31 protein-coding genes and 1 pseudogene (1 of these 32 running past the window's edge) are annotated in these 40,993 nt (G+C 69.9%); 12 read left to right on the top strand and 20 right to left on the bottom strand.

The window, feature by feature from the left end:
- Positions 1 to 20: 20 nt before the first annotated feature.
- Complete coding sequence (locus Aco03nite_RS31330; protein ID WP_203801253.1) at positions 21 to 929, bottom strand: LysR family transcriptional regulator; 909 nt, start codon at positions 927 to 929, stop codon at positions 21 to 23.
- Between the two features lie 78 nt (positions 930 to 1,007).
- A complete protein-coding gene (locus Aco03nite_RS31325; protein ID WP_203801251.1) occupies positions 1,008 to 2,021 on the bottom strand; it encodes a YeiH family protein in 1,014 nt (337 codons plus the stop codon).
- 124 nt (positions 2,022 to 2,145) lie between these two features.
- On the opposite strand from Aco03nite_RS31325, the gene Aco03nite_RS31320 reads away from it, so the two are divergent.
- The 4 genes from Aco03nite_RS31320 to Aco03nite_RS31305 all read left to right on the top strand — a co-directional run bounded on the left by Aco03nite_RS31320 (position 2,146) and on the right by Aco03nite_RS31305 (position 7,226).
- Positions 2,146 to 3,210 (top strand): hypothetical protein, encoded by a 1,065-nt coding sequence (locus Aco03nite_RS31320; RefSeq protein WP_203801249.1) that lies wholly within the window; start codon positions 2,146 to 2,148, stop codon positions 3,208 to 3,210.
- Positions 3,211 to 3,349: 139 nt separating this feature from the next.
- Positions 3,350 to 5,125 carry a polysaccharide deacetylase family protein gene (locus Aco03nite_RS53285; protein WP_239145591.1) on the top strand — a complete coding sequence of 592 codons (1,776 nt, stop codon included), beginning with the start codon at positions 3,350 to 3,352 and terminating at the stop codon, positions 5,123 to 5,125.
- A gap of 69 nt (positions 5,126 to 5,194) precedes the next feature.
- A complete protein-coding gene (locus Aco03nite_RS31310) occupies positions 5,195 to 6,109 on the top strand; it encodes an aldo/keto reductase (RefSeq protein WP_239145590.1) in 915 nt (304 codons plus the stop codon).
- Positions 6,110 to 6,416: 307 nt separating this feature from the next.
- Complete coding sequence (locus tag Aco03nite_RS31305; RefSeq protein WP_203801245.1) at positions 6,417 to 7,226, top strand: DUF4839 domain-containing protein; 810 nt, start codon at positions 6,417 to 6,419, stop codon at positions 7,224 to 7,226.
- Here Aco03nite_RS31305 and Aco03nite_RS31300 read toward each other — a convergent pair.
- The 4 genes from Aco03nite_RS31300 to Aco03nite_RS31285 all read right to left on the bottom strand — a co-directional run bounded on the left by Aco03nite_RS31300 (position 7,223) and on the right by Aco03nite_RS31285 (position 11,021).
- Positions 7,223 to 7,549 (bottom strand): hypothetical protein, encoded by a 327-nt coding sequence (locus Aco03nite_RS31300; protein ID WP_203801243.1) that lies wholly within the window; start codon positions 7,547 to 7,549, stop codon positions 7,223 to 7,225. The two genes, Aco03nite_RS31305 and Aco03nite_RS31300, sit on opposite strands and share 4 nt — an antisense overlap.
- A gap of 100 nt (positions 7,550 to 7,649) precedes the next feature.
- Positions 7,650 to 8,588, bottom strand: a complete 939-nt coding sequence (locus Aco03nite_RS31295; protein ID WP_203801241.1) for a pyridoxal-phosphate dependent enzyme — start codon at positions 8,586 to 8,588, stop codon at positions 7,650 to 7,652.
- A 19-nt stretch (positions 8,589 to 8,607) separates the two neighbouring features.
- The gene (locus Aco03nite_RS31290) at positions 8,608 to 10,362 is read right to left on the bottom strand and encodes a sensor histidine kinase (RefSeq protein ID WP_203801239.1); all 1,755 of its coding nucleotides are present in this window, start codon (positions 10,360 to 10,362) and stop codon (positions 8,608 to 8,610) included.
- Complete coding sequence (locus tag Aco03nite_RS31285; RefSeq protein WP_203801237.1) at positions 10,359 to 11,021, bottom strand: response regulator transcription factor; 663 nt, start codon at positions 11,019 to 11,021, stop codon at positions 10,359 to 10,361. Before Aco03nite_RS31285 ends, Aco03nite_RS31290 begins: the two co-directional genes overlap by 4 nt.
- A gap of 100 nt (positions 11,022 to 11,121) precedes the next feature.
- On the opposite strand from Aco03nite_RS31285, the gene Aco03nite_RS31280 reads away from it, so the two are divergent.
- Genes Aco03nite_RS31280 through Aco03nite_RS31270 form a run of 3 tightly spaced genes read left to right on the top strand, consistent with a single transcriptional unit; the run spans position 11,122 to position 14,005 of the window.
- Entirely contained in the window at positions 11,122 to 12,165 is a 1,044-nt protein-coding gene (locus tag Aco03nite_RS31280) for an RND family efflux transporter (protein ID WP_203801235.1), read from the top strand.
- Positions 12,162 to 12,830 carry an ABC transporter ATP-binding protein gene (locus Aco03nite_RS31275; protein ID WP_203801234.1) on the top strand — a complete coding sequence of 223 codons (669 nt, stop codon included), beginning with the start codon at positions 12,162 to 12,164 and terminating at the stop codon, positions 12,828 to 12,830. Before Aco03nite_RS31280 ends, Aco03nite_RS31275 begins: the two co-directional genes overlap by 4 nt.
- On the top strand, positions 12,827 to 14,005 hold the full coding sequence (locus Aco03nite_RS31270) for an ABC transporter permease (RefSeq protein ID WP_203801233.1): 1,179 nt from the start codon (positions 12,827 to 12,829) through the stop codon (positions 14,003 to 14,005). Before Aco03nite_RS31275 ends, Aco03nite_RS31270 begins: the two co-directional genes overlap by 4 nt.
- Before the next feature lie 40 nt (positions 14,006 to 14,045).
- Here the strand turns inward: Aco03nite_RS31270 and Aco03nite_RS31265 are convergent, their stop codons facing one another.
- The 3 genes from Aco03nite_RS31265 to Aco03nite_RS31255 all read right to left on the bottom strand — a co-directional run bounded on the left by Aco03nite_RS31265 (position 14,046) and on the right by Aco03nite_RS31255 (position 18,416).
- The gene (locus Aco03nite_RS31265; protein ID WP_203801232.1) at positions 14,046 to 14,609 is read right to left on the bottom strand and encodes a hypothetical protein; all 564 of its coding nucleotides are present in this window, start codon (positions 14,607 to 14,609) and stop codon (positions 14,046 to 14,048) included.
- An 86-nt stretch (positions 14,610 to 14,695) separates the two neighbouring features.
- A complete protein-coding gene (locus Aco03nite_RS31260; protein ID WP_203801231.1) occupies positions 14,696 to 16,675 on the bottom strand; it encodes an IPT/TIG domain-containing protein in 1,980 nt (659 codons plus the stop codon).
- A gap of 142 nt (positions 16,676 to 16,817) precedes the next feature.
- Positions 16,818 to 18,416 carry a xylulokinase gene (locus Aco03nite_RS31255; protein ID WP_203801229.1) on the bottom strand — a complete coding sequence of 533 codons (1,599 nt, stop codon included), beginning with the start codon at positions 18,414 to 18,416 and terminating at the stop codon, positions 16,818 to 16,820.
- Between the two features lie 182 nt (positions 18,417 to 18,598).
- On the opposite strand from Aco03nite_RS31255, the gene Aco03nite_RS31250 reads away from it, so the two are divergent.
- Positions 18,599 to 18,976, top strand: coding sequence for a YunG family protein (locus Aco03nite_RS31250; protein WP_203801227.1), 378 nt, complete (start codon positions 18,599 to 18,601; stop codon positions 18,974 to 18,976).
- Positions 18,977 to 18,987: 11 nt separating this feature from the next.
- On the opposite strand, the gene Aco03nite_RS31245 is transcribed toward Aco03nite_RS31250, so the two are convergent.
- From Aco03nite_RS31245 to Aco03nite_RS31205, 9 genes are all read right to left on the bottom strand, one after another.
- Positions 18,988 to 19,935: a COG1470 family protein gene (locus tag Aco03nite_RS31245; RefSeq protein WP_203801225.1), complete on the bottom strand. Its 948-nt coding sequence runs from the start codon at positions 19,933 to 19,935 to the stop codon at positions 18,988 to 18,990.
- A 10-nt stretch (positions 19,936 to 19,945) separates the two neighbouring features.
- Entirely contained in the window at positions 19,946 to 20,563 is a 618-nt protein-coding gene (locus Aco03nite_RS31240; RefSeq protein ID WP_203801223.1) for a hypothetical protein, read from the bottom strand.
- A 13-nt stretch (positions 20,564 to 20,576) separates the two neighbouring features.
- Positions 20,577 to 23,582, bottom strand: coding sequence for a family 43 glycosylhydrolase (locus Aco03nite_RS31235; protein ID WP_203801221.1), 3,006 nt, complete (start codon positions 23,580 to 23,582; stop codon positions 20,577 to 20,579).
- Between the two features lie 12 nt (positions 23,583 to 23,594).
- A complete protein-coding gene (locus Aco03nite_RS31230; RefSeq protein WP_203801219.1) occupies positions 23,595 to 29,015 on the bottom strand; it encodes an OmpL47-type beta-barrel domain-containing protein in 5,421 nt (1,806 codons plus the stop codon).
- A gap of 12 nt (positions 29,016 to 29,027) precedes the next feature.
- Complete coding sequence (locus Aco03nite_RS31225) at positions 29,028 to 31,559, bottom strand: beta-L-arabinofuranosidase domain-containing protein (RefSeq protein WP_203801217.1); 2,532 nt, start codon at positions 31,557 to 31,559, stop codon at positions 29,028 to 29,030.
- Between the two features lie 83 nt (positions 31,560 to 31,642).
- On the bottom strand, positions 31,643 to 33,487 hold the full coding sequence (locus Aco03nite_RS31220; protein ID WP_203801214.1) for a glycoside hydrolase family 127 protein: 1,845 nt from the start codon (positions 33,485 to 33,487) through the stop codon (positions 31,643 to 31,645).
- A gap of 25 nt (positions 33,488 to 33,512) precedes the next feature.
- A complete protein-coding gene (locus tag Aco03nite_RS31215) occupies positions 33,513 to 34,319 on the bottom strand; it encodes a carbohydrate ABC transporter permease (protein ID WP_203801212.1) in 807 nt (268 codons plus the stop codon).
- A 3-nt stretch (positions 34,320 to 34,322) separates the two neighbouring features.
- Positions 34,323 to 35,162, bottom strand: a complete 840-nt coding sequence (locus tag Aco03nite_RS31210) for a carbohydrate ABC transporter permease (RefSeq protein ID WP_203801210.1) — start codon at positions 35,160 to 35,162, stop codon at positions 34,323 to 34,325.
- A gap of 54 nt (positions 35,163 to 35,216) precedes the next feature.
- A complete protein-coding gene (locus tag Aco03nite_RS31205; RefSeq protein WP_239145589.1) occupies positions 35,217 to 36,524 on the bottom strand; it encodes an ABC transporter substrate-binding protein in 1,308 nt (435 codons plus the stop codon).
- A gap of 238 nt (positions 36,525 to 36,762) precedes the next feature.
- On the opposite strand from Aco03nite_RS31205, the gene Aco03nite_RS31200 reads away from it, so the two are divergent.
- The 4 genes and pseudogenes from Aco03nite_RS31200 (at position 36,763) to Aco03nite_RS31185 (ending at position 39,798) form a co-directional block, all read left to right on the top strand.
- Positions 36,763 to 37,422, top strand: coding sequence for a sensor histidine kinase (locus tag Aco03nite_RS31200; protein WP_239145588.1), 660 nt, complete (start codon positions 36,763 to 36,765; stop codon positions 37,420 to 37,422).
- A pseudogene (locus tag Aco03nite_RS55060) lies at positions 37,419 to 37,887 on the top strand (response regulator); the annotation flags it as partial. The gene Aco03nite_RS31200 and the pseudogene Aco03nite_RS55060, both read left to right, overlap by 4 nt.
- Positions 37,888 to 38,070: 183 nt before the next feature.
- Positions 38,071 to 38,442 carry a helix-turn-helix transcriptional regulator gene (locus Aco03nite_RS54795; RefSeq protein ID WP_373872646.1) on the top strand — a complete coding sequence of 124 codons (372 nt, stop codon included), beginning with the start codon at positions 38,071 to 38,073 and terminating at the stop codon, positions 38,440 to 38,442.
- Positions 38,443 to 38,610: 168 nt separating this feature from the next.
- On the top strand, positions 38,611 to 39,798 hold the full coding sequence (locus Aco03nite_RS31185; protein WP_239145587.1) for a right-handed parallel beta-helix repeat-containing protein: 1,188 nt from the start codon (positions 38,611 to 38,613) through the stop codon (positions 39,796 to 39,798).
- Positions 39,799 to 39,801: 3 nt separating this feature from the next.
- Here Aco03nite_RS31185 and Aco03nite_RS31180 read toward each other — a convergent pair whose 3' ends face one another.
- Both Aco03nite_RS31180 and Aco03nite_RS31175 read right to left on the bottom strand, forming a co-directional pair.
- Positions 39,802 to 40,206, bottom strand: a complete 405-nt coding sequence (locus Aco03nite_RS31180; protein WP_203801206.1) for a DUF6188 family protein — start codon at positions 40,204 to 40,206, stop codon at positions 39,802 to 39,804.
- An 86-nt stretch (positions 40,207 to 40,292) separates the two neighbouring features.
- Positions 40,293 to 40,993, bottom strand: partial view of a LysR family transcriptional regulator gene (locus Aco03nite_RS31175; RefSeq protein ID WP_203801204.1) — the 3' portion only. The gene runs 184 nt beyond the window's last position; the window shows 701 of its 885 coding nt (coding positions 185-885); its start codon lies beyond the right edge, outside the window; its stop codon occupies positions 40,293 to 40,295.

Here is a 40,993-nt window from a genome sequence, read left to right as displayed (position 1 = left end):
CCCCCGGGCATCACCATGCGCTAGCGGGCGGCGATGGTCAGCATCTCGGTGGCCAGGGCGGTCGGGGTGCGGCCCAGCCACAGCGCGTGCAGTGGGCGGGTCAGCGTCAGGCCCTCGACGTGCAACTCGACCAACTCGCCCGTGGTCAGGGCGGGGGCCGCCGCCCGGGAACTGATCACTCCGATGCCGCCGCCCGCTCGTACCGTCGCAAGGATCGTCGTGGTGGAACCGAGACTTATCGCGTGCGGTAGGGGCGGCGCGAAACCCAGGGACTGCTCCAGCCTGCTCAGGAACGTGTCACGGGTGCCGGAACCCGGCTCGCGCAGCAGCAGGGGCTGGTCGGTCAGGTCGGTGGGGCGCAAGGTGCGGCCGGGGCGGGCGGCCAGCGGATAACCGGCGGCGACCACCAGGGCCAGGCGGTCCTCGCCGACCAGGCGGGCGCCGAGGTCGGCGGGGATGTGCGGGGACTCGACAAAACCCAGGTCGGCGGTGCCGGCGCGGACCGCCTCGACGACGTCGTGACTGTTCGCCACGTGGGCGGAGATGTCCAGGTCGGGGTGGGTGCGGCGGAGGGCCAGCAGCCAGGCCGGGAGCAGGTGCTCGGCGACGGTGAGGCTGGCCGACACGTGCAGGCGGGCCTGCCGGTCGTTGCGCAGCGTCAGGACGCCGTCGGCGAGGGTCTGCGCGGCGCCGACAACACCGTGCGACCACGCCACGACGGCTTCCCCGGCCGGGGTGAGCAGGCTTCCCTTGCGGCTTCTGACCAGCAGCGGTACGCCGAGACGCCGCTCCAGCCGGGTCAACCGGGCGCTGGCGCTGGGCTGGGTGATGCCGTGCACGTGCGCCGCACGCCCGACACTGCCCGTCTCGGCGACCGAGATCAGCAGGTCGAGCGCCGGAAGATCGCTGATCCAGGGCGGCAGTGGCATCGCGCGAAGTCTGTCACAGCACCCCGGCGGAATCGTGACCAGCCGGGCATTCGGCAACCGATGACAAGCCCGCGGCGGTCACAGCAGCCCGGCCGGCAAGCCTGGACCCGGGACGACGTGCTGCAAGCCCAGGCTGGTGAGCACTACCGCGATCCACAGCAGCAGTCCGAGCAGCAGAGGGCGCACGCCGGCCCGTCGCAGTCCGGCCAGGTCGGTGCGGAGCCCGATGGCGGCCATCGCGACCGCGATCAGCAGCATCGCCACCCGGTGCAGCGCCTCCCCGACGCCGGCCGGGATCTCCAGGACGGCCATGACGAGAAAACCGATCAAGAACCAGGGCACCAGACTGATGCGCCGTACGCCGGGAGCACGGTTCAGCGCCGACAACGCCAGCACGACCGGGATGATCATCAGCGAGCGGGCGAGTTTGACGACCACCGCGTGGCGTACCGCCTCCGGCCCATAGGCTCCGGCCGCCGCCATCACCGAGCTGGTGTCGTTGACGGCGGTCCCGGCGAGCAGCCCGAACGCCTCCTGGCTCATCCCGAGGGCGTGCCCGATCTGCGGCAACACCAGCACGGCGACCACGTTGAAGAGAAAGATCGTCGATATCGCGTACGCCACGTCGTCGCTCTTCGCCCGGACCGCCGGAGTGGCGGCGGCGATGGCCGACGCGCCGCAGATGCCGGTACCGACCCCGATCAGGGTCCGCAGGTCGCGGGGCACACCGAGCCGGCGGCCCAGCGCCCAGGCCAGCAGCAGGCAGACGCCGAGCGTGCCGAGCATCACGGGTAACGATTGGGCACCCACCGTCAGCACCTCGCCGAGGGACAGTTGGGCGCCGAGCAGGACCACGGAGAGTTGCAGCACCGGGCCACCGGCCAGGTCCAGTCCGGGTCGCAGGCCGGCGTCGTGCCGGCGGGCCAGCGGGCTCAGCAGCACTCCACCGGCGACGGCGAAAACCGGAGCGCCGACCAGCGGAAACAGCAACCCGAGGGCGGTCGCGGCGAGACCCAGGGTGACGGCTGCCACCATTCCGGCACTGTGGACGGTGCCGCGCCGGCGGACCGGGGCGGGAGCTGTATCGATCATGCTTCCAGATTTCGCCCTGGGTGACCTCACCGGTAGTGACGATCAGCCGTCCAAGGTCATAGACGATGCCTATGACCTGGTCGACGGGACAGTCATGACCTCCGATTGCCCCTATGCTGCGCCGGTGCGTTTTCTTTCCAAGATCCTCTGGCCTCTCCAGGTACTGACGTTCCTGCTGATCATCGGCGGGCTGATCGCGTACGCGCCGCTGGCACGTGGTTATGCCGGGGACCACGTCTACGTCGTGGACAACAAGCAGACGATCACCGTCACCAGTTCCCCCGGCGAGCAGCTGAACTTCGGTGTCAAGATGCCGAACGCGGTCAGCGGGCTCTGGGCCTCCCCGACCGGGCTGGACCTGACCATCGGCAAGGAGAAGTTCCAGCTGATGGCGCCGAAGCCACAGACCTGGGGCGATTCGATCACCACGAGCCGGCGCAACATCTCCGACGACGAGACCGCGACCGGCCGCTACGTGGTCCCGGACGTGACCGCGGAGACGGTCCTGGACGGAAAGATCAGCGGCACGGTGATCCACCCCGTCGGCGGCCTCGGCACGTTCCGCGACGAGAACACCATCGTCGAGGTGCCGATCAAGCTGACCGTCAAGCCCGGCGACAACGGCTGGACCACCGGAAAGAAGCTGACCACGCTGGTGAACGGCATCCTGGTCGCGGCCGGGGTGCTGGCGTTCTTCGCCGTGCTGAGCATCGTCAAGAACGCCGTGCGGTACGGCGGGGCCGCTTGGAAGGAGGCGTTCGGAGCCCTGTTCGGCGTCCTGGTGATGACCGGCTTCTTCGTCGGCGCCCTGTTCCTCGGCGAGGCCCTGGCCACCCCGGACGTCAGCGACGTCGACGTACTCGGCGCCCTACCGGTGACCCCGGTCCAGTTCATCGCCTGCTTGGGCGGAGCAGCGTTCCTGGTCATGTTCGCCCTCACCATGAGCCCCGACGGACCCCCGGCGAACCAGCCCACCCCCACACCCCCGACCGCACCTCCCACCGGCCCCGCCGCACCGCAAACCGGCCCGGGCGCTCCCGCCACGCCGCCCGCAGGCCCGGCCACGCCGCCCACCGGCCCGGGCTATCCCGCCACGCCGCCCGCTGGCCCGGCCACGCCGCCTACCGGCTCGAGCGCCCCCGCCACGCCGCACGCAGGCCCGGGCGCGCCGCCCGCTTCGGGCGTCTGATTTCGGCAGGTCCCGGGCCGGTCACCGCCGGCCCGGAGCCGCATCAGCCGAATACCGCTCCGCGGCTGCTCAGGCTGGCGCCTCTCGACCTGCACCACTACGCTCAACCATCGACGTCCATCGATGGGAGCGCTCCCGGATGCAACGAATCGCCACCCTTGCCCTCGCCCTGACCGCCGGAATCGTCGCCGTCCCCCTCCCCGCGCTCGCCACGCCACCGACCTCCACCGCTCCGCGCTCCCCTGCTCTGGTCTCCACCCCTCCAACCTCAGCCCCTCCGGCCTCAACCCCTCCGGTCTCCACCGCTCCGGGGAAGGCGTGCTCCGGATACGTCGGGCTGACCTTTGATGACGGGCCCGCCGCCGGCAACACGGCGGCCCTGCTCGCCGCGCTGAAACGTGCCGGGCTGCGGGCGACCATGTTCAATACCGGACAGAACGTCGAGGCCAATCCCGAGCTGGCCCGCGCCCAGTTGCGCGCCGGGATGTGGATCGGCAACCACAGCTGGGACCACCCGTTCATGACCCAGCTGACCGAATCCGAACAGGCCGCCCAGATCTCCCGCACCCAGGACGTGATCACCAGCGTCACCGGTGTCACGCCCGAACTGTTCCGCCCGCCCTACCTGGACACCAACGACGCGCTCCGGGCCGTGGAACGCCGCTTCGGCCTCACCGAGATCAACACCGATGTCGACTCCCGGGACTGGGACAACGCGACCCCCGAGCAGATCGTGACCGCAGCCGGGCAACTCACCGACGGTGACGTGATCCTGATGCACGACTGGCCGCCGAACACGGTCGCCGCGATCCCGGGCATCGCCGACGTACTCCGTACCGGCAAGCTCTGTCCGGGAAAGATCTCCGCGGTCACCGGCCGGGCCGTAGCCCCGGGCACCCGCGCCCTAGACGGCGTGCACACCGCCGGCCGGATCGAGGCCCGTGACACCGGCGCGCGCTACACCTGGCCGGGCGTCTACTTCGAGGGCCGGGTCCGCGGCGACAGCGTCGGGGTCGTGCTCGACGACGCGGTCAACGACTACGAGCTGCGCATCGACGACCGGCCGCCGGTCACCCTGGTAACCCCCGGGCGCACCACACGCTGGGTGACCGGACTCGGAGCGGGTGTGCACGACGTGCGGCTCGCCAAACGTACCGAAAGCCCGTGGTCTCCCGGTTTGTTCGGAGGCTTTGTCGCAGGTCCGGGCGGTGCCGTGGTCGGAAAACCGGCCGCTCGCAGCCGGCAGATCGAGTTCATCGGGGATTCGTGGACGGCCGGTTACGGCAACACCTCGACGTTGCGTGACTGCTCGACCACCGGCGGCGTCGACCGCAACTCCAATGCCGACCAGTCGTTCGGCGCGCTGACCGCCCGGACCTTGAACGCCGACTACCAACTGAACGCCTGGTCCGGCCGGGGCATGGTGCGCAACTACGGCGGCGGCGATCCCGGCACCGATTACCGCACCTGGTACGAACGCACCCTCCAGGCCGCCGACCCCGCCGTCTGGCCACGCCCGGCCAGCTGGAGCCCGCAGGTGATCGTCATCGGTCTGGGCATCAACGACTTCTCCACCCCACTGGCCACCGGCGAACCGTGGCCCGACGAGGCGGCCCTCACCGCGGCCTTCCAGGAGGCCTACGCCGGTTTCCTGCGGAAGCTGCGACTGCGGTACGGCCCGAAAGCGCAGTTCGTGCTCACCTACCCCACCCTGTGGAACACCACCGCGCTGGCCACCTCGGTGGAGAAGATCGTCGCCGACCGAACCGCTGCCGGAGACAACCGTGTTCACGCCCTCCACTACGACCTCCCCCTGGACCTGCTCGGCTGCGACTGGCACCCGTCAGCCGCCGACCACCGGCTCCTGTCGACGGCACTGACCGACTACGTGAAAACACTGCCGCTCCGCTGGTGAGAGACAGCGAGACCACGTGCCCACCGCCGACGTGACGGCGGGCGCGGCGGGATGGTGTTTGATCGGGTGGTGGATCTCTTCGACGACTTCACCGGGGTTGCCCGGATCGGGCTCGGGCTGGCCGCGGTGGGGCGGCCCGGTTACATCAATCTGGGACGTGGGCGGGACCTTCCTTCCGATCGCACCGCCGAGGCCATGCGGTTGCGGGCGTACGAGCTGATGGATCGGGCCTATGCGGGCGGGGTCCGGTACTTCGACGCGGCGCGGTCCTATGGGCGGGCTGAAGAGTTCCTGGCCGGGTGGCTGCCGGGGCACGATCGGGCGGTGGCCGGGAGCAAGTGGGGGTACACCTACACCGCGGACTGGCGGGTGACCGCTGACGTGCACGAGGTCAAGGATCACGCCGTCGACGCCTACGAGCGGCAGGTCAGCGAGAGCCGGGCATTGTTCGGTGACCGGCTCTCGCTCTACCAGATCCACTCGGTCACGCCTGACAGTCCCGCGCTCACCGACACCGAGCTGCACCGGCGGCTGGCTGATCAGGGCGCCGTTGTCGGGCTGTCCACCAGCGGGCCGGCCCAGGGCGACGCGATTCGGGCGGCGCTGGCTGTCGAGGTTGACGGGCGGCCGCTCTTCCGCAGCATTCAGGCCACCTGGAACCTCCTCGAACCCAGCGCCGGACCGGCCCTGGCCGAGGCCCACGACGCCGGCCTGGTGGTGATCGTCAAGGAGGCGATGGCCAACGGCCGCCTGGCGACCCTGGAAGCCCTGGGCGCCGCCCCGGACGCGGTGGCGCTGGCCGCCGCGCTGCAACAGCCGTGGGCGACGATCGTGCTGTCCGGGGCGGCCACCGCCGGCCAGCTCGACTCCAATCTGCGAGCTGCCACCACCACCCTGAGCGACGCCGACCTGGATCGCCTGGCCGCCCTCGCCGAACCCGCCACGGACTATTGGAAGACCCGCTCCGGCCTGCCCTGGACCTGATCATTCGAGCCCCCTCCCAAAATGCCGACACCGAAAGCGTGGACCCTCGACCTAGTCGAGAGTCAAATGCCGCCGGGGCCGGTGCCGCGTCGCCGAAAGCGGCGAGCGGGCAAGTGAGGAACCCGCGAGCGGGCAAGTGAGGAACCCGCGAGTGGGCAGGTAATCGACCCTGTTGTCGGAGTGGGTCATGGGCCGAAACGGCAGAAGCGGGACGGGTGTGACGCGGGTGATGCCGTGTGGCCGGGTGGGGTCCTATGCTGCCCGCGGCAGTGGGCGTGAGCAGTACTTTCAGGGGGCACGGGACCGCATGGCTGACGAGATCGAGTATGAGTTCAAGACCGTGCGGACGGTACGCGGCGCCGAAGGTCTGACGATCTCGAAGATGCGGAACGACGGCTGGGAGCTCACCGGGCAGAACCAGGGCATGCTGCGTTCCAGCCTCGACTTCCGGCGGCCGAAGAAGCGGGAGTCCTGGCTGATGGCCGGTGCGGGTGTCGCCGTGCTCGCGGTCATCGCCGCTGTCGGTGGTCTGATCGCGGTGTTCAGCGACGACGGCGACCGAACCGAGGCAGTCCAGCAGCCGGACAGAACGGTGGCCACGGCAAGCGCACCACAAAAAACACCGTCCGCCCCGGCCACCCAAGCCGTCACGGCCACCGGGGGCACAAATGCCACCGGGAGTGCGAAGGCCCCCGGGGGCACAACGGTCACCGGGAGTGCGAAGGCCACCAAGGTGATCACGCCGAAGAACAACCCCGAGTTCGCGGCCCTGATGAAAGAACCCGACTACTGCGACACCGCCAACTCGACCTTCGCGAGCGGTCATCAGGGCCAGACCGTCGCGTTCAACGGCTCGATCGCGGACCTGGCGCCCTATCGTGACTACGAAACCCGCTTCGACCTGCTGCTACGCCCCGGCGACAAGGGTTCCGAAGCGACTGTCGGCCCGGCCTTCAAGTATGAGAACGTCAGCATCCGCGACCTGAACCTGACCGGCAAGAAGATCCCGGCCCGGGTACGCGAGGGCGACACGTTCCGTTTCACCGCCGAGATCCGCGAGTTCAACACCGTCCAGTGCCTCTTCTACCTGGACCCGGTCTCCACCCAGGTCCGCTAGCGGACCCGGGACGCGCGGGAGGCCGGCCACACCGCGCCGACCAGGGCCAGCACCGACAGCAGGGTGAGGACCGGGTGGAAGATGATCATGTCGAGCCGGATGTTGTACCCCTGGCCCACCAGCCCGGCCTCCATCTTGGCGAACAGCACCCACACCACGGCCATCACGAAGCAGGGCCAGGCCCGCAACCTGGCCAGGGGCGGTATCTGGCGGAGGAAGAAGAGCACGATCCCGGTGACCGCGAAGCCGGCGGCCAGCATCAGCATCCGGTCCGGCCGCTCCAGGAGCCCCGGATGAATGATCAGGTAGTCGACTTGATCCACAGCAGCCGATACAACCAGTAGCGGTCAAGCAAAGAGGCAGCAGTCGAACAACGAGGCAGCGGTCAAGCAACGAGGCAGCAGTCGAGCAAAGAGGTAGCGGTCAAGCAAGGAGCGCGGCCAGGCGGGCGGCGCCGACGTTGCCGCCGGTGAGGATCACGCCGACGCGGGAGGCGGTGCTCGGCAGACGGCCGGTGAGCAGGACGGCCAGGCCGGCCGCGCCGCTCGGCTCCAGGACGATCTTGAGGCGGTCCAGGGCGAACCGCATCGCGTCGCGCAGCTCGTCGTCGCTGACCAGGATCACCTCGTCGACCAGGCGCTGGTTGAGCGGGAACGTGATGTCGCCGGGGGTCGCCACGGTCAGGCCGTCGGCGATCGTCCGGGGCACCTCGATCCGGACCTGGACCCCGGCCGCCAGCGAGCGCCTGGTGTCGTCGCCGGCGACCGGTTCCACGCCGATCACCCGGGCGCCGGGCGCGGCCAGGGCGCTGCCGGCGATCAGGCCGCCACCACCGATCGGGGCGATCAGGGTGTCCACCGGGCCCACCTCGTCGAGCAGTTCCAGGGTGGCGGTGCCCTGGCCGGCGATCACGTCCGGGTGGTCGTACGGCGGGATCAGCGCCAGGCCACGGGAGGCGGCCAGTTCCCCGGTGATGGCGAGCCGGTCGTCGGTGTAGCGGTCGTAGAGGACGATTTCCCCGCCGTACCCGCGAACCGCCTCGATTTTGACCTTCGGGCTGTCCGACGGCATCACGATCACCGCGCTGCTGCCGAGTTCCCGGGCGGCGATGGCGACCGCCTGGGCGTGGTTGCCGGAGGAGAAGGCGACGATGCCCCGGGCCAGCTGGTCAGGGGAGAGCTGGGCGGCGGTGTTGTAGGCGCCGCGGAATTTGAAGGCGCCGCCGCGCTGGAAGTTCTCCGCCTTGAGGAAGACCGAGGCTCCGGCCAGGGCGTCCAGGGTCCGGGAGCGGATCACCGGGGTGCGGTGGGCGATGCCGTCGAGGCGGGCGGCGGCGTCCTGGACGTCCTGCAGAGTCACCATGCCGCAGATGGTATGTGGATCATGAAAGGAAATCGACGGTGAATACCGTGCCCCGGCCCGGCGTGCTGGTCACGGTGACGGTCCAGCCGTGCGCCTCGACCAGTTTGCGGGTGATCGCCAGGCCGAGACCGCTGCCGCCGGTGGCCCGGCTGCGGGACTGGTCGGCCCGCCAGAACCGGTCGAAGATCTTCGGCAGGTCGGTGGGGTCGATGCCGATGCCGGTGTCCCGCACGGTCAGCGCGGAACCGGAGGCGGAGACGGTCACCGCACCGCCGGGCGGGGTGTAGCGGATCGCGTTCGACACCAGGTTCGCCACGATCTGCCGCAGTCGCACCGGGTCGGCCTCGATCTTCGGGTCGCCCGCGACGTCCAGGGTCAGGCGTACGCCATCGGTCTGCGCCTGGCTCTCCACCACCTGGTCGAGCAGTTCCCGCAGGTTCACCCGGACCGGATGGATCCGCAGCGTGCCGGCGTCTCCGGCGGCCAGGTCACTGAGGTCGTCGATGATGTGCTGCAGCTGGACGGCCTCCTCGTGCAGCAGGGTGAGCAGCTGGGCGTCGGTGGGCGCGAGATCGTCCTGGGCGGCCTCCAGCCAGCTGCGGATGTTGGTCAGCGGTGTCCGCAGCTCGTGCGCCACGTCACTGACCATGGCCCGGCGCTGGGTCTCGGCCCGGTCGCGGCGGTCGGCGGAGTCGTTGAGGGCCCGCGCGAGCCGCCCGATCTCGTCGCGCCCGCCGGCCGGCACCGGCGCCTGCCCACCGGCGGCGTCGGTGAGCGCCCGCAGCGGCCGGACCAGACGGCGCCCGACCAGCACGGTGACCAGGATGGTGGCGAGCAGGACGCCGCCGGTGACACCACCGATGCGCAGCAGGTTGTCCCGGGACAACGTGAACGTCGTGAAATCTCCGCCGGTGCCGGGATCGGTTACGAACAGCAGGGCCGGTGGGGCGACGTACGGCTGAAATTGGATTTTTCGCGATTTCTCCAGGCACGACGCCGCCCGACCCGGAGTCTTCAACGGCTCGGCCGGCACGATCTGAGCGATCTGATCCGTCGGCAGAACATACATATGCAAGTTTGTGCTGATATAGAGCTTTTTATCGGGCTCCAGACCCATGCATCGAGCGGTCAACTGCGCCAGCGCCCGCAACGCTTTGCGCTCCGTGTCGGTGGTGATGTCCTCATATTTCGCCCGGCACTCCGCACCGTTGTCGAACGGATCGGTGCCGGTGGGTTCGGCCACGGCCCGCCCACCCGGCTTCTCGACGACCGCCGCCGCCACCCCGGACGCCTCCATGCAGGCGACCTGGTCGGAGGCCCATTTCCGATAGGAGGCACGCTCCGGGTCGGACAGCCGGAACGGCCCGACCACCCGTTCGTCGATCTGTGAGGTGCCACCGGTCAGCCCCAGGTCCAGCTCGAGCGGGTCGACGGTCGCCGACGGCCGGGCGTCCCGCAGCGACGGCCCGGGCCCGGACTCGACGATGACCTGCCGGTCCGCGGTCATCAGGGTGATCCGCCGGCCCAGTTCCGCGGCCCGGGCGGTGATCAGCTCGTGGGCCCCCGACCAGTCCGGGTGGGTGGCGGCGTACCCGATGAGCATGTCGTAGACGCCTTTGTCGTCGGTCAGGGACCGCCCCTGCTCCTGGCGGATCGCCCGCGTCGCGGTCTGGGTGGCCAGCCACGCGGTGGTGACGATGGCGGCGAGCGCGATGAGCACCGAGGTGGCCAGCAGCCGGGAGATCAGGCTGTGCCGGATCGGTACCCGGCTCACGCCCCCGCCACCAGCTTGTAGCCGATGCCGTAGACGGTGACCAGCCGCTGCGCCCCGATCTTGCGGCGCAGGTTCATCACGTGCATGTCGATGGTGCGTTCGGTGGAGCTGCGGTCGATGCCCCGGGTGTGGTGCAGCAGCTGGGCGCGGCTGAAGACCCGGTCGGGTTGCCCGGCCATGGCGGCGAGGATGGCGAACTCACCCCGCGTGCAGTCGATCAGCGCGCCGTCGACGGTCACCTCGTGACTGTTCTGGTTCACCACGACACCACCGGTGGCCTCGACCGGGGCGACGACCGGCCGCCGCCGCAACAGCGTCCGGATCCGGGCCATCAACTCCCGCGGGCTGTACGGCTTGACCAGATAGTCGTCGGCCCCCAACTCCAACCCCAGGAGCAGATCGTCCTCGGTACGCCGCGCGGTGAGCATCAGCACCAGCACGTCCGACTCGGCGCGCAGGGTCCGGCAGACGTGCAGCCCGTCGAGTTCGGGCATCATCACGTCGAGCACGATCAGGTCCGGCGAGGTGCGGCGGGCGGTCTCCAGCGCGGCCCGCCCGTCGTGGACCACGATCGTCTCGTGGCCCTCGCTGACCAGGTAACGCCGGATAACCTCGGCCTGACGGGGGTCGTCCTCGGCTACCAGGACCTTCGCACACATGGCAGCGACTATAGGAGTGCGGCCGCCGTTACCGTCCTTCTCCCGCGAGACCTGACAGCTTTCTGATGATCTCTGGCCACGCTCATCCCCCATGACCCCGATGAAGAGATGGTGGCTGGCCGCGGGCCTGGTCCTCGCCGTGGCCGGGACCGGCGCCGCGGCGGTCGCCGTGAACCGGCACCGGACGGCGCCCGAGCCTCCCCCGGCCGCCCCGGTCGCCGCGACCACCAGGATCGAGCGCCGCGATCTGGCCACCACCAAAACCCTGGACGGCGCCATCGGGTACGGCACGGCACGCCCGTTCTCCGGCCACCGGGAGGCGACGGTCACGTGGCTGCCCACTCCCGGCGCCAGGATCAAGCGCGGCAAGCAGCTCTACCGCGCGAACGACCTGCCGGTGCCGATGTTCTACGGCTCGATGCCGCTCTACCGCCCGATCACCGGCAAGGGCCTGTTCGGCCGGGACGTGCGGATCGTGGCCGACAACCTGCGGGCGCTCGGCTACCGCACCGGCCCGCTGAAGGGCAGCGAGAACGCCGAGCTGACCGAGGACCTGATCGCCGGGATCAAGCGCTGGCAGAAGGATCTCGGGCTGCCGGACACCGGGACGATCGCGGTCGGTGACGTCGAGGTGCTGTCCGGGGCGGTCCGGGTGGACGGGGTGTCGGTGCAGCCGGGGGTGCCCGCGAACGGCGAGCTGATGACGGTGACCTCGACCCGCAAGGTGATCTCGGTGCGCGCCGAGCTGTCCCAGGCGTCGTCGATCGAGCGCAACCAGAAGGTGACGGTGGTGCTGCCGGACGAGAAGCGGGTTCCGGCGAAGGTGCTGTCGGTGGGCCGGACCATCACCCCGCCGGACGGCGCCGACCCGCCGGGCCTGGCGGTGACGATCGTGGCCGACGATCCGAAGAAGATCGCGAAGATCGACTCCGCGGACGTGGCTGTCGACTTCGCCGGGACGGTGCGCTCCGGTGTGCTCGCGGTGCCGGTGGAGGCGCTCGTCGCGCTCGCCGAAGGCGGTTACGCGGTGCAACTGCCGGGCGGGGGCCTGGTCGCGGTCGAGACCGGCCTGTTCGCCACGGGCTGGGTCGAGATCAACGGCGACGGGCTTGCCGAGGGTACGGACGTGGTGGTGCCCGCATGACGCCGGTTCTCTCGGTCCGGAACGCGAGCATGGTCTATCCCGGCGGGGTGACCGCGCTCGCCGGAGTCGATCTGGACATCATGGCCGGGGAGATGGTGGCGATCGTCGGCCCGTCCGGTTCCGGCAAGTCCACCCTGCTCAACATCATCGGCACGCTGGACCGGCCCACTTCCGGCACGGTCCGGATCAACGGCCAGGACGTCAACACCCTCAGCGACCGGAAGCTGTCCGCGCTGCGGGCCCGCGAGATCGGCTTCGTCTTCCAGCAGTTCCACCTCTCCGACGGGCTGAGCGCCGCCGAGAACGTGTCCACCGGCCTGCTCTACGCCGGAGTCCCCCGCCGGCACCGCCGGGAACGGGCCCTGACCGCGCTGTCCCGGGTCGGGCTGTCGCACCGCTCCGGGCACCGCCCGCACGAACTCTCCGGTGGTGAACGGCAGCGGGTCGCCATCGCCCGCGCCCTGGTCAACCGGCCGTCGCTGGTGCTCGCCGACGAACCGACAGGCGCCCTGGACACCGCCACCGGGCAGACCGTCCTGCAGCTGCTGCGCGACCTGAACGCCGACGGCACCACGATCGCCCTGATCACCCACGACCGGGACATCGCCGCGTCGATGCCGCGCCGGGTGGAGATCCGCGACGGCCGGATGGTGATGCCCCGGTGAACCCCCTCGACCTGCTGTCGCTCGGCCTGATCGGGCTGCGGACCCGGCCCGGCCGGGCGATCCTGTCCGGGCTGGGCATCGCGATCGGCATCGCCACGATGATCGTGGTCACCGGCATCCCGGCGTCCAGCCAGGCCGCGCTGCTGGACCGGCTGACCGCCCTGGGCACCAACACCCTGCAGGTCACCGCGCTGACCAACCAGGATCCGCCGCCCCGGCTGCCGGAGGAGTCGGTCGGCATGGTGAGCCGGATCGGGCCGGTCACCGGGGTCAGCGCGGTGGCCAACACCCATTCGCTGGTACGCCGCAACGACCGCACCGCCCCCGACGACGGAGGCGGCCTGACCGTCCTGGCGGCCCGCACCGACCTCCCCGGCGTGATCAATGCCCGGATCCACCAGGGCCGGTGGCTGACCGCGGCGACCGCGAACTTCCCGACTGTGGTCCTGGGGTCGGTGGCGTCCGAACGCCTCGGCATCACCGAGCTGCCCGCCGGGCGGCAGGCGCCGCTGGTGATGATCGGCGAGAGCTGGTTCAGCGTCGTCGGCATCCTGGAGACCACCCCGCTCTCCCCCGACATCGACCGGTCGGTGCTGGTCGGCTGGGAGGCGGCCCGGGCCGAACTGGACTTCGACGGCCACCCGACGGTGATCTACGTACGGGCCGAGGAGTCCCAGCTGGAAGCGGTCCGGGACGTGCTCGCGGCGACCATCTCGCCGGAACGCCCCGGGCAGGTCGCGGTGACCCGGCCGTCGGACGCCCTGGCCGCGAAACGGGCCACCGAGAGCAGCTTCTCGGTGCTGTTCCTGGCCCTGGCCGGGGTGGCGCTGATCGTCGGCGGCATCGGGGTGGCCAACACGATGGTCGTCTCGGTGCTGGAACGGCGCTCCGAGATCGGCCTGCGCCGGGCCCTCGGCGCGACCCGGGGACAGATCCGCGGGCAGTTCCTCACCGAGTCGGTGGTCCTGGCGGTCGCCGGTGGAGTGGCCGGCACGCTGCTGGGGCTGGCGGCGACCGTGGGGTACGCGTACTGGCAGAGGTGGCCCTTGGTGGTGCCCGCCGAATCGGCGGGCGCGGGCGTGGCCGGAGCGGTGGTCATCGGAGTGCTGGCCGGGGTCTACCCCTGTGTCCGCGCCGCCCGGCTCACCCCCACTCAGGCGCTGGCGACGACATGACGAAAGGCGGCCTCGTGACGAGGCCGCCTTTCGTGTGGAGCTACTTCTTGGCCGCGACCTGACGCTCGCAGTCCGGGATCTTCTCCATCCCGAGGCTGATCGACTTGGAGTCGTTGTCGTCGCCGCCCAGCGCGATGCCGATGCCGTCGTCGCTGACCGCGACGTACTCGACGCCCGCCTTCTTCAGGCACTTGACCACCGCCACCGCGAAGTCCCGGGCCTCCGGGTTGGCCGGGTCCTTCTCCCAGGGCGGCAGCGGCATGTACTGCGGCTCGCAGATCTTGTTGGCCTTCTGCCACTGCTCCTCGTCCTTGGCGGTGCCCGGCTTCAACTGCATGGAGCCGCTGCCGTCACCCTTGGGGTTCCAGCCGTTCTCCCCCATGCACTTGTTGTACGGGGCCATCAGCAGCTCGAACTCCTCCGGCGTGGTGTCGAGCCGTTCCCGGGGGCGCTGATCCGCCTTCGACGGCGCCGCCGAGGGAGCCGCGCTCTGCAGGGTGGCCACCTTGCCGGTCGCCGCCGGCTTCTCCTCGGCGGGCGTCGACCCACACGCCGACATCGCCGTCAGCGCGATCGCAGCCACCAGAAGCACCCGACTCCGCATGAAAGTCTCCTCACGTAACCGTCCGGCACCGGGATTCCGGTGCCGGACGGCCAGCCTGACGAGCGACTTTCAGATGAGTGTCAGATTCAGCTGACGGTTGCGGCGAAGGTGATCGATCCGACCCGGTTGGCGATCGGGTCGACGTACAGCCGGTAGGTGCCGGTGGCGGTCAGCGTGACCTTGCCGGTGGCGTTGCTGGTCCAGCGCTTCTGGGCGCTGCCGTCCGGCCGCTTCAGCGTCCACGCCACGTAGCAGCAGCCGAACGCCGACGAGGCACGGGAACCCTTGATCGTCAGCTTCTGACCGGACGTGCCGCTGAGGGTGAGGTAACCGTTCTGCCCCGAGTTGGTGATGCTGACCGTCTTGCTGGTGCCGTCGGTGGTGAGACCGCCCAGGTTGACGTCGGCGGGCACGTCCCAGGCGGCCACCGTCACCGAGCCGGTCACGTTCTCCACCGGGTCGAGGCGCAGCTGGTAGGTGCCGTTCGACGGCAGCGACACCGGGTTGAGGTAGCCGTTGCCGGTGGCGCCACCGAGCCGGGTGCCGCCCGCGGTGAACAGTCCCCAGCTCAGCTTGCAGCAGCCGAACGAGGCCGACGCCCCGGTGGTCTGCACGGCGATCCGCTGGCCCGCGGTGCCGGCGAAGGAGAAGAAGGCGTTCTGCCCGGCGGTGCTGAGCGCGGCGGGCCTGGTGACGCCGTCCAGCGTCAGCGTGCCCAGGTCCAGGTCGGCGATCACCGGGAACGCGGCCACCGTGAACGAGCCGGTCCGGGTGCCGACCGGGTCGAACCGCACCTGGTAGGTACCGGTCACCGGCAGCGTGATGTTGTCGGCGTAGGCGGCGCCGGCCGAGGTGCTGAGCCGGGTGCCGGTCGGGGTGAACAGTCCCCACTTCAGGTCGCGGCTGCCGAGCGTCGAGGAGACGTCACTGGTCCGCAGCGCGATCTTCTGTCCCGCGGTGCCGGGAAGCGTGAGGTAGCCGTTCTGCCCGGCGGTGCTGATGCTGACGGTCTTGGTGACCCCGTCCAGGGTCAGGGCGCCGAGGTTGGCGTCGGCGGCGATGATCGAGGCGGCGGCCGTGATCGAGCCGGTCTTCGCCTCCACCGGGTCGAACCGCAGCTGGTAGGTGCCGATCGCGGGCAGCAGCACCCCGTCCAGGTAGGCGTTGCCGACCGACGAGCCGAGCTTGGTGCCGTCCGCCTGGTAGATGCCCCATTTGATCCCGCAGCAGCCGAAGACCGCCGACGCGTCGGTCGTCTTCACCGAGACCTTCTGGTTGATCGCGGTGGTGGTGAAGGTCAGGTAGCCGTTCTGCCCCGGGTTGCTGATGCTCACCGTCTTCGGGGTGCCGTCGGTGGTGATCGTGCCCAGGTTCGCGTCCGCCGGGATCTTGTAGATCGTGACGTCGAGCGAACCGGCCGAGGCGGACAGGTTGCTCACCTGGAGGGTCTGGGTGCCGGCCACCGTGGTGGCGACCAGCGTCTCCTGCCAGCCCATGTTGACCCGGCGGCAGTCCGCGGTACCCAGATTGATCATGGAGGCGTCGTAGACGCTCACCTCGAAGCTGCACCCGCCCGGTGTCGGGTTCTCGACCACCACCGCGACCCGGTCACCCACCGCGGCGTCCCAGACCCGCAGCACCTTCTTGCCGGCGCCCACACTGACCGTGTTCTTCGTCGACACGGTGGTCCGGGCGGTGCCGGTGATGTCGGCGGTCGCGGTGAACGGCGGCGCGACGAACAGATCGGTGGCACTGGTCCCGGACCCGCCCGCGTTGGTCAGGACTATCTTTCCGCCGCTGGTATCCGGAGGGACCTTGAAGGTCAGGCTGGTGGCCGTCGGCGTCCCGGTGATGGTCGCCGTGACCCCGTTGACCTTGACCGCGGGACTCAACTGGTTCAAGCCGCTCCCGGTCACCGTGATCGTGTCGTCCACCGCCGCGATCGCCGGGGTGAACGAGGTGACGACCGGCGCCGCGGCCAGCGCCGGCGAGGCCAGGAACGGGACACTCGCCGCTCCGAGGACGAGAGCGGCCGAGACTCTCACGATGCTTGACGTTCCCTGCATGATGCCTCCCTGGTTTTCCTGCTACGGAAACCATTACGGGTGGCTGAAGGGCCGCATGCGGAAACTGGAATGTTGGCAACCACGCTGCAACCCCGGTGCGGGCCGGACCCCACCCGATCAGGCGGGATCCGGCCCGAACGGGTCAGCTGTGGTCGACCGCCGCCTGCTGGACCGGCAGAGCTGCCACGTACCGCTGCATGAAGGCGTTGAAGCCCTCGACGTCGCCCCGCTCCGGCTCGGCGGTGCTCAGCTCGGCGCCGGCGAAGACCCGGGTGTTCAGGAAGTCGTCCAGGCTCTGGCCCGGCTCCCGCCCGGTCACGAACGCGGCCAGCACCGCGATGCCCCACGCGCCGCCCTCGGACGCGAAGTCACCGACCGTGACCGGGGTGTCGATCGCGGCAGCCAGCAGTTTCTGCGCCACACCCTCGGTCTTGAACAGGCCGCCGTGCGCGAACATCTTGTCCAGCTGCACCGACTCGGACTTCTGCAGCACGTCCATGCCGATCCGGAGCGTGGCCAGTGCGGCGTACAGCTGGGTGCGCATGAACGTCGGAAGATCAAGGGCGCTTCCCGGCGTACGCAGGAAAAGGGGTCGCCCCTCGTGCAGTTTCGTGATCGGCTCGCCGGCCAGGTTGTTGAACGCCAGCAGCCCGCCACCGTCCGGAGCGCCGTCCAGCGCCGACCGGAACAGCGTCTCGAACACCCGGCCGCTGTCCGCCTGCACCCCGAGCGCGGTCGCGAACTGGCCGAACAGGCCGGCCCACGCGTTCAGCTCGCTGGCGCCGTTGTTGCAGTGCACCATCGCCACCAGGTCACCGGCCGGGGTGGTGACCAGGTCCACCTCCGGGTGCACCCGGCTCAGCGGGCCGTCCAGCACGATCATCGCGAAGATGCTGGTGCCGGCGCTGATGTTGCCGGTGCGGCGGGCCACCGAGTTGGTGGCCACCATGCCGGTGCCGGCGTCACCCTCCGGCGGGGCCAGGGTCGCGCCCGGCCGCAGCGTGCCGGACGGGTCCAGCAGGCGCGCGCCGGCCTCGGTCAGCGTGCCCGCGACCTCACCGGCGGGCAGCACCGACGGCAGCAGCTCGGCCAGCTTCAACGGCACCCGGCCGGCGGCCAGCTCGTCGAACTGCGCGAGCATCCGGGCGTCGTAACCACCGGTCGCCACGTCGATCGGGAACACACCGCTGGCGTCGCCGACACCGAGCACCTGACGGCCGGTCAGCTGCCAGTGCACGTAGCCCGCGAGGGTGGTGACGTGCGCGAGCCGGCCCAGGTGCTCCTCGCCGTTCAGGATCGCCTGGTAGAGGTGCGCGATCGACCACCGGTGCGGGATGTTGTGCCCGAACAGCTCGCTGAGCTGCTCCGACGCGTCACCGGTGTTGGTGTTGCGCCAGGTCCGGAACGGGGTCAGCAGCTCGCCGTCACCGTCGAACGCCAGGTAACCGTGCATCATCGCGGACACGCCGAGCGCGCCGGTGGTGCGCAGCTCGGTCCCGAACTTCGCCTTGACGTCGGCGGCCAGCGCCGCGAAACAGCCCTGCAGGCCCTCCCACACGGCCTCCAGGGAGTACGTCCAGGTCCGGTCGACGAACTGGTTCTCCCAGTCGTGAGCACCGACCGCGATCGCCGCATGATCCGGGCCGGTCAGCACCGCCTTGATCCGGGTCGATCCCAGCTCGATCCCGAGCGCGGTCCGCCCCTGGTCGATCGCTTCGCGTAGGTCAGTCGTGTCGCTCATGAGGATGTTTCTACACCGGCCGGCACCCGAAGTGTGTCTCGGGGATCACGGCGTGTACTCCACCCTCCGGCCTGCCGCCTCTTCCTCCTCCGTGGTTGCCGGTGGCCCGGCAGCCGGCCCGGGCTTGACTCTCGACCAAGTCGAGGGCCCATCGTCGACGGCAACGAGGAGAGGGTGTGGTGATGATCGAGCTGGAAGTGCTGCGGCCGCTTGTGGAAGCCGGGTGGGGAGCGGACACCTGTGATCCGGAGGATCTGGCGGACTGGTCGGTGGAGAATCCCTCCCGGGGGCAGTGTGGGGTCACCGCGCTGGTGCTCCAGGATCTGCTCGGTGGGGAGCTGATGCTCGCCGAGGTGCACGTCGACGGGGTGAAGGTCGGGTACCACTACTGGAATCGGTTTCCGGACGGGCGGGAGGTCGATCTGACGGCCGGCCAGTTCTCGCCGCACGAGGTCGTGGTCGGCGGCGAGGTTCAGCAGCGACCGTCCCATCCGCCGCGCCGGTGCCGTGAACAGTACGAGTTGCTGCGGGAGCGGGTGTTGGGTGCGCTCGGGCGGTGAGTCTCCGGCGGTCACACCGCGGAGCGGCGGCCCTCCTCGCGTGCCTTCTCCAGCATCGTCGCCAGGTGGCGGCGGCGCAGGCGCCAGGCGTACAGCAGCAGGGCCGCGGCCAGGAGGGTGAGCAGCTGCGGCCAGGGCATGGCCCAGGTGGTCACCGTGAGTGTGGACGGTTCCCGGGGTGTGGGCTCGCCCGGGACGGTGGGCAGCAGGGCCACGGTGGAACGGACGCGGCCGAAGGACCAGACACCGTCGACCTCGGCGTCCACCGGGCGGGCGCCGCCGGGTAACAGTTCGCCCAGGTCGGTCGTGGCGGAGCCGATCTTGGAGGTCACCGTCAGGCGGGTGTTGCCGGTGTTGGTGAGCTGGTAGGAGACGCGCAGGGTGCCGGGGCGCCACGGGAGCCAGCTCCGGGCGTACGAGGAGCGGACCTGGTCGGTGGCGAGGGACGGCTGCAGGGTGCCGGACGCTCGCAGCAGCACGCGGAAACCGACCCGGCTCTCGACCTGGACCGTGCCCCGGGTGCCGGCTATCGACGCGGCGATGCCGGCCGGGTGGTCGCCGGGGAGCGCGCCGGGCGGGGCGGTGATCGTGAACGGGACGACCGCGGTCTTCCCGGGTTCGACGGTGACCGTGGGCGGGACCTCGATCCAGGTTCCGCCGTCGGTCGACGCGCGGTCGGACGGGAGCATGTTGAAACGGCCCTTGGCGGTCAGATAACCGTCGGCGGCCGACAACGTGAAGACGGCGGGGGTGTCGCCCAGGTTGCGGACCGCCAGATGTTCGGTGAGCCGCTGGCCGGGGTCGAGGGTCTGCTCGATCCAGCGGCGGCCGTCGGGCCCGGCCGCGGTGGCCGGCTGGACGGTCCAGGTGACGGTGGCGGGCGCGGCCGCCGCCGGGGCTGCGGGCGGTGCGGGGAACAGGAGGGTGGTGGCAGCTAGAACGGCGGCGGCGCGGCGCATCGGGCGGGCCTTACTCGAAGAGGGAGAGGGTCAGGGTGGAGCGGTACGAACCGGCCGCCACATCGGCGGGGGTGCGCAGCGTCAGGCCCGCGTCGACGGTGTAGGCGCCGCCGGTGACCTCGGCCGAGTCGTAGGTGGAGATCAGGAGTTCCTGGTCGACCAGGCCGACGTTGTTGCCGGGCTGGGTGGGGGTGTCGAGGACCGTCACCACCTCCTCGCCCTCGGAGACCAGGCCGGTGTCGCCGCCGTTGATCAGGCGCGGTTTCCAGCCCAGGTGGTCGGCGCCGATCGGGGCCTGACCGGCGGTTCCGGTGAAGTCGCTGCTGCTGCCGAGGACGGCCCAGGACGCCCCGGCCGGAACCTCCGCCGCGGTGCGGGTGTCGGTGACCGTGACCCTCGGCAGGGTTCCGGTGAACTGGCGGATCAGCAGGTCGGAGCCGTCCTCCCGCAGCGTCACCGCGTTACCGGCGACGGTGAGGGCGAGGATTCCCGGTTCCTCGATCTCGTCGATGTCGACGGTCACTTCGACACGGGCGTCGTCGCCCGGGTCGGCGAGGGCCGGTACCGGTATCGCGGCTACCAGGACCGAGCAGGCGGCAGCCACGCCCAGCCGGGTTCGGGTGTTCATGTTCGGTCTCCGATCAGCAGGTGACAGCGGGGTAGGAAGCGGTGACGACGGTGGTTCCGGCCGTGGCGGACGCCGACCCGGCGGGCAGGGAGTCGAGGCGGGAGGTGAAGGACTGGTAGGCGTTGGCTCCGGGGGCGACCCCGGTGACGGCCTTCTTGCCGTACGGGGTGGTCAGCTCGATGTCCAGGGCCGCGGTGTGGCCGTTGTGGGCCTGGACCGCCACGTAGGCCCGGCCGCCGACGCACCGCGACTGGGCGGTGACCGTGACCGGCAGCGCCGGCTGCGTGGCCTGCTCGTCGGCGATGACGCGCCACTCGGTGACGGCCACCGCGGAGAAGGTGGTGCCGTTGCCGTTCGCGGACAGGACGGCGCGCAGCCGGGAGGTGACCACCGGGTCGAAGGTGACCCTGTTGAAGGCGGTGCTGCTGGTTCCGTAGGCGGAGGCGCCGGTGACGTCCTGCCATGCCGTGCCGTCCCAGGACTGGAGTTTCCACGAGTCCGGTTCGGCCACGCCGTCACCGGTTCCGGCGGCGCTGTCCCGCCAGAACCTGATCTCGGCGGAGGTGAGCCGGATCGGCCGTGACCAGTCGTACTGGATCCACTGGGTGGCCGGGCGGGTTCCCGACCAGGTGCCCCAGATCTGGGCCTGCCCGGGCGACACCGGGTCGCTGTCGTCGTTGAGCGCGGTCACACTGTTCCACCCGGCCGTGTAGGAGGCGGTGGCCGCCCCGATCGGGCCGACGTTGCCGGTCAGCGGCGCGGACAGGTCGGCGGGGATGACCACGCTCCCGGCCGCCGAGGTGTTCCCGGCGTTGTCGACGGCCCGATACGACACGACGTGCCGCCCGGCGTCGGGCGCACCGACCGGCCCGGTGTAGGCCGTCCAGTCGCCGCCACCGATCGCATACTCCGACCGGGCCAGACCGGAGGTGGCGTCCGCGCCGGTCACGGTCACTTTCCGGTCGGTGACCGATGCCGTGCTGGTCGGCGCGACAGTGTCCACCTGGATGGACAGGTCCGAAATATCGGAGATGTTGCCGGCTCGATCGGCCGCCGTCACCACGACCGTATGCCGCCCCTCCCCGGTGACCGGGATGTCCGCGGAGCGCACCGACGCGAAGACCGCCGGCTCGCCGCCGTCCACCGCGGCCCGGATCGTCAGCCGCCCACCGCGGTCGTCGACAGCGGCGGCACGGACGGTGACCGCGGATCGGAACCAGTCGCCGGTTCCGGCACTGCCACTGGCGGCGAGGGTCACCGAGGGCGCGGTCACGTCCCCCTCGGTGTCACCCGGCGAGATCACCGTGACCAGGGCTTCCACCCGCCCCGCCGCATAGCCGAGGACACTGCCGCCGACGGTGAACGTCCCGGGCTGAGCCACCTCCGACGCGCTGACGGCATCCCAGAAGACCGGCACCTGGAGTGTCGACGTCCCGAACGCCACCGGAACCGTCCCGGGCAACTGGGTCTCCCCCACCTCCACGGTGATCCGGGGCGACGTCACCGAGCCGGGTTGCGCCGCGAGCACCTTCCACTCCTCGACCGCCACCGCTGAATAGGTGCTGCCGTTGGTGGAGGCGTCGAACACCGCCCGCACCTGCGAAGTGGTGACCGGGTCGAAGGTGGTGTTCTGGAAGCCCTGCGTCCCGGTCGGATATCCGCTGGGGTTCGGCACGTCCTTCCACTGCCCGTCCCAGTACTGGATCCGCCACCGGGCCGGCGCCGCCACCCCCACCCCGGTCCCTTGCGGCTGGTCGTTCCAGAAGTCGATCTGCGAGCCGCTGATCCGCATCGGCTGATCCCAGGTGTACTGCACCCACTGCTGCGGCGGGTTGCTGCCGGTCCACGTCCCCCACATGTCCGGCGGCAGCGGATTGGCGCGCACGATCTCGTCGTTGAGCGCTTTGACCCAGTACTGGGTGGGCACCGGCGCGTTGGAGACGGTGACCGTGGCGGCCTGGGCGATGTTGGCGCGCGGCGTCCGGTCGGCGCCACGAGCGGGTGTGGGGACGACGGGCCGGATGAGATCGCCGTCCCACTCGAGCTTGTCGATCGCGACCGACCGCCGGAAGTGGCCGCCGCCCACGGCATCCGCGGTGTGGTAGACGAGGTACCACTGCCCGCCGAATTCCACGATTCCGGGATGGCTGGTGGTCGAGGAGACCGGCGGGAGAATCGTCCCGCGATACGTCCACGGCCCGGTCGGTGCGGACGCCGTGGCATAGGCGATACACGCGTGATAGTTGGCGGGTGTGCAGGACGAGGTGGGACCGGCGTTGTTCCCGGCGTACGCCAGGTAATAGGTGTTTCCCCGCTTGAAGAGCCACGACGCCTCGAAGAACCCGGTCAGCCCGGTGACCGTCTGCTGGGTGCCGACGGGCGTTTTCATGTCGGCCTGGAATTCGAGCATCCGCAGCTGGCCGAACGTGCCCCAGTAGACGAACACCCGCGAGCCCTCGACCAGGATCGTCGGGTCGATGTTCTCGATGGTGTTGGCGGTCGGCACCCGCTGGGAGATCAGCGGTCCGCCGATGTGGTCGGTCCACGGCCCGGTCGGGCTGTCCGAGACCGCCACCCCGATCGCGAACTTGTTGGACGCGGTGGAGTCACGCTCGCTGACCGGGACGTACCAGAAATAGCGCCCGTCCGGTCCTTCGACCACCTGCCCGGCATAGGCCCGTCCCGGGGTCGCCCAGGCGAACACGCTTTCCGGCCGCATCAACGAGGGGAAATGCGTCCACTCTCCGGACGACACATCCGAGGTCCGGAAAGCGCCCCACTCGTTCATCACGAAATCGTTGACGGCCGGACCGGCTTCATCGTGCCCGGTGTAGATGTAGAGCTGCCCGTCGGCGACGAGCGGCGCAGGATCGGCCGAATAGTAGGAGCCGTCCTTGACGATCGGATTGACGGTGTTGGTGAAGGTGTAGGAATCGGCCGCCCGGGCCGGGGCGGCGGGCGCTGTGACCAGCAGACCCGCCGCGACCAGTCCGGCGACCGCTGCCCTGAGCGGTCTCACGGTTCTCCTCGGTTATCCGCAGCTCAGCGCCGCGTAGGGTGCGTCGAACGACTCGTCACCGACGCGGATGGTGGCGCTTCCAGCGGGCACGCTCGCCAGCCGGCTGTTGAATGTCTGATAGGCCGATTTGCCAGGGGCTACATTCAAAACCGTCCGATTTCCGTACGGTGTGACCAGCTCGATGTTCAGTGGTGTCGCACCGGCGTTGAGTGCGGTGACGGCGACATGCACCTTCCCGGCCGTGCACTGGGACCGGGCCTGCACCTCGACGTCCGCTCCCGGCTCCGGCGAGGTAGGCACGTCGAACACCTGCCACTCCTGTACACCGGGCGAGCCCTTGCCCTCCTCGGTGCCGCTGCTGGTGAGCAACGCCCTCAGGCGAGTGGTGGTCACCGGGGTGAAGGTGACGGTGTTCCACGAGGTGGCCGAGGTGCCGTAGGCCGACGCCGACACGTCCTTGAAAACGGTCCCGTCCCAGTACTGGAGTCTCCACGCGCTCGGCGGGGCCACCCCCGCACCCGAGTCGTCGAGGTCGGAGGTGAACCAGATCCGGCTGCGATCCACCGTCACCGGCGACGCCCAGTCGAGCTGGATCCACTGCTCCCCGACCTGCGGCCAGCTGTTCCACACGTCGGTGTTCGGCCCGTTGGCCCCGGTCGGCTCGACGCCGTCCGCAAGGTTGTCGACGGTGAGCCAGGCCGGCGTGTACGAAGCCGACGCGCCCCCGGTGCGTGCCACGTTGACCGGAGCCTGCCCGGCCGCGACCTCCAACGACCCCACGGCCGAGACGTTCCCGGCCCGGTCCACCGCCCGGTATTCGACGGTGGTCGCCGGCGACCCGATCGGCACGGCCCCGTTGGCGACGGTCCACTCCCCGCCGGCGCTCAGCCGGTACTGCACGTCCGCTACCCCGGAGAGCGCGTCCGTCCCGGTGACGGTGACCGTGCGGGCGGCCGCGTCGAGGCTGGCCGTGGCGGACGGCTTCGTCCGATCGATGTTGACTGTCGACTCGGTGACCGTCGAGACGTTGCCCGCAGCGTCGGTGGCCCGCGCCCGGAGACGTGTTGATCCCTCATCGTCAACATTGATCGGACCGGTATAGGCCCGCCAGGCACCGTCACCCACCGCGACCTCGATCGACGGCGAGTCGTCCCGGTTGTCGACCGCGGCGGCGGTCACCGTCACGGTCGCCGCGTTGGTCCAGGTGGCGGCCGGATCAGCGGTGAGCGACGCGACAGGCGGCGAGCTGTCCACCGGCCCACCGGCACCGACGGTGACGGTCGCGGTGGCGGTCTTGTCGGTGCCGGCGACCTGCCCGATCACGTCGAAGGTGCCGGCCGACGCATAGGAGGCCGGGTCGACGGGCGCCCAGGTCACGCCGACACCACTCTGCCGCGAGCCGTCGTTGTAACCGACGGTCACCGACGAGGGCAGACGTGGAGCGACCCCGGCCGAGGTGCTCACCGACACCGGGTCGACGGTGTTGATCTGCACCGGGTCGGATCCCCGAACCCATACATGTGCACGTGCGGTCAATGTCGATCCAGCGATGAACCCGGCCACCGTGAAATCACCGACCGACGCCACCCGCGCCGGGTCGACGGCGCCCCAGGTGACCGCGACCGGCAGGGTCGTCCCGTCGGCGTAGGTCACGTCCACGGTCGAGGGAAGATCGGGAACAACCCCGACCTGGGTACGGACGTCGACACCCTGAATCGACGAGGCAGGGGCCGCGAACACCCGCCACTCGGACACGCCGACCGCCGACCAGGCAGTCCCGGCCGCGTTGGGCAGCGCGTTGAACGTGGCCCGCAACCGGGTCGTGGTGACCGGGTCGAAGGACACCTCGTTGGTACGCCCCCGGACAGCCGGATCGAACCCGCTGCCCCCGGTCACGTCCTGCCAGTTCGTGCCGTCCCACCACTGCACCTTCCACGACCGGGGCACCGAGACCCCGCTGCCGCCGGTGGTGCTGTCCGACCAGAAGTCGATCGACGCCCGGTCGACCCGGACCGCCGCCGGGAAGTCGTACTGCAACCAGCGGGTGGCCGGCTCGTTCCCGGTCCAGGTCCCCCACAGATCGGTCTGCACACCCCCGCTGAACAACGGCGGTTTCCCGTCGTTGACGGCGGCGACGTTGTTCCATCCGGTGGTGAAGCTGGCCGACGCGGTAGCCGTGGACGCCACGTTGATCTGGCCCTCGGTCAGCGCTGTCGCATCGACGATCACGTCCTTGTGCGACGTCCCGACGGTGAGCCGCAGCGTGTAGCGGCCGGCCAGGGTGAACCGGGCGATGGTGTTCGCCCAGTTCTCGGGGTCGAACGCGACGGCTCCGCCGTTCGGCGCGTCCACCACCGACCACTGCGCGGTGGGTGCGGTCGCCGATTTCCCGTCGTCCTGGGCGAGCCCGAGCAACCGCACCGAGCCGGCTTCCCGGTAGGTGGAGTCGACCCACGCGTCGGCCAGCGGCGGCGCGTCCGCGGAAGCGGGTGGGGTGCCTCCGCTGTCGAAGGCCTGGATCTCCTTGATCCCGGTCTTCGCGCCGCCCGCGTGCTGCACGGTGATCCGCAGCTTCGCCGCGGTGACCCGGGGGAACCGCACCTGGTTCAGGTTGCCCTGCGGATAGGCCGGGGTTCGGCTCTGTCCGGGCACGGCCTTCCAGCCCCCTCCGTTCTCGTATTCGACCAGGAACTGGGCCGGCGGCGCGTATCCGGGGACGGTCGCGGTGGTGGACGTCTTGTAGAAGTGCACCCGCACGTCGTCGATCCGCCGGGATCCCTCCAGGTCCACGACGAGCGAGTCGGCGGCGTTCGGTGACCCGGCCGTACCCCAGAAAGGCTCGTTGATCGTCGTGCCGTCGACCGCACCGGCGGGACCACGACCGGAGGCGGAGAAGCTCGCGGTGACCGGCCGGCCCTGGGCCGTGTTGGAAACTGCACCGGCACCGGCCTTGGCCAGCACGTCGGTGATCCGCGCGTCGGCGGCGAAGGTGACCTGTTCCGGCGCTTTCACCCCGGCGGCGGCGCTGGACAGCACCTGAGCGCCGGTGGTGACCTCACCGGTGGCCGGGTCGTAGACGACCTTGGCCAGCGACGACACGGTGAACGCGAGCGTGCCGTCCAGGTAGACCGAGTAGCCCTCGGGCACGTCGCCGTAGTACCGGTTCCCACCGGGCGCGTCCCAGACCACGGTCAGGTCCTTGTCCCGGTATTTGATGTTGTTGGCGGTGAAGTGGTCCCAGTCGATGTCGATCGGGTCGAGTTCGATCTTTCCGTCCGAGCGGGGCCGCAGCCCCATCGCGTCCTCGATGACGGTGAAGTTGGTGGCCCCGAGGATCGTGTGGTGGATCCAGGAGCGGTAGCCGATGCTCTGGTTCGCGGCACTGCCGTCGGCCCAGAACTCGTTCTGGTCCGGATAACGGTTGTCACCGTTGTTCTGATAATGCGCCCAGGCATTCCAGTACAGCAGTTTCTTGTACCACTCGGCATTGATGTAGTCGGTGGGGTAGTTGCGCAGCACCGACGACAGCATCCGGAACGTGACCGTCGAGTTGATCACCGAGAAGTTGTTGCTGCCCGCGTCGCCCTGCGCGGCCGCGGCGGCCTTGTCGGCCTGGTTGGCGGTGGTGAACGGGAAGATCGGGTACTGGGCGTCGTCGGCGAACAGGCGCAGCGCCTCCCGGTACTCGGCGGTGTTCGGCATCAGCCCCACCGAGAACGGGTAATAGTTGTTGATCTCCTTCCACGGCACCAGATCGCCACTCGCGACGTGCCGGTGCTTGAGCAGATTGCCGCGCAGTCCCATCTCGTCCGGGGTGTCCCGGGCGGGTTCCCACAGGTATTCCAGAACGGCGGCTTTGATCCGCTCGGCGAACGCGTCCATCTCGGCCGCTTTGGTGTCGTCCCCGGCGGTCCGGTAGGCAGCCGCGGCGGCTTTAGCGTTGGAGTACAGATACGCGTTCTCGGTCCGGTCCATGTTCTGGTTCTTGCGCCAGTCGAACGACACCGCGTCGGCGTCGTTGCCGGTCATCGCGCCCCAGCTGTACTCGATCAGCCCGTTGCCGTCGAAGTCGTAGGCGTCCAGCAGTCCCTTGACGTCGTACTCGGCGTATTCGGCGAGGTTGCGCGCCACCGACGGCGGCCCGCCGTGCAGCTGGTAGGAGCGCCAGGCCGCCTCGGAGATGTACTGGGTGTAACTGTTCGACCAGTTCGCCGGGTCACCGGGATTGTCGACGTACTTGTAGCTCTTGGCGGTCTCGCCGGCCGAGATCCACGGCCCGTAGGAGTAGACCGGATCCCGGAAGTACTTGAGGTCGTCGACGAACATGCCGGTGGTCAGCACGATCGCGTTGTTGTACCCGAGCACGCCCTCCATCGACGTCGGGAACTGGTAGTCGTTGCCCGGCAGGTCGGCGTCGAGGAAGTTGAACCGCATCAGCCACCAGCGGTAGAACAGCGTCTTGTCGATGTTGTCCTCGGGCGTGTCCAGGTAGGGCACGTTCTCCGCCCACCACCTGTTGTAAGCGGTGACGTGCTCGGTGAACGCCGCCGCCGGGCTCAGCCCACGGAACTTCGTGTACTCGGTGGCCGACGCCGGGATCTCCTTCGCGACGAACCCGAGCTGCACCTTCGTGCCGACGGTGCCGGTGGCCGGGACGGTCAGGGTCTGCCGCAGCCGGCCTTCGGCCGCCGTGAACCCGTCGCCGGAGAAGCGCGGGAACAGGTCGGTGAGCTTGTTGAAGGCCCGCACGGCCCCGGTCAGTTCCGGGTCGGAGCCGGTTGCGGTACGCGCGAACGGTGACGTCGCGGTCAGTGTCACGTCCTTGGCGGCGCCGTCGGTGCTGCCCAGCTCCAGGGTGGTGACCGCGACGTTGGCGTCGGTGATGAACTTCGTCTGCACCACCCGCAGCCCGGCCGCGCCGTTGGCGAACACCCCACGCCAGTAACTCGGGGTCTGCCGGCGCTGCGCGGCGTCCTCGGTGAGGGTGACGTCGGCGCCACCGACCGAGGCGGTGATCGTGTACGCGCCCTGCCCGCCCTCGATCGACTCGATGTAGGCGACCTCGCCCCCGAACCCGATCGTGCCCGGCTGGTGGGTCTTCATGAAGACCGCCCGGCCCCGGCTGAACAGGTACTGGTTGGCGTCGCCGTTGGAGCCGCCGGGCTGGTTGCCGGTGCGGGCGAGCATCCGGTCGATCCAGAAGTCCCGGTCCGGGCTGGTGCCCGCCCCGGCCGCCACGTCGGCGTCGAAGATCGCCTTGAGCTGGTTGCCGGGCGTGTATCCGGTGCGGTCGTCGGGGATCGGGGCGGTGTCGCCCTTGAAGATCGGGTAGGGCGTGTTGGTGTTGGGTGCCGCGTGGGCGGCCACCGGGGAGAGGGCGGTGAGTATCAGGAGGGCGGCTGTCGCCCCGGCCAGGGAGCGCGAAGTCGGCATCAGGTTTCCTGTTCAGGCGCGGCGCAGATAGGTGTGATAGGCGGCGGTGTCGCCGGTGAGGAACGGTTCGAACGTCAGGCCGCCGGAGGTGAACGTGAGCGGGCGGTCGCCGGGGCGGACGTCGGCGAGGTCCGCGGGCAGCGGCAGGGTCTGGGTGCTGTCCGATTTCGCCACCAGGGTCAGCGGGCCGTAGAGCAGCGACTGCAGGGTGGGGTCGTCGATCGCGCTCTCGGTGTGCAGGCGGTACGGGAACAAGATCTCGACGGTGTCCCGGTTACGCCAGTGGCGCTGGATGCCGGCGTAACCGTCCTTGCTCACCCGTACCGCGAGCCGCTTGCCGTTGACCTTGACCGTGAAGCCGGACCGCGCCCAGGAGGGCACCCGCAGCCGGAGATCGAACCGCGCGTTTCCGCTGATCGTGAGGGTGGACGACGGGGAGCGCGGGTAGTCGCCGGACTGGGTGACGGTGACCCGCTGCTCGGTCCAGCGCAGCGCCGACGGGATGTAGAGGTTGACGTAGAGCGCGTCGTTGCGGGCCGACCGGAAGTAGATCGTGTCCTGGTACTTGGTGTGGTTCTCCAGCCCGGTCCCGCCGCAGCAGGTGCCGGTGTTGCCGTAGCCGCGGCGCGACCCCGGCCCGACCGGGACCATGTAGGTGACCAGCGGATCGGTGCTGCTGTCGGTGTCCCGCCGCGACGCCAGGATCTGGTTGACCAGGGTCTTCTCGTAGTAGTCGAAGTACCTGCCGTCGGGTGTCAGCGAGAACAGGTTTCGGGCGACCTTGAGCATGTTGTACGCCGCGCACGACTCGGCGTTGGTGGTGCCCACGATGGTTCCGGCGATCACGTCCCGGCCGCGGAACACCTCGCCCTGCCCGGTGCCGCCGTGCGAGTAGGTGCGGTGCGGCACGACCATGTCGTAGAAGTTCGCCGCCGCTGTCCGATAGCGATCACCGGCGCCCTGCTCGAACATCCGCAGGTAGCCGAGGAACTGCGGGATGTGCTGGTTGGCGTGTCTACCGTCGAGGGTGTCGGTGTTCGCCGCGCAGTCGGCGAGCAGCCCGGTGTTGTCGAAGTAGCCGGCCGTGGTCAGGAACGTGCGGTTCCCGGTCAGCGCGGCGAGGTCGGCCATCACCTCGTTCATGCCGCCGTACTCACCGGCGATGTAGAGCGCCCACATCCGGTCCAGCTGCTCGCGCGGCAGTTTCGACAGCCGGGAGTGCACCCACTCGCCCATGCCGCGGGCCACCTCGAGGGCGACCTGGTTGCCGCCGAGGGTGTGCGCGTCCAGCAGCCCGCGCATGATCTTGTGGCAGGTGTAGTAGGGCGCCCAGATCGCCGGATAGGTCACGTATTGTTCGAGCTGGATGAACTGCGTCTCCGGGTAAGCCGCCAGGAAGCCGGCGTGGCTCGGGCCGGGTGCGCCACCGGCGCCGGTGACCACCGCCGCGTCCCAGTTCCGCCCGGACGAGTCGGCGACGGTCGTGCCCCCGGTCTCGTCGAAGTGGTAGGCGACCAGGTTGCCGCTCTGCGACGAGATCTCGTCGGCGGACAGCACCCGGTCGAAGAGATGGAACTCGTCGACGACGGCCTTCAGACCGGCGTCGCCGTACTGCGAGCGGCCGATCCAGTTGTTCTTCGGTGCGCCCAGCGCCGCCGGGGTCAGGGTCATCGCCGGATTCGTCCCGGCCACGACGCCGTCCACGTAGAGGGTGCCGGCCCGGCCGTCCATCGTCACCGCGATCGTCGTCCACGATCCCACCGGCAGCCTGGTGGTGGACTGGATGCGCTGCTCACCGCCGCTGCCGGAGGTGGTGATGGCGAACCGGGGACCGGCACCGGTGTCGATCGTCAGGAACATGTTGACGGTCGTGCCGGTGCCGAAGTCGAACGCCCGCGACCAGGTGCGCAGCTCGTCGATCCGCAACCGGATGACAATGGTGGCGGCGGTCAGGCCGTCGACGGTGGCGTCCGGCAGGCCGACGTACTGGCCGTCGCCGTTCAGGGCCAGGCCGCCGCCGGCCCAGGTGGCGGGCGGCGGCGGGGTGCCCGGGTCGCCGACCTGCTCCGCCCACGCGTCCTGGCACTGCTTCAGGCCGGTGACGATCGCATCGAGCTTCTCCTTGAAGACCGCCTCGCCGGAGCCCGCCCACGCCTGCGCGTACATCGACAGCAGGTGGCCGCTGTAGTGGCCGCGCAGGTTGCCGGTCGCGTCGTCCCAGCCGCCGGGCGGCTGCGCGCCGAGGTTGTCCAGACCGGCGGCGGTGCGGAAATTACTGAGGATGCGGTCGGTGGAGTAGGCGCGGGCGTACGCCAGAATGCGGTCGCGTTTCTCGGTGAAGATGCTCGGCGCCAGGGCGACCCGGTTCAGGTCGAACGGCACGGCCTTCCAGGATCTCGGTACGGGCAGCCCGTTCACCCTCGTGATCTTCGGCGTCGTGGGGTGGCCGCCGGCCAGTGCCGGGGCGGGCAGGGCCAGGGACGCGCCGACGGTTGCGGCGCCGAGCTGGAACAACCGACGGCGGGGGATGGCGTTTCCGGACATTGCTGCGCTCACTTCCTGTCGGAGGTCAGGTGTGATCACCGGTCGCCGGCTTCACGGCGACCGGATGGGTGCGGGCCCGGGGCTCAGTCCGTGGTCGGGATCCAGACGCGCATGGTGGAGGGGCCACGACGAGCCCATCGGTGGTACGGGTGCAGCGGGATCTCGACCGCCGCTCCGGTGCTGTGGTCCCGCTGCCGGTACGGCCAGACGCCGTCGGCCGGGGTGACGGCGCGGCCGCTCACCACGACGGCGCCGTCCCGGTCGCTCAACGCCGACGCGGGATCGAGGTGCACCGACTCGAAGTCGACATCGGCGAGATCAACCGACTCCAGGCAGTAGACGACCGGTCCTCGTTCCACGGCTGCGGTCCCGCGTACACCGTCGATCCGGGAATCGGGGAAGGTCAACCGGGGCCGGACCGCCAGGTCGAGGGTGACGCTCTCCCCCGCGGTGAAACGGCGCCGCACCCGGACCGTCCCCGGAGCGACCGGCTGCCCGTCGAGAGTCGCGCCGTCGGCCCAGTGCGGGATCCGCAGCGTCAGCGTGAACGGCGTCTGCGGCGCCCGGACGATCCGCACGGTGACCCGCCCGTCCGCCGGGTACTCGGTGTCGACGTCCAGGGCGATGTCCCCGGTGTCGATCGACGCGGCGGTGTACTGGTGGATCTGCAGGCCCTCGTCGTCGCGGGTGGCCAGATAGCCGGCGAGGCTGGCGAAGGTGCGGGCCAGGTTCGTCGGGCAGCAGGACACCGCGAACCAGGGCGCCCGCAGACTCGACGCGGCCCGCGGCACCAGCTGACCGGCCGGCGGCTCCGCACCGGGAACCCGCTGGTGCAGGGTGTTGGTGTAGAAGAACCGCTGCCCGTCGTCGGCCGGCGACGCGGCGATCACGTTGAACAGGGTCCGTTCGATCAGGTCGGCGTAGCGGGACTCGCCGCGGGCCAGCAGCAGCCGCCAGGCCAGCATGATCGACCCGACCCCGGCACACGTCTCGGAGTAGGAGCGGTCCGGTGACAGCATCCAGTCCTCGCCGAACGCCTCGTCCTGGTGCCGCGAGCCCATCCCACCGGTCAGGTAGGTGCGCCGGGCGACCGCGTGCGCCCACTGCCCGGCCACCGCGTCGAGCAGCTCGTCGTCGCCGGTCTCCACCGCCACGTCGACCGCGCCGGACGCCAGGTAGGTGGCGCGGACCGCGTGCCCGCGCAGCGACGTCGCGTCCCGGATCGGGACGTCGTCCTGGAAGTACGCCCGGCCGAACTCGATGTCGCCGAGCACCTGGTGCCCGCGCCGCTCGATGAAGAGGCGAGCCTGCTCCAGGTAGCGGCGGTTGCCGGTGACCCGGTACAGCTCGGCCAGCGCGGGCTCGATCTCGGCATGCCCGCAGACCGCCTCGATGCCACCCGGCCCGAAGATGTCGCAGACGTGGTCGGCGGCCCGGATCGCCACCCGCACCAGTTCGTCGTGGCCGTGCGCGCGGGCCCGGGCGACTCCCGCTTGGATGAGGTGACCGAAACAGTACAGCTCGTGGCCCCACTCCAGGTCGGAGTAGCGGGGTGCCTGACCGGGCCGCCCGAAGTTGGTGTTGAGGTAACCGTCCGGATCCTGGGCCGCCGCGACCTTGGCGACGACGGCCTGGAAACGGTCCTCCAGGGCCGGGTCGTTGGCCCAGGCCAGGGCTTCCAGATATTTGTAGATCTCGGAGTCGGAGAACTCGCGGCCCTGCCTGTTCACCGCGTGATCGAAGTTGCCGAGCCAGCCCGACGCGGTCAGCCAGTGCTCGATGTGATCGAGCGACTTGTCCGCATTCACCTGCTGCCGCTGGTGCCAGAATCCCGGACGCAGCGTCACCTCCTTGAGCCCGAGCGGCCGCAGGCGCCCCTTGCTCGGCGCCGCCGGAGTTCCCCCGCGGCGGACCCATTCACCGGTCACGATTACTTCTTCGATCGTCACGTGATCAACCCTTGAGTGCGCCGGACATGAAACCGCGGACGTAGTGCCGTTGAAGGACCAGGAAGAGCAGGATGCACGGGAACGCCAGCACCACCACGCCGGCTTCGGTGGCGCCGAAGTCGACGATTCCCATCACCTGCTGGCGCATGTTCGCCACCGCCAGCGGCAACGGCGCCTTCTCGGCGTCACTGATCAGGACCAGGGGGGTGATGAAGTCGTTCCACGCGGCCAGGAAAGCGAACAGGCCGACGGTGATCAGGCCCGGCCGCACCGCCGGAACCAGGATGTGCAGCAGCGCCCGGAAACTGCCGCAGCCGTCGACGAGCGCCGATTCGGGAAGCTCCTTCGGCACCGCCTCGAACGAGATGCGCATCATGAACGTCGCGAACGGCAATTGGAACATGGTCAGCACCAGTGCCAGCCCGACCAGAGAGTTCTGCATGCCCAGCTCGGTGAGCAGCACGTAGAGCGGAATGAGCAGCGTCGCGTAGGGCACCATCAGGATCGCGAGGGTGACCAGGAACAGCGCGTCCCGCCCGGGGAACCGGAACATCGCGAACGCGTAACCGCCGAGCAGCGAGACGGTGAGGGTGAACAGCACCGTCATCAGTGAGACGAGCGTGGAATTGAGCAGGTACTGCCCGATGCCGGCCTGATAATTCGCCAGGGTCTGGTAGTTGCCGAAACCCCAGCCGTCGATCTGCGCGGTGCCCGCCTGCGGGCTGACCGACGCCAGGCTCGCCCACACCAGCGGAAAGAGGAACAGCAGGGCCAGGCCCCCGGTGACCACCCGTTGCGGGGTACGGAACACGCGTCACCCCTCCTTGTCGCGTAGGCCGCGGAACTGCAGCACGTTGACGATGAGCAGGGCGGCGAGCACCAGAATGGACAGCGCCGCGGCCCGGCCGAGGTTGTTCTGCCCGTAGAACGCCATGTTGTAGATCAGCTGGACGACGGTGATCGTGCTGTTGTCCGGGCCGCCCTTGGTCAGGATGTAGAACTGGTCGAACGCGAGCATCGAACCGGTGACGCAGAGGATCGCGCACATCGCCAGCGACGATTTCAGCAGTGGCAGCGTGACGAAACGGAACGTCTGGAAACGGTTCGCGCCGTCGAGTCGCGCGGCCTCGTAGACGTCACCCGGAATGGCTTGCAGACCGACCAGCAGCAGGAGCATGTAGAAACCGGCGAACCGCCACACGATCAGCACGACCGTCGACCACAGGGCCGCGTTGGGCGTACCCAGGAAGGAATCGATCCCGAGGAACTCCAGCGGGGTGCTCTGCGGTGAGTAGAGCGCGTAGAACAACAGCGAGGCGGAGGCCAGGCCCAGGGCGCTCGGCACCAGGAACGACGTCCGCAGGAATCCGGTCCAGCGGCTCGACTCCTGCACGATCAGGGCCAGGATCAGCGCCAGCCCGAGCAGGATGACCGTGGTGACCACGGTGTATTTGAGGGTGAACCAGACGGCCGGCCAGAACAGCCGGTCGTCGAGCACGTCCTGGTAGTTCTCCGGCGCGTTGAATCCGCGGTTCCCGGTGAGCAGGCGCCAGTCGGAGACCGACATCCGGGCCACGATGGCGATCGGCACCACGAAGAAGATCAGCACGAACAGGGCGGTCGGCGCCGCATAGGCCCAGCCCTTGAATTTCACTGTCCATTACTCCTTTGCGGCCGGGCGGCCCGGAACGAGCCGCCCGGCTTCGTCCTACTGACCGAGAACCTGGCTCAGCGCCTCGTTGTCCTTCGCCAGACCGGCCGGATCGCCGTAGACCTGATTGCGGAACAGGGTCACCCAGGGGCTGCCCGGGGCGTTGTAGGCCTGCTGGAAGTTGACCGCCACCGGCGTCTTGCTCTGCGGGGCGCCAGCCACCTTGTTGATCGTGGCCACCCGCGGGTCCTTCGCCGAGTACTCGTTCTCGGTCAGGTCGCTGCGGGCCACCGTGCTGTTCCCGGCCGCCAGCACCTTCACCTGGGCCTCCTCGGAGGTCAGCCAGGACAGGAAGTTCCAGGCCTGCTGGGTCTTCTTCGAGTCCTTCGAGATGCCGATGCCGTCGCCGCCGACAAACGTCGACCCTTCACCGGCGGTCACGCCCGGGATCGCGGTCACGCCCACGTCGACCGTCTTCGCGGCGGTCGGCAGCAGCGTCGCCGGGTACGGCATCACGCCGACCTTGCCCTCCTGGAACGCGGCGACCCAGGTGGCGCCGGTCTCGTCCTTCGACCCCGGGGCGATCGCGCCGGCCGCCTGCAGCTCACGCCAGGTGCCGTACACCTTCTGCGCGGCCGGGCCGTCCAGCAGCGACTTCTTGCCGCCGTCGGCCATCACCTCCTCGCCGCTGGCCCAGATCATCGGGAACCAGGTGAAGACGTTGCAGCCGCCGCAGTTGCCACCGAAGTAGGTGCCGTAGGTGTCCTTCTTGTTCAGCTTCTGCACGGCCAGGGCCTGCGACTTGAACTCGTCCAGAGTGGTCGGGCCCCTCTCCGGGTCCAGGCCGGCCTCCTTGTAGAGGGCCTTGTTCCAGAAGATCACCGAGAGATCCAGGACGAACGGCAGGACATACTTCTTGCCCTCGTACGTCCCGGCGTCCAGGTGTCCCTTATTGATCTTGTCGGCGTACGGCAGCTGCCCCACCGACTCGGTCAGGTCGTGGAAGAGCCCGGCCTCGGTCCAGTTCGGCACGTAGACGATGTCCGCCGCGAACAGGTCCGGCAGCCCGCCCGCACCGGCCGCCGCGCCCACCTTGGCCACGTAGTCGTCGTTCGGGACGATGTTCAGCTTCACCTGGTTCTTGTGCGCCTTGTTGTACGCCTCGACCAGCGCTTTCGCCTGCAGCTCCAGGGGGGCCCGGGTCCACAGGGTCAGCTCCGACCCGTCATCGACCCCGTCCACACCGGCCCCGGCGATGGGCGCCGCAGGGCCCTCGTCCCCCTGCGACGAGCAGGCGGCGACGGACGTGGTCATCAGAGCGGCCAGGGCGGTCCAGATCAACAGATTTCTTCGGGTACGTCGCACGAAGCACCTCCAGCGGCACTTGTTTCGGCAAGTTTCGCCACCCAGCATCGAGCGGCTGTCATATATGCAGCTCAAACGGCTACAAAGGGCATTCCAAGAAGGACCGAAAAGGTTTTCAGAAACGTAATACTCCGGGAATTGCCCTGTCAAGGCCTTCGATCCACCACACCGCGCCGTGCGGCCCGCCCCGGCCCGCACGGCGCGGACACGGGCGGATCCGCTGCGATGGCGAGTGGAGGTGTACCGCGATCGTGGTACCGGCGTGGCCGAGGACGTGCTCGACGACGATCCCGCGCAAGCCCGCAGAGCCATCGCGGTGGTACGCCGGTCAGTCCGCGAGGCGATGGCCGAACTGCGGGCCGCGGCCGGAGTCCTCCGCGACGGCACCCGCCCCGCCGTTCTTCCTTCCGCCTCCGGCTCCCCTCCCACCTCCGGTTCTCCTTCCGCCTCCGGCTCTCCTTCCGCCGATGTCGAGCCGCCCGCGCCGACGTTGAGCCGGTTGCCGGAGCTGGCCGCGGTCACCGGGGCCGTCCTCGTCGAGGAGGGTGAGCGGCGGGCGCTGCCCCGGGCGGCGGAGTCCACCGCCTACCGGATCGTGCAGGAGGCGGTGGCCAACGCGGTCCGGCATTCCGGGGCGGACGTCATCGAGATCCGGGTCGGCTACTGCGACGGCGGGTTGTCGCTTGCTGTGCTCGACGACGGTTCCGGCGGTGACGGGCCGCCGGGAAACGGCTTGCGCGGCATGACCGAACGCGCGATCAGCCTGGTCGGCTGGGTGCACGCCGGGCGGAACGGCTCGCACGGTTTCGAGGTCCACGGATGGCTGCCGGCCCGGCGGACCAGGCCGCCGGTGACCGGCGACGTGCGGGACCGGGCCGATCGCGGGGAGGTGGCGTGACGATCCGGGTGTTACCGGCCTAGGACGAGGGCTGGTCCGGGCCGGGCTCCGGGTCCTGCCGGAATGGGCTCCGGACGTAAAGGTGTCGGTGAGGCCGTCGATGGCGACGAGGCCATCGCGCTGACCCGGGCGTACCGGCCGGACGTGGTCCTGATGGACATCCGGATGCCCGGCTGCGACGGGCTGACTGCGACCCGGCGCATCCTGGGTGACGATCGTCTGCCGGGTGTGAAGGTGATCGTGCTGACCACCTTCGAGCTGGACGAGTACGTCTACGCCGCGCTCCGTGCCGGGGCCAGCGGTTTCCTGCTGAAGGATCGCGGCCCGGACGAGTAGCGGAACGCCGTCCGGGTGGTGGCCGCCGGGGACGCGCTGCTCGCGCCGTCGGTGACCCGGCGGGTGATCGCGGCGTTCGCCGGGGACGATCCGGAGCCGCCGCCGGGCGCGGGCACGCCGACCGCGCGTTCCCGTTGAGCCGGGTCACCCGCGAGGTGGCCCTGGTGCACGTGGCCGACCCGCTGCCGGCACTGCCGTTCGCCTACCTGGGAGTCCGCGGCCTCACGTCCCGCAAGATTGGCACACCCGAGAGACGTACATCGACCCGTCTCTGGTCGCGAACCATCTAGTCTCGAGCCTATAGTCTCATGCATGACATCGTCGTCGTTTTACCTGGTCGGTAACCGGGAGATCCGTCAGATGCTGGGCGACATCAGCCGCCAGCGCGTCTATCAGCTGACGTCCCGGCCGGACTTCCCGGCACCGATCGCCAACCTCTCCCAGGGCAAGGTCTGGCTGGGCGGAGACGTGGAGAAGTGGATGGACCGCAAGCGCCGACCACGTTTCCCCGTGCCCGCCGAGCCGGCCGAGCCACCCGTCCCGTCGTCGATCACCTGGGTCAGCGCCGCCCCGCAACCGGTGCTCAACATGCCCCCACGCCCCCGGCCGGCCGTAACGAACGCGGGCCGCCCGTACGACCCCGCCCCCTGCTGCCCACACCTCCCCCAGCACGCGGACTCCTGATCAGCCCCGGGGCGCCGCCCTCCCCACCCGGGACGGCGCCCCGGGGCGTCCCGGGTGGCAACGGAACCGGTGTTGATTGACTTGTTTCGAAGTCTCTCGTAGCGTCCGCGGGGAAAGCGCATTCCCCCTTGTCGGCGCTTTCTGGCTGTAGACCTTAGGAGATCCCCCATGCGTCACTCCAGGAGAAGTCTGCTGGCGGCTGCCGTCGCCGGTGCCGCGTTGTCGGCGGTGTTCCAGGCGCCGGCCGCGGCTGCCACCACGCTCTACGTGGCCACCACCGGGAACGACGGTAACGCCGGGACGGTGTCGGCTCCGTTCGCCACCGTTCAGAAGGCGATCGCCACCGCCGTCGCCGGGGACACCATCGCGGTCCGGGGCGGCACCTACGGGCTGACCAGCAACATCCAGATCACCAAGAGCGGCACGGCTGCGGCACCGTACACACTGACCGCCTACGGCTCGGAGCGGGTGATCATCGACGGTGAGGCGCTCGGGTACACGCCGGGTGCGGTGGGGTCGACGATCCCGAGTGGTCAGCGCGGGGCGATCCACATGGAGGCGTCCTACTGGCGACTGATCAATCTGGAGATCGTGAACGGGCCGTACGGCGTCTACTGCGCCGGCTGCAACAACAACACGTTCGACCGGCTGAAGACGTACAACAACTACGAGACCGGCTTCCAGCTGCAGGGCGCCTCGGCGAACAACCTGATCGTGAACCTGGACAGCTACGGCAACCGGGATCCGCGCAAGAACGGGGAGAGCGCCGACGGCCTGGGCATCAAGGAGGGCTCCGGCACCGGCAACGTGGTCCGCGGCGCCCGGCTGTGGAACAACGTCGACGACGGGTTCGACGCCTGGCTGTTCACCTCGCCGATCACCATCCAGAACTCGCTCGCCTACGGGAACGGTTACAACCGCTGGAGCATCCCGAACTTCTCCGGGGACGGCAACGGGCTGAAGCTGGGCGGCAGCAGCGGCACCGGGCCGGCGGCCGCGCACGCGGTCAGCAACACGTTCTCGTTCAACAATGCCGCGCACGGGTTCACCGACAACGGGAACACCGGGGCGATCACGATCACCCGGAGTACGGCGTACCAGAACGTGAAGACCGGTTTCGACGTGGACGGCGGCTCGACGACGAAGCTGACCGCGAACCTGGCGCTGGGCAACGCGACCGCGGTGGCGCTCGGCTCGTCGACGGCGTCCGGCAACTCGTGGAACATCGGTGGCACGTGGACGGTCCTGAGCACCGACACGTCCACGATCACCGGGGCCCGCAACACCGACGGCTCGATCCGCACCTCGAACTTCCTGGTGCCGTCGAACGGCAGCGCGGTCGGAGCGAAGATCTAGGACCTAGCTGCTGCGCAGGGCCTCGCCCCAGGAGGCCAGTTCACCGTGGGCGAGGCACACGACCAGGTAACCGTCGGGCCCGACCACGGCCCACGACTCGGCTTCGGGGTCCACGTCGACGACCAGGCGGGCCCCGCTGCCGAAGTCGATGCAGAGTTCGCCGTCGGCGCCGCTGCCGGCCGAGCGGACGGTCTCGCCGAGCAGGGTGGCCATGATGTCGTCGGGGTTGTCGCCGGGTTCGACGTCGGTCCGGCCACCGGGCCCGTCCAGGTGGGTGACGGTCTCGATCAGGACCCGGCAGCCGCCGGTGAACCCGAGGGCGATCGAGAACCCGAGCTGCACGTATTCCAGCCGGCGGCCGACCAGGACGCCGAGCGGGCGCGAACGCCCCGCGATAGCTGGCACCATCGATGACTCCCGATCGGTTCGTCGGTTTCGCTGATGGCAGGAACGTATGCCGTTCCGCCATAAGAGAGCCTTAAAGAAGCGAACCGTTATCTTTCGGAGTCATACGGACCGGCCGCCGCCACGATCGACCGGAATCGTTCGGCCGCCGGCCCCAGGGGACGGTCGGTGCGCCAGGTCAGGCCGACGACCCGCTGGACGCCGGGACCGGCCAGGCCGACGCCGATGGTGCCGGTGGCGCCGGCGAACTGCTCGGGCACCAGCGCCACCCCGAGACCCGCGCCGACCAGGCCTTCGATGGTCGCCAGGTCGCCGATCTCCAGCGCGATCCGGGGTGCCGCCCCGGCTGCCGCGAACAGGTCGTCGACCACGGCCCGGAAGCCGAAGCCGGGCGGGATGGTGACGAAGTCCTCGCCGGCCACCTCGGTCAGGCGCACGCGGCGCCGTCCGGCGAGACGATGGCCGGGCGGCACGACCAGGACGAGGGCCTGGGACTGCAGGGCCAGCCAGCCGTACGGGCCGTCCGGCTCGGGTGAGGTCAGGGCCAGTTCGGCGGCGCCGGTGGCCAGGTCGGGCAGGATCACGTGCCCCGGCTCCTGGCGCAGCTCGATCCGCAGGTGCGGGGCCTGTTCCCGGACGTCGTGCAGGATCCGGGGCACCAGCGAGGTGGCCATCGAGTCCAGGAACGCCAGGCGCACCGTGCCGGAGTCCGGGTCGAGCAGCCCGGCCAGGTCGGTGCGCAGCCGGTCGTAGCGCCCGACCAGGTCGCGGGCGGCGGCCAGGGTCAGAT

The sequence above is a fragment of the Actinoplanes couchii genome, assembly GCF_016862075.1.
GTDB classification, from domain to species: Bacteria; Actinomycetota; Actinomycetes; order Mycobacteriales; family Micromonosporaceae; genus Actinoplanes; species Actinoplanes couchii.
The sequence above is the reverse complement of the archived record's forward strand: the minus strand, read 5'-3'. Positions and strand labels throughout refer to the sequence as shown.

Excerpts from the sequence above, each read along its gene's own strand:
- Aco03nite_RS31230 (WP_203801219.1), bottom strand. The coding sequence starts at position 29,015 with ATGCCGACTTCGCGCTCCCTGGCCGGGGCGACAGCCGCCCTCCTGATA.
- Aco03nite_RS31180 (WP_203801206.1), bottom strand. The coding sequence starts at position 40,206 with ATGGTGCCAGCTATCGCGGGGCGTTCGCGCCCGCTCGGCGTCCTGGTC.
- Aco03nite_RS31245 (WP_203801225.1), bottom strand. The coding sequence starts at position 19,935 with ATGCGCCGCGCCGCCGCCGTTCTAGCTGCCACCACCCTCCTGTTCCCC.
- Aco03nite_RS53285 (WP_239145591.1), top strand. The coding sequence starts at position 3,350 with ATGCAACGAATCGCCACCCTTGCCCTCGCCCTGACCGCCGGAATCGTC.
- Aco03nite_RS31295 (WP_203801241.1), bottom strand. The coding sequence starts at position 8,588 with ATGGTGACTCTGCAGGACGTCCAGGACGCCGCCGCCCGCCTCGACGGC.
- Aco03nite_RS31265 (WP_203801232.1), bottom strand. The coding sequence starts at position 14,609 with ATGCGGAGTCGGGTGCTTCTGGTGGCTGCGATCGCGCTGACGGCGATG.
- Aco03nite_RS31285 (WP_203801237.1), bottom strand. The coding sequence starts at position 11,021 with ATGTGTGCGAAGGTCCTGGTAGCCGAGGACGACCCCCGTCAGGCCGAG.
- Aco03nite_RS54795 (WP_373872646.1), top strand. The coding sequence starts at position 38,071 with ATGACATCGTCGTCGTTTTACCTGGTCGGTAACCGGGAGATCCGTCAG.
- Aco03nite_RS31280 (WP_203801235.1), top strand. The coding sequence starts at position 11,122 with ATGAAGAGATGGTGGCTGGCCGCGGGCCTGGTCCTCGCCGTGGCCGGG.
- Aco03nite_RS31325 (WP_203801251.1), bottom strand. The coding sequence starts at position 2,021 with ATGATCGATACAGCTCCCGCCCCGGTCCGCCGGCGCGGCACCGTCCAC.
- Aco03nite_RS31240 (WP_203801223.1), bottom strand. The coding sequence starts at position 20,563 with ATGAACACCCGAACCCGGCTGGGCGTGGCTGCCGCCTGCTCGGTCCTG.
- Aco03nite_RS31330 (WP_203801253.1), bottom strand. The coding sequence starts at position 929 with ATGCCACTGCCGCCCTGGATCAGCGATCTTCCGGCGCTCGACCTGCTG.
- Aco03nite_RS31305 (WP_203801245.1), top strand. The coding sequence starts at position 6,417 with ATGGCTGACGAGATCGAGTATGAGTTCAAGACCGTGCGGACGGTACGC.
- Aco03nite_RS31225 (WP_203801217.1), bottom strand. The coding sequence starts at position 31,559 with ATGTCCGGAAACGCCATCCCCCGCCGTCGGTTGTTCCAGCTCGGCGCC.
- Aco03nite_RS31250 (WP_203801227.1), top strand. The coding sequence starts at position 18,599 with ATGATCGAGCTGGAAGTGCTGCGGCCGCTTGTGGAAGCCGGGTGGGGA.
- Aco03nite_RS31275 (WP_203801234.1), top strand. The coding sequence starts at position 12,162 with ATGACGCCGGTTCTCTCGGTCCGGAACGCGAGCATGGTCTATCCCGGC.
- Aco03nite_RS31185 (WP_239145587.1), top strand. The coding sequence starts at position 38,611 with ATGCGTCACTCCAGGAGAAGTCTGCTGGCGGCTGCCGTCGCCGGTGCC.
- Aco03nite_RS31255 (WP_203801229.1), bottom strand. The coding sequence starts at position 18,416 with ATGAGCGACACGACTGACCTACGCGAAGCGATCGACCAGGGGCGGACC.
- Aco03nite_RS31260 (WP_203801231.1), bottom strand. The coding sequence starts at position 16,675 with ATGCAGGGAACGTCAAGCATCGTGAGAGTCTCGGCCGCTCTCGTCCTC.